This is a genomic window from Neisseria sicca (assembly GCF_003044565.1).
Classification (GTDB): Bacteria; Pseudomonadota; Gammaproteobacteria; order Burkholderiales; family Neisseriaceae; genus Neisseria; species Neisseria sicca_A.
In genome coordinates this window covers 114,692-166,798 of record NZ_POXG01000005.1, presented here as the reverse complement: position 1 = coordinate 166,798, position 52,107 = coordinate 114,692, and the positions used below count along the sequence as shown (strand labels likewise).

Here is a 52,107-nt window from a genome sequence, read left to right as displayed (position 1 = left end):
GTACTCGGTGTTGTTGCCGTCCACTTTTTCGCTGACGGTCACGTTCTTACCGGCGACGACGGTGGTGGTTTTTTCAGTTGCGGCGAGTTGTTCGTTCAACTGGGCAACGTTGACGGCGTCGGTGGCTTTTACGCCTTTGGCAACGTTGCTGATGGCTTTGCTGCCGGCATCGATGCCGTCAGCAGTAACGTTCACATCGCCTGCTTTCAAACCGTCTTTGCCCAGAGCTACTTTGTCGCCAACGGTTACGCCGCTGTTGTTCACAACAGTCTCGCCCGCAGTCAGGCTGTCAGCCTTCAGGTCTTTGGCGGTAGAAACTTTGTAAACGCTGGAGCCTCCTGTTTTGTCGGTTTCAACGACGATGTTGTTGTTGCCGCTTTCCACACGACCTGAATTGGCTTTCAACTGGGCAACGTTGACGGCATCGTTATCTGCCTCGCCTGCGGCGACGTTGGAGATTTTATTGCCGCCGTTGTTCAGACCGTCTTTGGTCAGGCTGACAGGGTTGCCTGCCGTACCATTGCCCACAGTCAGTCCGTTGTCGGACAGTACGCTGTCGCCAACAGTGACTTTGTTGAAGGAGACGTCGTCTGAAGTCGCTACGGTGATGTTCTTACCGTCGCGGCTGACTTTGATGTTTTTGCCTTCTTTGAAGGTCACGGTGTCGCCTGCGGCGATTTTTTCAGACGAGGTTTCTTCGTTGGTGTTCAGGTTCCAACCTTTTTCGGCAGTTTCTTTCACCGCGGCAATCGCGTCGTGAACATTGGCTTTACCTGTACCACCGATGTCGGTGAAGGTGACGTTGCCGTTGTTGTTGGCCGCGTTACCGCCGAGGATTTTCGCCAGGTTGGCTTGGGCTGCGTTCAACTGCTCTTCAGTCGCAGCTTGACCTTTGGTAGCGAAATCCGCACCGCCCAAGGCTTTGTTGCTCAGACCGCTGACAGTACCGTTTACGCCGTCGATGCTGACAGGTTTGCCACTGTCTTGACCGATTTTGACGGTATCGGCAAGTTTCAGTTGTACGCCACCTTCAACGGTTTCGCTGACAATGTTGCTGTCGCCTTTGATGTTGACAGTGTCGCCCAGAGCGTATTTGTTGCTGCCGCTCGTACCGCCGATATTGATGCCTTTGGCAATATTACCAGCGTTGGTATCGGCTTTCTGATCAACTTTATACAGTTGCGCTCCGTTAACAGCATCGGTGCTGTCAGCAGCAAGCGTGCCTTCGGCAACCTTAGTAATCTTGTTGCCGCCGTTGTTCAGACCCTCTTTGGTCAGGCTGACGGCTTCTTTGCCGCTGCTTGGCACCGGAGTCAGGGTGATGCCGTTTGCTGTGGTTTCGGCAATATTGCCGTCTTTGTCAATCATGGAAACGTTGCCGCCACCAATAGTGGTAGAGCTGCCGTCGGTTTCAAAGTGTGCGCTGTTCAAACCTTGCAACTCTTTGGCAAGTTTGACGTTGAGCGTACCGTTGGCGTCGTCTGAAACCACACCGATGTTGTTGTCAGACAGTTTCGCCGCGTCTGCACCGCCTTTAACCAAGACTTGGTTGCCGAGTTTGCGCTCGAAATTCTTGTCTGTGTTGTCGCCGCCGAAAGTCAGACCTTTTTGCAGCTCGGTACCGATGTTGTCCAACGCGCCTTGTACGGTGTTGGCAGGTGCGACCTGCGTACCGTCGGTTTTGGTTACGACCAGATTCGGTACTTCAACCGCGCCGGTAGTCGGATTGACGGTTGCGCCCAATGCGGTTGCCAACGGAGTGAGCTGGCTGACGTTGACGGCGTCGGTATTGCTCACACCGGCAGCAATGTCGGTTGCTTTCTTACCGCCGTTAGACAGACCTTCGGTCGTCAGTTTGACAGGGTTTGCCGCTGTACCGACGGTCACGCCGTCTGCAGCAACGGTGGTTTTGCCGCCTGCTGCGTCAACAAATTCAGACGAGGTCAGACCTTTCAACTCTTTCGCCAGTTTGACGTTGAGCGTACCGGTAGTGTCGTCTGAAACCACGCCGATGTTGTTAGCAGACAGTTTAGCTTCATCTGCCTCGCCGCCTTTAACGGTAACAGTGCTGCCCAAACGTCGAGTTGAGGGAGTACCGGCATCAGCGGCAAACGTCAGCGGTGTGCGGACTGCATCGCTTAACGCACCTAATGCTTCTCCGACAGTATGGTAAGTCGCTACGCTACTACTATCCGGATTGCCGGAAATGACTGTGTAATCCGGTGCAGTAATAGTGCCGTCAGCAGGATTAACCTTTGTGCCAAGTGCTTTGGCAACTTTGTCCAGTTGCGATACGTTTACCGCATCGTTTTGCTTCTGACCATCTTTAACGTTACCGATAGTCGTCGGAGTCGAAGTTTGAGGATCGGTCGGATTCAATGCAGCAATGGTTACGTCATTGCCTGTATAGACAGAGTTGTCCTCTACATCGACAAACTTAACGGTGCGTGTTTGCGTCAGCGGATCAACGGTTACTTCGCGTCTCAACATTTTGCCATTGGAACCAACATAAGAGAACGGTGTTGAATTATTAACCGTAGTCAATGTAGTTACACTGACGTTTTTAATTGCATCTGATAACTGCTCAAAATTCACTGCATCAGACGGATCACTACCTTTGGCAACATTGATAATCTTGTTGTTTGCCATATCCAAGCCGCCATTTGCAGTAATCTTGCCGGCAAAAGTCGGAGCATCAACGGTATTGATGCTGACTGCACCTTTATTTTGGCTCAAACGAATATTTTGACCTGCTTCCAGCGTAATGGTCGCACCATTGGTAATTTCTTCCAAAGAATAGTTTTCAGCAACACCATTGGTATTGTTGGTTTTAGCTGTATTCAGCTTGAACGATTTGTAGGAAGTGTTGTGGATAGAAGCAATGGCATCATGAATAGTGCTCTCACCCGTACCGCCGATGTTAGACATCGTAATAGTACCGTCATTCGCAATGGCTGCATTGCCACCCAATACGCCGACTGCGGTCGTACCGATATTATTCATGACGTTTTGAGTCGCATAAAGCTGGCTGCCGTTTACTGCGTCGGTGCTGTTGTTGCTGATGCGGCCTGCGGCGACGTTGGTAATCGTACGCTCTTTGCCTGCCGTGCCGATGCTGAGTGTGGACTCAGGCGCGGCACCTGCGAAGTTACCGAAAGTCAGACCGCCAACAGTGGCAGAGGTCGTCTGAACGGCTGCTTCAGTCGCAGAATTGGCACCCAATGCGATAGAGTCTTTGTGGGCGGCATTGGCGTTTTTACCGAAGGCAATAGCATTGCCGACAGAGGCTTTTGCCGCATCGCCCAAGGCAAAGGTGTCGCCTGCGGTCGCTTTGGCGTTTTTACCGAAGGCTACGGCACGGTTTTGCGTGGCTTGGGCATTGTAGCCGATGGCGATGGTGTCGTCTTTTTGCGCGTCTGCTTCGTTACCCAATGCTACGGCATTGCTGGCAGAAGCTTTGCTTTGGCGGCCTGCCGCGACGGTACCGAAAGCAGTTGCGCGGGTATTGTGACCCAACGCAGTCGCACCTGCCGCCGTAGCTTGGCTGTATGGACCAACTGCAGTAGTGGAGTCGTGAATGGCCTGCGCGCCGTCACCGACCGCTACGCTGGATTTACCCAACGCTTTGGAAGACTGACCGCCTGCGAAGGAGTTTTGACCGTAAGCATTGGATGATTGACCGACGGCGGTAGCGTTGGTGCCGCTGGCTTTGGTATTCGCACCGATGGCGACGGAACCTTCGCCTTTAGTCAAACCGTTTACACTCGCGTCAGATGCCGTGTCTTCGTTGACAGTGGCGTTTTTACCGATGGCGATAGAGTTGGAAATCACCGCCTGCGCGCCAGTACCGACGGCTACGGCAAATTCGCCGGCAGCTTGCGCGTCTGCACCTGCTGCCAGAGCATCCAGTCCGGTTGCGCCGTCATTGTTGTAGTTGCCTCGGGTATCAGAGGTCGTCTTAACGCTGTAGAAATGGCTGGAGCTGCCGCCACCCAATTGGTCGATTTTATTGTTCATTGCTTCCAAAGCGTCGTGAACATTGGCTTTGCCTGTACCGCCTAAGTTGTTCAGGGTCAGGTTGCCTGCATTGTCGATTTGGGTACTGCCACCCAAAGCGTCTTTGACGTTTTTACCTAAGTTGAGCAGGTAAGAATTGGTCGCGTAAAGCTGGCTGCCGTTAATGGCATCGGTACTGGTTGCGCTGATAACACCCGCAGAGACGTTTTGAATTTGACGGGTGAAGCTGTTGGTAGGGGTGGTTGCATCGACTTTACCGACGGAAACCGTGCCGTAAGAGCTTGTTCCGGCTGCGGTATAGTTACTATTCAACGTGTAGTCGCCGTTGTGGTGCGCTTCGGTCACGCTACCGCTACCCAATGCAACATCTTTTTCATTAACAGCAACGGAATCGACACCCAATGCGACTGCTTTAATGCCCAATGCGTTGGCAGTCTTACCGATGGCTACGGAGTTGTCACCGCTGGCTTTGGAAAGTGTACCGACGGCAACCGCAGATTCTTTTTCTGCCAATGCGGTTTTACCGATGGCTACGGTATTGTTGGAGCTGCCTTTTGCGGCTTCACCGATGGCGACGGTGGAGGTAACGCTCAGTTTTTGGGCATCCGTACCCATACCTGCTTCTCTACCGATGGCGACGTTGTTCGCACCGACCACAAATGCGCCGGAACGCAAGCCAAGAGCGATGTTATCCACGCCGGTGGCGTTGTTGCCCGTGCCTTTACCGATGGAAATTTGTCGTTCGTTGTTATAGGCGTTGCGACCGCTGTCCGCGCCGATATAGACGGTGTCCGCACCAACTGTGCGTCCTGCGGAAACGGCGGCGTCGTATACGCCCGCGTTCGTACCTACCACGATATTGCCCGTACCTGCCGCTACGGCTTTGTTACCGATGGCGACGGCGTTGTTGGCGGTTGCTTGGCTGTTTTGACCAAGTGAAGTAGAAGTTTCTTTGGTGGCAATGGCTTCCTTACCGACCGCGACGCTGCTCAAACCGGTTGCCTGAGTGGCAAAACCGACGGCAATTGCGCCTTTGGCAGAAGCAGCGGTTTGCGGACCGACTGCCAAGGCGTTTTCTGCATCTGCATTGCTGTCTACACCAAAAGCTGTGGCGCGCAGACCATTTGCCGAGCTGCTTTTACCGACGGCAGTAGTATCGTGATTGACTGTCTTAGCGCCATAACCGATGGCGGTTGAGAAATTACCGGTTGCGTTCGTCGCTTTGTCCGCCGCCTGACTACCGCCAATCGCGATAGAGGAAGAGCCTGACGCATTCGCTTTACCACCGATGGCAATACCATAAGCTCCTGAACCTACAGCCAACTCACCCACGGCAATCGCACGCTGTGCGGAAGCGACGGCAGTACCCATTATTGCAAGGCTGGCAGGTCCGGATGCATTGGCACCTTTACCGGTAGAATTTGCACCACCAATAGCGACAGCACTCAATCCCGAGGTAGTGGAATTGAAACCGATGGCAACGCCATTAGCTGCCACACCGGTTGTGGCAGCACTGGTACCGATGGCAACGGAAGAACTGCCCTGCGCATTCGAGCTGTCACCGACTGCGATACTGCCGCCTTTGGTTTTCGACAGATTACCGATAGCAACGTTTTTGGCATCCATACCGTTCGCGCCATTACCGATAAATATAGACTGGGTACTGTCACTACCATTGCCTGCATTTGTACCGATAGCAATCACGTTATCGCTATTTGTGCTGTTTTGTAATGCATTTTCGCCGATAGCGATGTTTCGTCCGTTTGCAGTACTGGAGCCTGGACCCGCGCCTTTACCAATCGCAATGTCTGCCTGACCTTTCGTTGCCGCACCTTGACCGATGGCAATAGTTTGGTTTTTGGCTGCATTAGCAGAAGAACCAATGGCAATAGACCCGGTTTCGGCAGTAGCCGCATTCGGACCGATAGCGACGTTACTTTCTCCCCTGGTTTGGGTTCCTTGTCCGATGGCGACAGATTTACCTTGTTTTGGAGGTTGTCCGCCGTCTTGAGGAATGAAATCTAACGCTGTCGTATTATCATCGCCGCAGACAACGTTGTAACTGACGGTATCGAAATAACAGGTGTTGTAATCAGTAGCGGCTGCAGGTACAGCTGTACCATTGGAGAGGGTTTTGCCGTTATTCGCTGCAGCCATAACTTGACCGCTGGCGAGCAGCAGGCCGGACATGATGGCGGTAAACGCGAAGCGCACACCTGCGGAGGCAACAATACCGCCTATGCCTGATGAAGCTGTTTTCCCATGCGCTTTGGCAAATTCTGCCACCGCGTTCCACGTCTGTGTGGTTTCGTTCCATACGACACGATAGATTTTATTCATGCTTACTCTCTGACTTAAAATGTTAAACAAATGAATTTAATATGTTATTGGATTGTCGGAATAACCTGCTTTCCAAACATCCGATCCAACAACTAAAAATGAAAGCATCTTATTCGATGCCAATATTTCGATTGCAAAAATTATTCAACGGATATGACGCATATTGTCACTTTCAAACAAATTTCAGAATTTATCTATACCTCAGATAACAATCTCTCAAACCTGATTTCAGTACCTTTTAGCTATTTATATATCCGCTTATCTTTAATAACTTCTATTTTCTTAACCTTACTTTGCAATTAAAGCGAAACTTTATCTTTTTATTTGAAAGCAATTTATATGCCAAAACCCTTTTACTCAGATTCATACGTACTAAAAAAATGATATTTTTAAGTATCCGACATCCAAAAATAAGCAAAGAGGTCGTCTGAAAATGTTTCAGACGACCTCTGTAAATCTTATGTTGATTTAATATTAATGAATAATGTTTCAGATACATTCCCAGCAAGTTGGCGATGTTTGACGGCATTATTCTGTATAATGCCGCAATGTTTTTGAAACAAGGAATACAAATGCTTACCCCAGAACAAGTCAAATCGTTGATTGAAGGCGTTGCCGCTTGCGAACACGTCGAAGTCGAAGGCGACGGGCATCACTTCTTCGCCATCATCGTCTCTTCCGAGTTTGAAGGCAAAGCCCGCCTCGCCCGCCACCGCCTGATCAAAGACGGCCTGAAGGCGCAATTGGCCAGCAACGAATTGCACGCGCTGTCGATTTCCGTTGCCGCTACGCCTGCGGAATGGGCAGCGAAGCAGCAATAAGCCGTACAGCAGACAAGAAAAAGGTCGTCTGAAACCTGAATCGGAGTTTCAGACGACCTTTTTTAATTTACACAGCGTTGAATTGCCGCTTAATAATATAGTGGATTAAATTTAAACCAGTACGGCGTTGCCTCGCCTTGCCGTACTAGCTGTACTGTCTGCGGCTTCGTCGCCTTGTCCTGATTTAAATTTAATCCACTATAATCAGGAATGTGGGCAGATTCGGTATCGCTCCTTATGCGGCTGCTTCAAACTTTTCGACCATGCCGACGCCGACGCCGCAGATGCCGACGTGTACCGCCACCACCGGCGATACGGGAACACCGTCATCCAAACAGATACCGGTCCGCTTGAAGAAGCGTTCTGCAAATATTTGATACCGGTCGCGTTCGCCCGTATAAAGACCGCCGAGGATAAATTGTTCCCGTGTTTTGCCTTGCATCAGTTTCAACACTTGGTCGATGATCGCATCAAACATTTTTTCGTCATCGGAGGCGGATTCGACCCGATACAACTGGTCCTGCGAAAAACGCAATACGGCGCGCAGCCCCAACCAGTCGCACAACGAAGCGCCCAATCTTGCCATCGTGCCGCTGCCGACAAGGGATTTGATTGTGGACAGTCCGAAAATGATGTTGCAACGTTCTTTTAAACCTTCCAAGTAAGCAACGATTTCCGTCGGCGTTTTTCCTTCGCGCAACAGGCGGTCTGCTTCCAAAGCAAAAAAGCCTTCGGGCATGCAGCATGTCCCTGTATCGACGACATGGACTTTCAACTGCGGAACCTGCTCGGCAACTTGACGCACCATATCGGCAGAATCACTTAATTTGTGGCTCAACGTCGTCACGATGGCTTCGTGATAACCCTGACCGACCAAATATTGAAAAGTCCTCAATAAATCTTCAGACGACGGCGGTGTTGTAGAAACATCGTTGTCCAAATGCTCGCGGCGCCAATTGCAATATTCTTCATTGCTGATTTCCAGTCCGTCAGCGAACTCTTGTTGTTCCATAAATACATTCAGATGCAGAATCTGAATCGGGCTGTCCCGATCGAGTATGCCCGACAAAGAGCCACTCGACGTGGACAATACCGCACAACGATATAAGGCATAAGAGCCTGTCATACACTGCTCCCTTGTGCATCAAACAATACAAAATCCAAAACTAATAAATGACCATCTAAGCGGTCTATTTTAATGATAAACGGTATGTAAATTTTTGTCCATATATTAATAGTTCTGAGCATTATTTTGAAACTAAACACTATATTCTAAAATAATAGTCATCATTCATTGCCATATGGTTTTTACGCCTCCTTTTAAACACCGGCGTTTACATATCGTTTACAATACATCTACTTATCAATCAAAAGACTATCCCATGCAGAAAATCACCCTTATTGCCGCCTGCGCGCCCGACCGTTGCATAGGCATCAACAACACCATGCCTTGGCACTTGCCCGAGGACTTCGCATTTTTCAAATCCTATACCCTCAACAAACCCGTCGTGATGGGGCGGAAAACTTGGGAATCCCTGCCCCGCAAGCCGCTGCCCGGCCGCCGCAATATCGTCATCAGCCGTCAGGCAGGTTATACAGCGGAAGGGGCGGAAACCGTCGGCAGCCTTGAAGAAGCGTTGGCATTATGTGCGGCTGTGGAAGAAATCATCATCATGGGCGGCGCACAAATCTATGCCCAAGCCCTGCCGCTTGCCAGCGATTTACGGATTACCGAAGTGGCATTGAACGTCCAAGGAGATGCGTTTTTCCCCGAATTTTCGCCGTCAGAATGGCGCGAAGCTGCCCGCGAAACCCACACCTCCGCCAACGGCACAGGCTACGCCTTCGTCCATTACACCCGCATCCGATAAACAAAAATGGGCGGTTTGCCGTCCAACCGTCCACCAGCGATGCGATGAATCAATATAGTGGATTAACTTTAAACCAGTACGGCGTTGCCTCGCCTTGCCGTACTATCTGTACTGTCTGCGGCTTCGTCGCCTTGTCCTGATTTAAATTTAATCCACTATAAAATCAAAAGGTCGTCTGAAAACCGTTTTTCAGACGACCTTTGTGATTCTCAAACAAGCCGATACAGTGAATTAAACTAAGCCGCTTTGCCCGCGAATCTGCCGAAAAAATCCTAAATTGGACAATCAACCAAGCCGTTTTCCGCGGGCAAAGCTCACGCTACAATCCGCGACCAGTATCAGCGGCGTGCCGTTGTTCCCGAACCCGCCTACCAAGTCGAATAAGGATGCTTGCTCAAATACGCATTGGTAAATTTTCCTTCCGACGTAATCTCCGCGCCCAGCCAGTCCGGTTTTTCAAAGGGCGTATCTTCTGCAGGCAGCTCAAGTTCCGCCACCACCAAAGGCGCGTTGTCGCCGAAATACTCATCGATTTCAAACACAAAGCCCCTAAATTCCACCCGATAACGGTGTTTTTCCATCTTAAACGGACACATCGTCTCCATCATCTGCTGCGCGTGTGCCAAAGGAATTTCGTATTCAAACTCGCTGCGGCTGACATCCGAAATATAGCCTTTCAAAGTCAGCCAAGCCTTGTCGTCAATAATGCGCACGCGGATGGTGCGCTCTTTTTCCACGCTCAAATAGCCCTGCTGCAACACCTGCGGCGCAGAGGTTTCGCGCTTCCAGTCATCGTTTTTCAACAGGAAGCGGCGTTCGATTTCAATAGTCATCTGTTTGATTCCAATATAAAAGAAGGTCGTCTGAAAACAGGTTTCGCAAACACATCAAAACGGTTTGAACACCACCATATACAAGGCAACAATCATCATCAATACAGGCACTTCGTTAAACACCCTGTACCACTTGTGCGAATGCGTATTGCGTTTTTCCTCAAAGCCGCGAAGCAGCGCGCCGCAATAAAATTGATAAGCCAAAAGCAGCAGGCCCATCAACAGCTTCACATGCAGCCAGCCCTGCCCCCACCAGCCCGTAACAAACGGAATCAAAATGCCGAACACCAGCGTCCCGAATCCCAACGGCGACATAAACTTATACAGCCGCCGCGACATCGCCGAGAGCCGCTCATATTCCACCGGCTGCTCCGCCGCTTCGACCTGCGCCAGATTCACAAAAATACGCGGCAGGTAAAACAGCCCGGCAAACCACGAAATCACAAAAAACACATGCAAGAGCTTAAACCACAAATACATTTTCAGACGACCTCATGCTCGAAAACGCATATTTTACCCGCCAAACCGAAGCGGCTGTTTTCTTTATATCAACGACTGTCTGTTTTACGCCCGAAAAATTGTAAATTACGTCATAATTTCGCACAGTTGATATGCAATAAGATTAAAATTTGTTAAAATGCGCATGTAATTAAAACTAATAGCCGCCATACCTCGCGGAACAAACACAAAACGGAAAGAAAACATGATTAAGCAATTTGAAATCAGCACCAGCGTTCAAAAACAACTCGGCGACTACCTCGCCGCCAACCAGACCGACCTCAAAACCGCCATGGCGGACGAAACCCGCAACGGCGAAGTCGCCGCCATCATCCATGCCGGTCTGCCCATGATGGTGCGCAAAATCTATTCTCTGGAAAAAATGAAAAACTTCTTCTGGACGAAAAAAGAGCTGATGGTCGAATTCGTCGCCATGCGCCTTGCCACCGCCGAAAAGAAAAACGCCAAGAAAAAACGTTAATCCTTCCGGCTCATTGAAGAAAAAGACAAAAAGGTCGTCTGAAAACCAAAATCAAGGTTTTCAGACGACCTTTATCATAGTGAAATCACTATATAATACCGTCCATTAAATTCCCGATACGAGCCAACCATGTCCGCATCCCAACCCACCATCGCCGCCATCGCCACCGCCCCCGGACGTGGCGGCGTCGGCGTGATCCGTCTTTCCGGCAAAAACCTGCTGCCCTTGGCGCAAACTCTCAGTGGCGGCAAAACGCCCAAACCGCGCACCGCGCTTTACACCGACTTTTTCGGCAGCGACGGACAGCCGATAGACAACGGTATCCTGCTCTACTTCGCCGCCCCTGCCAGCTTTACCGGAGAAGACGTGATTGAATTGCAGGGACACGGCGGTCCTGTGGTAATGGACATGCTGCTTTCGCGCTGCCTCGAACTGGGCGCGCGCATGGCGGAGCCGGGCGAATTTACCAAACGCGCCTTCCTCAACAACAAACTTGACCTTGCCCAAGCCGAAAGCGTCGCCGACCTCATCGACGCCTCAAGCAAATCCGCCGCACGAATGGCGTTGCGTTCGCTCAAAGGCGCGTTTTCCCAACACATACACGAGCTGGTGGACGACCTTATTACCCTGCGGATGTTGGTCGAAGCCACGCTCGACTTCCCCGAAGAAGACATCGACTTTCTCGAAGCCGCCGACGCGCGCGGCAAGCTCCAAGCCCTGCAAGGTCGTCTGAAAACCGTCCTCGCCAGCGCAGAACAAGGCGCAATTTTGCGCGAAGGCATGAACGTCGTCCTCGTCGGCGCGCCCAACGTCGGCAAATCCAGCCTGCTCAACGCCTTGGCGGGCGACGACATCGCCATCGTAACCGACATCGCCGGCACCACCCGCGACACCGTGCGCGAACAAATCACCCTCGACGGCGTGCCCGTCCACATCATCGACACCGCCGGCCTGCGCGAAACCGACGACGTGGTCGAACAAATCGGCATCGAACGCAGCCGCAAAGCCGTCACCGAAGCCGATGTCGCCCTGATTCTCATCGATCCGCGCGAAGGCGTGAACGCCAAAACCCAAGCCATTTTGAACAACCTGCCCGAAGGTTTGAAAAAAATCGAAATCCACAACAAAGCCGACCTAACCGGCGAACCCGTCGCCGTCCGTTCAGACGACCTCGCGCAAACCGGCGCGGACACCGTTATCAGCCTGTCCGCCAAAACCGGCGCGGGTCTCGATTTGCTCAAACACGCGCTGTTGCAGGAAGTCGGTTGGCAGGGCGAAAGCGAAAGCGAAAGCCTGTTCCTCGCCCGCAGCCGCCACCTCAACGCCTTGCACGAAGCCGAAGCCGAGCTGGAAAACGCCGCCCTCTGCGACAACAACCAAATCGAGCTTTTCGCCGAACACCTGCGCCTCGCCCAAAACGCGTGCAGCGAAATCACCGGCGAATTTACCGCCGACGATTTGCTGGGCGTGATTTTCTCGCGCTTCTGCATCGGCAAATAAGATTAAACCTTATCCATACACGAAAGGTCGTCTGAAACCCAAAATCAGGTTTCAGACGACCTTTTTATTTGAATCTTTCAATTTGTGGCGTGGCATTTTTCTTTATTCCCAACCCTTTTATGGGAATCTCAGCGACAAATTTCGATTTTAAAGACGGATGCTTGTGGGCGCAGAAGGGCGGTTAAAACGCTCTATACAATCCACTGTTTGCACACAACTTATCCACATTTTAATCCCAGTTTATTCCACTAAATAAAGCATGATTCATTGAACGTTGTCCCCATACAAAAAGGTCGTCTGAAAAATCGGTTTACCCAATTTTCAGACGACCTTTGATGTCTCAGTAGCTTTAAAAACAAACGATTTAAAGCGTTTAATTTTTCCGCGCGGTAACAAATTCCGCCAAGAGCCTCAAGTGCAGGGCTTTTTCGCCGAAGGGTTCGAGCAGGGCTGCGGCTTCGGCGGTCAGGGTTTCGGCGTAGGCGCGGGCGGCTTGCAGACCCATCAGTTTGACGTAGGTGGGTTTGTCGTTGTCGCTGTCTTTGCCGGCGGTTTTGCCCAGGGTGGCGGTGTCGGCTTCGCAGTCCAACACGTCGTCGATAACTTGGAACGCCAAGCCGAGTTTGGCGGCGTAGTTGTCCAAAGTGCGGACGTCGTCTGAATCCAAATCGGGGCAGGCAAGCGCGCCTAGGACGGCGGCGGCGCGGATGAGGGCGCCGGTTTTGAGGCTGTGCATCTGTTCCAACTGCGCCTGGTTCATGGCTTTGCCGACGTTGGCAAGGTCGATGGCTTGTCCTCCCGCCATGCCGAGGCTGCCGGATGCTTTGGCGAGCGTGGACAACATGGCGATTTGGCGTTCAGCAGGCAGTCCGGTCGGACGGCTCAATACGTCGAAGGCTTGGGTTTGCAGCGCGTCGCCGACTAAGAGGGCGGTGGCTTCGTCATATTTCACATGGCAGGTCGGTTTGCCGCGCCGCAGGCTGTCGTTGTCCATGGCGGGCATGTCGTCGTGAACCAAGGAATAGACGTGTACCATTTCGATCGCCGCCATGGCTTGTTCGACGGCGTTTTGGTCGGCATCGCCCAATTCGGACGCGGCGAGCACCAAGAGCGGGCGCAGCCGTTTGCCGCCGCCGAGGGTAACGTAACGCATGGCTTCGTGCAGCGTGTGCGGCACTTGGTTTTCAGACGGTAGGAAACGCTCCAGCAGCAATTCGGTCTGCGCTTGGGCTTTTTGCTGCCATGCTTTCAATTCATTCGCCGGGTTCAAGGTTCAGCTCCTTCAGTTCGCCCGCGTCCAATACTTGCAACTTTTGTTCGACTTCCGCCAGCTTGGTTTGGCAGTATCTGACCAGCTCGTTGCCTTCCTGATAGGCTGCCAGAGCGTCTTCCAGCGGCATTTCGCTGCTTTGCATGGACTGGGTTAGGGTTTCGAGGCGGGCGAGGGCTTCTTCAAAGGATTTGGGGGCTTTTTTCATGATGATGCGGGCAAAAAAATCAAAGCGGTATTGTAGCATTTTATGGGCTGTTTCTTGGACGGGAACGGAAAAAGGTCGTCTGAAAACCTGATTTCCAAGTTTTCAGACGACCTTTTGAGCTGATGATGCGGTAAAAATCAGTTTTTCAGCATGGCGGCGCCGAACGTACCGTTTTTAGATTCCAGAAGATGATCGAATCGACCGGTAAGCTCTTCTGCTTGAGCGCCGAGGAACATACCCGACATGATTTTTTGTTCCTTCTCATCCACATGGAAGAAGCGGTTGCCAGCGATTTGACCTTCCAGCTTCACTTCATCAAATTCACCATTTTCGGAATAAACCGCACCGGAGAGGGATTTGAGACCGAAGTCCACCATGAAAATGGAGTTGCCGAAAGTATTGTTTTGTTCGACATCGCTATAAAGCGCATAACCACGGTAAAAAGCCTGACCCTCTTGAGGCATCGCTGCTTCCGGAGTGATGATACCTTGGTAGAACGTATACGATGTATGGAGATTACCGTCTTCATTTCTCAAGCCATAAAATCCGTAGCGACCGTATTTCAGATGAGTGGCGGCAACCAGGACAGATTTGTTGTCCACGTTGGCGAATGCTTCATCTCTTTGTCGAGATACGGGCACCAGCGGGATTTTTTGTCCATCCAATTCAAGAACATTAATGTCGCCGGTATGGGAAATATCGTCACCCGTCATTCCTGATTGGGAAATTTTGCTGTAATAGCCGTCAATTTGTTGGGTTGCAGTAACTTCTTCGGCGGCTTTAGGTTCTGCCTCAGCTTTGGCTTTCTCAGCTTCTTCAGCGGCTTTGCGTTCTGCTTCGGCTTTAGCTTTTTCAGCTTCCTCAGCAGCTTTGCGTTCTGCTTCAGCTTTAGCTTTTTCAGCTTTCTCAGCAGCTTTGCGCTCTGCTTCGGCTTTAGCTTTTTCAGCTTCTTCAGCAGCTTTACGTTCGGCTTCTACTCTGGCTTTTTCAGCCTCTTCGGCAGCTTTGCGTTCTGCTTCGGCTTTGGCTTTCTCAGCCTCTTCAGCAGCTTTGCGCTCTGCTTCTGCTTTAGTTTTGGCGGCTTCTTCCGCAGCTTTGCGTTCGGCTTCGGCTTTAGCTTTCTCAGCTTCCTCAGCAGCTTTACGTTCCGCTTCTGCTTTAGCTTTTTCAGCTTCTTCGGCAGCTTTGCGCTCTGCTTCTGCTTTAACTTTGGCAGCTTCTTCCGCAGCTTTGCGTTCTTCTTCTGCCTTAGCTTTGGCGGCTTCTTCGGCAGCTTTGCGTTCTGCTTCAGCTTTCTCAGCAGCTTTACGTTCGGCTTCTACTCTGGCTTTTTCAGCCTCTTCGGCAGCTTTGCGTTCTGCTTCGGCTTTGGCTTTTTCAGCTTCTTCAGCGGCTTTGCGTTCTGCTTCGGCTTTAGCTTTTTCGGCCTCTTCAGCCGCTTTGCGTTCTGCTTCTACTTTGGCTTTCTCAGCCTCTTCCGCAGCTTTGCGTTCTGTTTCAGCTTTGGCTTTGGCGGCTTCTTCAGCGGCTTTGCGTTCCACTTCGGCCTTGGCTTTTTCAGCTTCCTCAGCAGCTTTACGTTCGGCTTCAGCTTTGGCTTTCTCAGCCTCTTTCGCAGCTTTACGTTCTGCTTCAGCCTTAGCTTTGGCGGCTTCTTCAGCGGCTTTTCGTTCTGCTTCGACTTTAGCTTTTTCAGCTTCCTCAGCCGCTTTACGTTCAGCTTCTGCTTTAGCTTTTTCAGCAGCCTTACGTTCTGCTTCGACTTTAGTTTTCTCAGCCTCTTCAGCAGCCTTACGTTCTGCCTCAGCTTTGGCTTTTTCAGCTTCTTCAGCGGCTTTGCGTTCTGCTTCTACTCTAGCTTTTTCGGCTTCTTCAGCAGCCTTACGTTCGGCTTCAGCTTTAGCTTTTTCAGCTTCTGCTTTGGCTTTTACAGCCTCTTCAGCGGCTTTGCGCTCAGCTTCCACTCTAGCTTTTTCAGCTTCTTCCGCAGTTTTGCGCTCTGCTTCAGCTTTAGCCTTAGCTTTTTCAGCCTCTTCAACGGCTTTACGATCTGCTTCTACTTTAGCTTTTTCAGCTTCCTCAGCCGTTTTGCGTTCTGCTTCCGCTTTGGCTTTCTCGGCTTCTTCGGCTGCTTTACGCTCTGTTTCAGCCTTAGCTTCTTCAGCGGCTTTACGTCCCGCTTGGCATTCGGCGTTGCATTCTATTTTGGGTTGGTTGGTATCGCTTGAGGCGGTTGACGGCGAACCGCCTCCTCCACCGCCTCCGCAGGCGGCAAGTAGGGATAGGGCAAGGTAAGACAGGATATGTGGATAGTTTTTCATCGTAATGTACTTTTATATTTAAAATAGTTATGTGATATTCATTTTATGGGCTTTTTTATAACATGTCATTCATTTATTTGACGAACGGTACTTTTTGTTTATAAATAGTTTATTTTATTTGAATTTTTATGTTGCGAAATGGGTAAATTTTTAGATAGGCGGTTTTTTTGATGGTCAAACGGTTGTGATTTGCTTGTGTTATAATCCGCGTTTCATACAGGTCGGACAGACAGTCGCCGCGTATCGCGTAAGGCATACGGGGAGGAAAGTCCGGGCTCCGCAGAGCAGGATGCCGGCTAACGGCCGGGCGCGGAAACGCGACGGAAAGTGGAACAGAAAGCAATACCGCCGACGGCCGCCTTCGGGCGGCACGGGTAAGGGTGAAAAGGTGCGGTAAGAGCGCACCGTGCACTTGGTAACAAGGCGCAGCAGGCTAAACCCCATCCGGAGCAAGACCAAACAGAACGCATTGACGCTGCTCGCCGAGCGTTCGGGTAGGTTGCTGGAGCGCATCAGTAATGGTGTGCCTAGAGGAATGACTGTCCGAGACAGAACCCGGCTTACCGTCCGGCCTGTATGTCCCGATTATCGAAAAGGTCGTCTGAAAACCGATTTTTGTGTTTCAGACGACCTTTTGCCATAGATATAGTGGATTAACTAAATCAGGACAAGGCGAGGCAACGCAGTACTGGTTTAAAGTTAAGCCACTATAACCCGTTTTGCCCATCCTGTTCCCGCTTCACGGAATCCCCTTTTCAGACGACCTTTCCCCCGTCTCGCCCGCACGATTTACGGTATAATTCCCAACATCTTTATCCATTGTTTTCCCAAGCATAAACCATGACACGCAAAATCCTCGTTACCTCCGCGCTGCCCTATGCCAACGGCAGCATCCACCTCGGCCACATGGTCGAACACATCCAAACCGACGTTTGGGTGCGCTTTCAAAAACTGCGCGGCCACGAATGCTACTACTGCTGCGCCGATGACACCCACGGCACGCCCGTGATGCTGGCCGCGCAAAAACAAGGCATCGCGCCCGAAGACATGATTGCCAAAGTGCGCGAAGAGCACCTCGCCGACTTTACCGGTTTCGGCATCGGCTACGACAATTATTACAGCACCCATTCCCCTGAAAACAAACAGTTTTCCGAACAAATTTACCGCGCGCTGAAAGCCAACGGCAAGATTGAGAGCCGCGTCATCGAGCAGCTTTTCGACCCCGAAAAACAAATGTTCCTGCCCGACCGCTTCGTCAAAGGCGAATGCCCCAAATGCCACGCCCAAGACCAATACGGCGACAACTGCGAGGTCTGCGGCACGACCTATTCCCCGACCGAACTGATCAACCCGTATTCCGCCGTTTCCGGTGCCAAACCCGAATTGCGCGAATCCGAACACTTCTTCTTCAAACTGGGCGAATGCGCCGACTTCCTCAAAGCATGGACTTCCGGCAACAACCCGCACGACGGCAAGCCCCATCTTCAACCCGAAGCCCTCAACAAAATGAAAGAATGGCTGGGCGAAGGCGAAGAAACCACCCTATCCGACTGGGACATTTCCCGCGACGCGCCGTATTTCGGTTTCGAAATCCCCGACGCGCCGGGCAAATACTTCTACGTCTGGCTAGACGCGCCCGTCGGTTACATGGCGTCGTTTAAAAACCTGTGTGACCGCATCGGCATCGATTTCGACGAATACTTCAAAGCCGACAGCCAAACCGAGATGTACCACTTCATCGGCAAAGACATCCTCTATTTCCACGCCCTGTTCTGGCCCGCCATGCTGCATTTCTCCGGCCACCGCGCCCCGACCGGCGTGTACGCACACGGCTTTTTAACCGTGGACGGGCAAAAAATGTCCAAATCGCGCGGCACCTTCATCACCGCCAAATCCTATCTGGAACAAGGTCTGAACCCTGAGTGGATGCGCTACTACATCGCCGCCAAACTCAACAGCAAAATCGAAGACATCGATTTGAACCTGCAAGACTTTATCTCGCGCGTCAACAGCGACCTCGTCGGCAAATACGTCAACATCGCCGCCCGCGCGTCAGGTTTCATCGCCAAACGCTTTGAAGGTCGTCTGAAAGACGTTTCAGGCAGCGCATTGCTGGCAAAACTCGCCGCCGAAAGCGACAACATTGCCGAGCAATACGAAAACCGCGAATACGCCCGCGCCCTGCGCGACATCATGGCATTGGCAGACGCCGTGAACGAATACGTCGATGCCAACAAGCCGTGGGAGCTCGCCAAACAAGAAGGTCAAGACGAATGCCTGCACGAAGTATGCAGCGAACTCATCAACGCCTTCACCATGCTGACCGCCTACCTCGCCCCCGTATTGCCGCAAACTGCCGCCAACGCCGCGCGTTTCCTCAATTTGGACGCGATTACCTGGGCGAACACGCGTGAAACCCTAGGCGAACACGCCATCAACAAATACGAACATTTAATGCAACGAGTGGAGCAAAAACAAGTGGACGATTTAATCGAAGCCAACAAACAAAGCATTCAGACGACCCCTGCGCCTGTTGAAGACAGCAAATACGAAAAAGTCGCCGAACAAGCGAGCTTCGACGACTTCATGAAAATCGACATGCGCGTCGCCAAAGTATTGAACTGCGAAGCCGTCGAAGGCAGCACCAAACTCTTAAAATTCGACCTCGATTTCGGTTTTGAAAAACGCATCATCTTCTCCGGCATCGCCGCGTCTTATCCCAACCCCGCCGAATTGAACGGCCGCATGGTCATCGCCGTCGCCAACTTCGCCCCGCGCAAAATGGCAAAATTCGGCGTATCCGAAGGCATGATCCTTTCCGCCGCCACCGCCGAGGGCAAACTGAGGCTCTTGGATGTGGATGCAGGCGCGCAGCCCGGGGATAAAGTGGGCTAAAACGCTGAAAAAAGCTGTCTGAAACCATCATACAAGATGTTCGGACAGCTTTTTTTGTATCTTAAAACCAAGGAAAACTGATGAAAAAACTGCTTTTTATCTTTTTTGGTCTGGCAAATTTTAATGTCTATGCCCACAGCTGCGGCGGAGAGTACCAGCCCGCCACGGGAACCTGTCGCATTATTGATAGTTCGGGACGGCAGATTTTATACAATGTCGGCTCGCCCCAATCGTCCAACGGCGGTTCCGCCCAAAACAATACCAAAGTTATCAACATCAACGTCCCGTCCAAATACGGCGCATGGGCGGTGAACCTTAAAACGGGTATTGCAGGCGGCGCACTCAATATGAATTCGCGTGAGGCTGCGGAAAAAGAAGCCATAAAAGTTTGCGAAAAAGACGGTCGCAATGCACCTTGCAAAATAGGAGCTTCTGTTAGGAATGGTTGTATCGCCGTCGCACAAGGAAAATTAGGGAATAAATGGAAAGCCTTTACTGGAATAAAAAAACCTGGTCTTGCAGAAGAGGAAGCTCTAAGGAAATGTCAGGCTTCCGGTTATTCGCAATGCACCATTTTTGCCCCTGAAGGCTGCTCGATGCCGCAATAAAAATAGGCATTCTCTTATTAGGAGACTTTTCAAAACGAGGAGAAGCTAGCCTTTCTTTTAAAGATTTAAGTCACGGACTGATCAATTTGATTTTGTTTATAGGAAAGAGATACCTGATGCACAATTATCTGCTCTAAAAGTTTTAATTCAATGCCTGAAGAATTCTTTTAATCAGTGAGTTAGGAGGGCATAAAGAATTTGCTTTATCTGACGATATTCGGACATATCCAAGTAGTGTTGCTATGGAGAAAACAGTTGAGTTAAGAAAAGAATTTAGATTAAAAAACCAGATAAATTTAAATAAACAGATAAGGAAATTTTATGAATAAAATGCTATTTTTTACTTTTATTTTTATTTTATTGTATTTGTTTATCGGGATTGTTTATAGGATAGGAGAATTTGATAATAATTATATATTATTTTTAAAAAAACCGTGGTCATTTCAGAGCCTATACTATGATCCTATTGGGGATCGTGATATACAAGATGTACCTAAAGAGCAATTGAAACAATTCCTATTATATTGTGATGCTAATATTTTTGATCAATTTCCATGTACTGTAGAGACAAAAGAGGAAGTTAAAAAATATTTGAGTGAACACTAATTTTAGAGATCCAAAATCATTTGGTAAAAAAGTATCTTTCATTTGCCTATTCAGATTTCTCTTTACCGGGGATTATATTAATCAAATAGAGCTATACCTACTGCTTGGGATTGATTACCTATGAGCGGGGTAATATGGGCACTCCTCGCTAGATTACTCTCTATACTGCATGTATAGGTATCCGTATATGGATTCGCGTGCGGCAGTGGAAAAAGAAGCCATCAAAACCTGCGAACAGGGCGGGCGCAATGCGCCGTGTAAAGTAGAAGCTTGGGTGAGAAACGGCTGTATCGCTGTTGCTCAAGGAAAAGCCGGCAGTAAATGGAAGTCTTTTTTTGAGACAGAAGCTTCTCCCGGTCTGGCAGAGCCGGCGGCATTAAGAAAATGTCAGGCTGCAGGGGCTGCACAATGCAAAATTGTTGTTTCTGAAGCCTGCTCGATGCCGAAATATTGACGGGCAAAGGTCGTCTGAAAGTTTTCAGACGACCTCGGTATCTGAAATCTTTATCATTTTCCCATCTGTTTTTTTGAAAGTACCCTGTATGAAAAAAGCCTTTGTATTTTCTTTGCTGCTCGCCGGTTTGCCCGTTTCTGCCGCCGCGCAAAACCAAACCGGTGCGTCATCATCCGATGCTGCGGCAAATAAAAAGCTTGCCGCCGAGTGCGGGCAATTGTTTAAAGATACCAATACTTTGGCGAACGGTTCGCTTTGTTATCGGGACAATAAAGAGACCGCCGAATATTTCGACCTTTTGTCTATGGTTTTGTTGTTTAACCATCCGAAAGTCGATCAGTGCCGACAATATCCGAAACTGGAGGAGGAATTCAAAAAACAAAGCTTTTACTATCTTGAAGATAAGGAGTTGAAGCGCCTTTGCGCAGAAAGCCGCGAAGAACGCGACCGTTTGCGCCGCCAAGTAGAGGCGTACATGGACAGTAAGATAAAACAGTATGTGGAAGAAGAAGCGCCGCGCCGAGGTATCCCTGTTGATGAATTGCTGCGTAAAACCGTTGCTGAAGAAACCGAACGCCGCGCCAAAGCCGATGCCTTTATCCGTCAGAAAGATGGCAGATAGGCTGTAAACGGGGAAAAGCCGATAAGCATGGACGAGGTCGTCTGAAAACTTGGAAATCAGGTTTTCAGACGACCTTTTAGTTTGTGGCGGATTGGTTTGCTAAGTTATCCGCTTTATGCCAACTTGACGGCGAGTTCTGCCAGCCGTTTGCCTTGTGCGAAGGCGATGTCGTTTTCTTCGGCGGTCAGGACGGGTTTGCTGTCGTGTCCGGCGACGTGGGACGCGCCGTAGGGGGTGCCGCCGCTTTGGGTGTTGCTGAGGGCGGATTCGGTGTAGGGGATGCCGCTGATGATCATGCCGTGGTGCAGGAGGGGGAGCATCATAGTGAGGAGGGTGGTTTCTTGTCCGCCGTGTTGGGAGGAGGTGCTGGTGAAGACGGTGGCGGGTTTGCCGGCGAGTTCTGCGCCGAGCCATTGGGGGATGGTGCCGTCGATGAAGTATTTCATGGCGGCTGCCATGTTGCCGAAGCGGGTGGGGCTGCCTAGGGCGAGGGCGGCGCAGGTTTTGAGGTCTTCGGCGGTGGCGTAGGGTGCACCGCTGTCGGGGATGTCTTTTTCGACGGCTTCGCAGACGGTGGAGACTTTGGGTACGGTGCGCAATACGGCTTCGCAGCCTGCGACGCTTTCGATGCCGCGTGCGATTTGGCGGGCGAGGTTGAGGGTGCTGCCGTTTTGGGAGTAGTAGAGGACGAGGATTTTGAGGGGATTTGGGTTCATTTGGGTATTCCGTTACAATGGGGTTGGTTGAAAATCGGTGTTTGGCTGTTGAAGCTGTGTTTTCAGACGACGTAGAGTGCGCTGCGGCGTTTTCTGTTTTTTATTTTTAATTGGTTATTTTTTCGGGAAAGATTATGCCGTTTTTGAAATGGTGGCAAGGTTTGTCGGACAGTAAGGCGTTTGCTTTTGCGTGGTTTGTGGTCCGGCGTTTCGATGAGGAGCGTGTGCCGCAGGCTGCGGCAAGTATGACGTTTACGACGCTTCTGGCTTTGGTGCCGGTATTGACGGTGATGGTGGCGGTCGCTTCGATTTTCCCTGTGTTCGACCGTTGGTCGGATTCTTTTGTTGCGTTCGTCAATCAGACTATTGTGCCGCAGGGTGCGGACATGGTGTTTGATTATATCAATGCGTTCCGCAATCAGGCGGGAAAGTTGACGGCGATCGGTAGTGTGATGCTGGTGGTGACGTCGCTGATGCTGATTCGGACGATTGACAATACGTTTAACCGGATTTGGCGGGTCAATTCGCAGCGGCCTTGGATGATGCAGTTTTTGGTGTATTGGGCGTTGCTGACTTTTGGACCGCTGTCTTTGGGTGTGGGGATTTCTTTTATGGTCGGGTCGGTGCAGGATTCTGCGCTGGCTTCGTTTGCGCCGCAATGGGCGGTGGGGTTACTGCAAACCTTGGGTACGCTGTTTTTTGCCACGCTTTTGCTGTGGGGGCTGTACCGTTTTGTGCCCAACCGCTTCGTGCCTGCGCGTCATGCGTTTATCGGGGCTTTGGTCACGGCGTTTTGCTTGGAGACGGCGCGTTTCCTGTTTGCTTGGTATATGGGCAATTTCGACGGCTATCGCTCGATTTACGGGGCTTTTGCCGCCGTACCGTTTTTCTTGGTGTGGCTGAATTTGCTGTGGACGCTGGTGTTGGGCGGCGCGGTGCTGACTTCGTCACTGTCTTATTGGCAGGGCGATGCGTTCCGCAGGGGATTCGATGCGCGAGGGCGGTTTGATGATGTGTTGAAAATCCTGCTGCTTTTGGATGCGGCGCAAAAAGAGGGTAAAGCCTTGCCTGTTCAGGAGTTCAGACGACATATCAATATGGGCTACGATGAATTGGGCGAGCTTCTGGAAAAGCTGGCGCGGCACGGCTATATCTACAACGGCCGTCAGGGCTGGGTGTTGAAAACGGGGGCGGATTCGATTGAGTTGAACGAACTCTTCAAGCTCTTTGTTTACCGTCCGTCGCCTTTGGGAAGGGACCATGTGAACCAAGCCGTCGATGCGGTGATGACGCCGTGTTTGCAGACTTTGAACATGACGCTGGCGGAGTTTGACGCGCAGGCGAAAAACCGGCAGCAGTCTTCTTGAGGATTTTGAAACACACAAAAGGTCGTCTGAAAACGGTTTTCAGACTACCTTTTGCTATAATCGGGCTTCATCGTCCTGTTCGGTTTGGAATCTCATGAAAACGCTCGTCCTGCTGCTACTTTCCTTCTCCTCTGCCACCGCTTTTGCCGCATACGGTTTGGGTTTGGGGCAGGAGCCGAAATATCCCGCCGACTTTCGCGCCTACGAATACGTCAATCCCGACGCGCCCAAAGGCGGCGTGTTTTCCCTACCGATGCAGGGCGGCTTTGATACGTTCAACCCGTTTACCCTCAAAGGCGACAAAGAAGCCGGCGTTCTTACGCTGACCGTGGACAGGCTTACAGACAACAGCTGGGACGAACCTTTCTCCATGTACGGACTGCTGGCGGAAGACTTCTCACTTGCCGAAGACGGATTGTCGGCAACATTCAAGCTCAACCCGAAAGCCAAATTCCACAACGGCGATCCCGTGCTTGCCAAAGACGTAGCCGCCTCCTTCCGCCTGCTTACCCAAGACAAAGCCGCCAATCCCTTCTACCGCATATACTGGAGCGACGTTGCCAAAGTCGAAACGCCCGACGACAGGACAGTCGTTTTCCGCTTCAAACAGCGCAACGCCGAATTACACATGGCATTAGGTCAACTGCCTGTCTTTTCTCATAAAAGCTATCCCGAAGGGCTGGAAAAAGGTGCAAACAAAATGCCCATCGGCTCCGGTCCCTACCGCTTCGTCAAAGCAGACATCGGGCGCATGAGCGAATACGCGCGCGACAAAAACTACTGGGCGCAAAACCTCCCGACCCGCAAAGGCAGATATAACTTCGACACCGTCCGCTTCAAATATTTCAAAGACAACAGCGTCCGCCTCGAAGGACTCAAAGCCGGACAATACGACTTCGTTTATGAAAACATCGCCCGAAACTGGGCGCGGGGCTATTCCGACGAAATGCTCGCCAAACGCGGCATGGGCAAGCACGAATGGGTGCAGAAAAGCGACGCCGGTATGCAGGGCTTCGTTATGAATATGCGCCGCGTCCCGTTCAACAACATCCTCGTGCGGCAGGCGATGGTCGAGAGCTTCGACTTTGAAAGCGTCAACGCGCGTATTTTTTACGGCGCATACCGCCGCAGCAACAGCTTCTTCACCAACAGCGAGATGGCGGCGACAGGCAAACCGCAAGGTGCGGAACTGAAACTGCTCCAGTCCCTCGGCAACACTCTCGATCCCGCCGTCCTGAACCAACCCGTCCCCGAGCCGCCTCAAACCGACCCGAAGACAGGCATACGCCCCAACCTGCTCAAAGCCCGCGCCCTCTTTGAAAAAGCAGGTTACCGCTACAAAAACGGCAAACTGACCGACAGCCGAGGCAAACCCCTGACCTTCGAGTTCCTGACCGCCTCCAAAACCTACGAACGCATTACCGCCAAATGGCAGCGCGACCTCGCCAAAATCGGCGTCACCATGAACATCCGCGTTACCGACCCCGCCTTATACCAAAGGCGTCTCAACGATTTCGACTTCGACATGACCATTACCGCCTATTCCAACAGCGAAAGCCCGGGCAACGAACAATATGATTATTTCAGCTGCGAAGCCGCCAAAATCCCCGGCAGCCAAAACCTCGCCGGCGTGTGCCGCCCCGAATTCGAAAAGCTGCTCAAACATTTCGGCAGCTTTACCAACCGCGAAGAGCTGAAAACCACCGCCCAAGCACTAGACCGCACCATCCGCCACCAATACATCATCGTCCCCGCCTGGTACGCCGACCGCTACCGCGTTGTTTACCGCAACAACCTCGGCATCCCGCAACAACTGCCGAAGTATTACGACCCGATAACGTTCCCGCTGAGTAGCGGGTGGTGGAAATAGGAGGGGCAATCCGTAGCGTGGGCTTTGCCCGCGAAATGAATGCCGAAATGAAAGTCCATTCGACTATTATCTGATTTGGATTGTTAGGTGGTAGGTTTCGTGGACGAAGCCCAAGCTACTTCGGTTATCCCAAACCTGTTTTGATTGAATAAACGAGGTCATCTGAAAACGGGGGTAGAACGAATTTCTCTAAACCCCAAATCCCAAAGTTTTCAGACGACCCTATTTTTACCTGCAACCCGCCCCCTCTCCCGTCTGGCGGGAGAGGGCTGGGGAGAGGGTGGTTCTGTGGGCTATACGAATTTAATTTGACCTAAACCCACAAAGCCACCCCCATCCTAACCTTCCCTCGCCGGACGGGGGAAGGGACAAGTTGTCGTTGCTGCAACGAGTAGCGTGGGCTTTGCTCACGAGATGAAAGCCGAAATGGATGCCCATTCGGCTGTTGTTTGATTTTGATTGTCGGATAATGGATTTCGTGGGCAAAGCCCACGCTACCTAAGTTGTATGGATTGAATAAACGAGGTCGTCTGAAAATGGGGGGACGAGTTTCTCTAAAACTCAAATCTCAAAGTTTTCAGACGACCTTATTTTTGCCTGCAATCTGCTCCCTCTCCCGTCCGGCGGGAGAGGGCTGGGGAGAGGGTGGCTCTACGGTTGGCACGAATTTGATTTTACCTAAAGCCACAAAGCCACCCCCATCCTAACCTTCCCCCGCCAGACGGGGGAAGGGACAAAGTTTCCGTTACAGCAACGAGTAGCGTGGGCTTTGCTCACGAGATGAAAGCCGAAATGGATGCCCATTCGGCTGTTGTTTGATTTTGATTGTCGGATAATGGATTTCGTGGGCAAAGCCCACGCTACCTAAGTTGTATGGATTGAATAAACGAGGTCGTCTGAAAATGGGGGGACGAGTTTCTCTAAAACTCAAATCTCAAAGTTTTCAGACGACCTTATTTTTGCCTGCAATCTGCTCCCTCTCCCGTCCGGCGGGAGAGGGCTGGGGAGAGGGTGGCTCTACGGTTGGCACGAATTTGATTTTACCTAAAGCCACAAAGCCACCCCCATCCTAACCTTCCCCCGCCAGACGGGGGAAGGGACAAAGTTTCCGTTACAGCAACGAGTAGCGTGGGCTTTGCCCACGATATAAATATCAAGATGAATGCCTATGTGACTGTTGTCTGATTTTGATTGTTGGATAGCGGATTTCGCGGGCGAAGCCCACGCTACTTCAGTTATCCCAAATATTAATTGAATAAAACCCGCTTGGATTGAATAAAAAGGTCATCTGAAAACCCAAATCTAGGGTTTTCAGACGACCTTTTGCATCCATGCTATGTAGAACAGTCCGTCAAATCACTTCCAAAACGAAGTAATTGCGCAGCTTGTCGTACACTTTGTCGGTGACGTTGATGCAGCCGTTGGTCATGACGCGGTCGGAGACGACATCGGAGGCGATGCGTTGCATGCGGTGTTCGGAAGGCTTGAGCGTCCAAACGCGGTGCAGGGCGAAGAGGAAGTCTTTTTCCTGCTTGAAGCCGATGACTTCGCCGCCGTAGCCGGGTTTGGAAGTCTTCATCAACTGCATGTCAAATTTGCCTTTGGGCGTGGTTTTACCGATGAGTACGGGGTGGCACTGACCATCGTCGGCAAAGCACAGCTCGGCTTTGGCGGTGTTGACGATGACTTTTTTGCGTTGCATGTATTCTTTGGCGGCATCGGCTGCTGCAAAGCTGTTCAGCCCTGCCAGCAGCGATACGCCGAGGATGATTCTTTTAAACATGGTTTCCTATTATCTGCGGATTCGGTGGGGTGTTTCAGGCGCAACCTCACGGATGATGATTTGAGGTTCGGGCGCGGGTTGTGGGGCAACTTCTTGTACGGGCGGGCAGACGGCATCTTCTGGGAAGACGGCTTTCCAATGGAAGCTTCGTGCGTATTTGTGTTTGTCAAACAAGACTTTGTATTGGCAAGTGGTAATGCCTTCTACGTCAGAGCCGATGTGAGGGTTGGCGGGAACGCCGGGGGTGCGGAAGTGGAAGAGGTAGTTCCATTCGCGCACGCCGAACATACCTTCATCGTAGTGCGGACGGCCGAGGATTTTGTAAATGTCGTCTTTGCTCAGACCCGGTTTCATCTGTTCGAGTTCATCGGCGGTCGGGAATGTGCCTTGGTTTTTGTTGAAGGTTACGGAGTAGGGTTTCGGAAAGACGGGGTTGTCCGTCGTTCCGTCGGCTTTAACGTGGCTTTTGCCGGCACAGGCTGACAATACGGCTGCGGCGGCGAGGTAAAGGGCGGTTTTGGCAATGCGGGACGTTTTCATGGTTAATCCTTTTTGGTGGCGGCAGTTTTGGTCAGACAGCCGTTGCATGGTCAAGATTCGATGTTATCCGTGCGCCGCCGTTTTCATTCTGATGACATTTATTGTCACTTTGTAACAATTTCATACGGACATAAATGGAAGCGATGATATATCGTCTTCAGGCAAGCGTGTGTTTGGCACGGGTAAAATCGCGTTACTGGTTGTTTCTTTTGATGTTTAATCACATCTTTGATGAAACGTAAATTTCTCGCTTGAATTTCATGCAAGTTTTATGCCAATCTTTTCAAAAAGGTCGTCTGAAAACCGTATTTCTGGTTTTTCAGACGACCTTTTCCTTACGCCTTATTGTGTTTCGCGAACTTTATTCGCCGTAATATGCTTTGGTCAGGATTTCCTCCATGTCGGCAACCAATGCCAGACGCGGGTTGGCGGGGGTGCATTGGTCTTCAAAGGACAGTATTGCCAGTTCTTTGCGGCCGTCGATGAAGGTTTTTTCGTCGATGCCTTGTTCTTTGAACGACATTTTGATGCCGACGTTGACCGCCAGTTCGTGACAGGCGCGGGCGAAGGATTCTACGCCTTCGGCCGGGGTGGCGCACGGCAGGCCTAAGGTACGGGCGATTTCCTGATATTTCAGGTCGGCTTTGTAGTAGTTGTACTTCGGCCAGGTGGCGGTTTTCTGCGGACGCGTGCCGTTGTAGCGGATGACGTGCGGCAGCAGGATGGCGTTGGCGCGGCCGTGCGGAACGTGGTATTTGCCGCCGATTTTATGCGCCATCGAGTGGTTGATGCCGAGGAATGCGTTGGAGAACGCCATGCCTGCGATGGTGGAGGCGTTGTGCATGTGTTCGCGCGCTTCGGGGTCGGACGCGCCGTGTTTGTAGGAGCGTTCGAGGTATTGGAACACGAGCTTGATGGCTTGCAGGGCGAGGCCGTCGGTAAAGTCGTTGGCGAGCACGGAAACGTATGCTTCTACGGCGTGGGTCAGTACGTCCAGACCGGTGTCGGCGGTTACGCCGGCGGGGACGGTCATGGTAAACGCGGGATCGACGATGGCGATGGTCGGGGTTAGCGAGTAGTCGGCAATGGGGTATTTTTTGTCGCCGTCGCTGATGACGGTAAACGGCGTGACTTCGGAGCCGGTGCCCGATGTGGTGGGGATGCCGATGAATTTGGCTTTGCGGCCCAACTCGGGGAAGCGGAAGGCGCGTTTGCGGATGTCCATGAATTTTTGGACGAGGTCTTCAAAATCGACTTGGGGCTGTTCGTAGAAGAGCCACATGGCTTTTGCCGCGTCCATCGGCGAGCCGCCGCCCAGCGCGATGATGGTGTCGGGCTGGAAGCTGCGCATCAAATCCGTGCCTTTATAGACGGTTTGGACGCTCGGATCGGCTTCGACATCGGTGAAAAGCTGGATGGTTACTTTGTTTTTGCGTTGGTGGAGCTGGTGGGTCACTTTATCGACGAAGCCCAAATCGACCATCGAACGGTCGGTCACAATCATGACTCTTTCGCAGTCTTTCATGTCTTGCAGGTATTGGATGGAATCGCGCTCGAAATAGATTTTGGCGGGTACTTTGAACCATTGCATGTTGTTTCTCCGACGGCCTACTTTTTTGATGTTTAACAGGTTGACTGCGCTGACGTTGCCGCCGACGGAGTTTTTGCCGTAAGAGCCGCAGCCCAAGGTCAGGGACGGCAGGAAGGCGTTGTAAACGTCGCCGATGCCGCCGAAGGTGGAGGGCGAGTTCCAAATCACGCGCAGGGCTTTGACGCGGGTACCGAAGGTTTTTGCCAATTCATGGTCGGCGGTATGGATGGCGGCGGAGTGTCCCAAGCCGTCGAAGGCGACCATTTGTTCGGCAAACTGCAAGCCTTGTTCGGTGGAATCTGCTTTGAGCATTGCCAGTACGGGCGAGAGTTTTTCGCGGGTCAGCGGCTCGTTGGGGCCGACTTCGCGGCATTCGGCGATGATGATGTTGGTTTTTTCGGGGACTTTAAACCCGGCCTGTTCGGCAATCCACGCCGCCGGTTTGCCCACAACGGCGGAATTGAGTTTCGCGCCGCCGCAGTTGGCGCAGTTTGCCGTGACGCCGAAGATGAAGTCTTCGAGCATGGCTTTTTCTTTTTTGTTGGCGAAGTACACGCCGTAGGATTTGAACTCTTCGACCAGCTCTTTATAAATCTCTTTGTCGGCGATGACGGCTTGTTCGCTGGCGCAAATCATGCCGTTATCGAACGCTTTGGACATCACGATGTCGTGTGCCGCCTGTTGGATGTTTGCCGTTTTTTCGACATAGGCAGGCACGTTGCCCGCCCCGACGCCGAGCGCGGGTTTACCGCAGGAATAAGCGGCTTCCACCATCGCATTGCCGCCGGTCGCCAAAATCGTCGCCACGCCCGGATGCTTCATCAGCGCGGAAGTGCCTTCCATAGACGGTTTTTCAATCCACTGGATACAGTTTTCCGGCGCGCCGGCGGCAATCGCGGCATCGCGCACAATTTGGGCGGCGTGGGCGGAACACTGCTGGGCGGAAGGGTGGAACGAGAAAATAATCGGATTGCGGGTTTTCAGCGCAATCAGGGATTTGAAAATGGTGGTGGAAGTCGGATTGGTGGTCGGCACGATACCGCAGACGACCCCGACCGGATCGGCGATTTCGGTAATGCCGGTTACATCGTCTTCGCTGATGACGCCCACGGTTTTCAAATCGCGCAGGCGGCGCACGACGTTTTCGCAGGCAAACAGGTTTTTGGTCGCCTTATCTTCAAATACACCGCGTCCCGTTTCTTCGACCGCGTGCATGGCGAGCACACCATGTTTGTCCAGCGCGGCAATGGAGGCTTTGGCAACGATATAATCAATCTGCTCCTGATTCAGCTTGCGAAACTCGTCCAACGAGCGCAAACCCTTTTCAACCAAACTGTTGACCTCGGCGACGGCGGGGCTGACGACATTGTCGGCTGATGCGTTCATGGTGTATCTCCTTGATATAAGGTGGCAATAAAGACGATAAATTTTCACTACGATTACTATAAGTAATTTTGTTACATTTCTCTTTGACTTACATCACAAACCATGCATGCTGTTTTCAGGCGACCCCTTTCAGGATTTTTCTGTTTTTAATACATTGAAATAAAATCATTTTAACGAGTTTGATAAAAGAGGCCGCCGAGTCTTCCCCTTTTGCCATATCGCTATTGTTTTACCCGCTGCAATTCATATGAAAATGAAATTTTTTGAATTTTGTATCGAAATTACAAATCAACCTTTCAAACAAAATTTGCAGGCAAAACGGACAAGGTCGTCTGAAAACCAAATTAAAGTTTTCAGACGACCTTGTCGCATATTCACAAGAGATTGTCGGGAAAACGATAGTTTTTTTCTACAATTTCAGATATTAAACTTATAAAATACAACCATTCTCATTTGTACAATGAACGGAGAAATTGATGTTCCGACCCAATCTGACCGCTGCCGCCGTTGTGGCCGCTTTATCTTCCACTGTATTTGCCGCCGAAACGGTCGAGCTGGATACCGTCCATGTGAAAGGACAGCGTTCGTATAACGCGATTGCCACCGAGAAAAACGGCGATTACAGCTCGTTTGCCGCCACTGTCGGCACAAAAATTCCCGCTTCTTTGCGCGAGATTCCGCAATCCGTCAGCATCATTACCAACCAGCAGGTAAAAGACCGCAACGTTGATACCTTTGACCAATTGGCGCGCAAAACGCCGGGTCTGCGCGTGTTGAGTAATGACGACGGCCGCTCTTCGGTTTACGCGCGCGGCTACGAATACAGCGAATACAACATCGACGGCCTGCCCGCGCAGATGCAGAGTATCAATGGTACATTGCCCAACCTGTTCGCCTTCGACCGCGTCGAAGTGATGCGCGGCCCGAGCGGCTTGTTTGACAGCAGTGGCGAGATGGGCGGCATTGTGAATTTGGTGCGCAAACGCCCGACCAAAGAGTTCCAAGGCCATGCGGCGGCAGGGTTCGGTACGCACAAACAATATAAAGCCGAAGCCGACGTTTCAGGTCCTCTGAACGCCGACGGCAGCGTGCGCGCCCGTGTGATGGCGCAAACTTCAGGTGCGTCTCCTCGTCCGGCGGAGAAAAACAACCACCACGAAACCTTCTACACGGCGGCGGATTGGGACATCAACCCCGACACGACTTTGGGCGTAGGCTATCTCTACCAACAACGCCACCTCGCGCCGTACAACGGTCTGCCCGTCGGCAGCAGCGGCAATTTGCTGTCTCTGCCCAACCACACTTTCGTCGGCGCGGATTGGAACAAATTTAAAATGAACAGCCATGACGTGTTCGCCGATTTGAAACATTATTTTGACGACGGCGGCTACGGCAAAATCGGTATGCGCTATTCCGACCGCGATGCCGACTCCAACTACACCTTCGCCGCCAAAAAACTTTCTGCGGACAATAAGGCGGACGTCGTCGGCTTAGGCACGGAAATCAAACAAAAAGCCTTCGCGGTTGACGCAAGCTACAGCCGTCCGTTTGCCTTGGGCAACACCGCAAACGAACTCGTCGTCGGCGCGGACTACAACCGTTTGCGCAGCACCAACGAGCAAGGCCGTGCAGCCGTTGCGCGCAATGTTGCCTTGGGCGATTTCCACTCCGTTCCCTATGTCAACCTGATGCAGAACGCCCGTGCCGGCGCGCGCGGTTACAGCCATACCGTCGCTACCGAAAACCTTGACGAATTCGGTGTTTACGGCAAATCCGTCTTCCATCCGGTCGACAGGCTGTCGCTCATTGGCGGCTGGCGTTTGGGACACTACGAAATCGAAGCGGGCGAAGGCGACGAGTTGCACAAAGCCAGCAAAACCAAGTTCACCGGCTACGCAGGCGCAGTTTACGACTTGAACGACAACAACAGCCTCTACGCCAGCTTCTCCCAACTCTACACGCCGCAAACCAGCCTCGGCACCGACGGCAACCTGCTCAAACCGCGCGAAGGCAACCAGTTTGAAGTCGGCTACAAAGGCAGCTACATGGACGACCGCCTCAACACCCGCGTCTCCCTCTACCGCCTGAAAGACAAAAACGCCGCCGCACCGCTGAACCCGAACAACCGCAACACCCGTTACGCCGCCTTGGGCAAACGCGTGATGGAAGGCGTTGAGACCGAAATCAGCGGCGCGATTACACCGAAATGGCAAATCCACGCAGGTTACAGCTATCTGCACAGCCAAATCAAAACCGCCGCCAACTCGCGCGACGACGGCATCTTCCTGCTGATGCCCAAACACAGCGCAAACCTGTGGACGACTTATGAAGTTACGCCCAAGCTGACCCTCGGCGGCGGCGTGAACGCGATGAGCAGCATCTCCTCGGCAGCAGGGCTGCGTACAGGCGGCTACGCCACATTCGACGCCATGGCGGCATACCGCTTCACGCCCAAACTGAAGCTGCAAATCAACGCCGACAACATCTTCAACCGCCACTACTACGCCCGCGTCGGCAGCGCAAACACCTTCAACATTCCCGGCTCGGAGCGCAGCCTGATGGCAAACCTCCGCTACGACTTCTAAAAACGGGAAAAGCAAAAGGAAAACAAATCACCGCCAAAAACCAGAAGACCAACACATTACGGAAACAGACCGGACAGGCAGGGCACACCACCTGTCCGGTTTTATCATTTATGTCCCATGTATTCAAATATAGTGGATTAAATTTAAATCAGGACAAGGCGACGAAGCCGCAGACAGTACAGATAGTACGGAATCGATTCACTTGGTGCTTCAGCACCTTAGAGAATCGTTCTCTTTGAGCTAAGGCGAGGCAACGCCGTAATGGTTTAAAGTTAATCCACTATAGAAAAAACAGCAGATATAGCCCAAAGGTCGTCTGAAATATCCGCCACTCCGATAACACACACAACACACCCCACCAACACAACCGACAACCCCGCCATGACCTCACGCACCGCACACTGGCAAGCCGCCCGCCTGCTGCAAGCCGAAGAAACCCACATCCGCTCCGAGCACACCGGCCGCAGCTACCGCATCCAAACCGCCGCCGTCGGCGACCCGCCCCCGCAAGGCTATCCCGTCCTCCATATCCTCGACGGCGACGCCTTCTTTCCCGCCGCCCTCAGCATGGCGCAATCCCTGCTCATCAACCCCATGACCCGAAGCCGCGCCGCCTGCCTCATCGTCAGCATCGGCTACCCCAACGGCGAAGTCCGCGACCTGACCCAACGCGCCCTCGACTACACCCCGCCCCTGCCCGAAACCGCCACCGAAGCAGACCGCCGCCAATACGGGCAAGCAGACCGCTTCGCCGCCTTCCTCGACCACGAACTCGCCCCGACCCTTGCCGCCAAATACCCCGTCAACCCCAAAGAACAAGCCCTGTTCGGACACTCCTTCGGCGCATTGTTCGGACTCTATTCCCTCTTCACCGCCCCCGACCGCTTCAAACACAACCTGCTCGCCTCCCCCTCCGTCTGGTGGCACAACCGCCGCGTCCTCGACTTCCTACCGTCCGCCCTTCCCGCCGATACCGCCGTCCGCATCAGCGTCGGCGAATACGAAGGCCGCAGCAACCGCCCCGAACAAATCGGCAGGGAAATGGTCGCCCAAGCCAAACTGCTTGCCGGCACCCTCCAACACCTCGGCGCAGACGCACAATTTACCCTCTACCCCAACGCCAACCACGGCAACACCCCCTTCTACGCTCTCCCCGACCACATCGAATACCTCCGCCAAGCTTGGCAGAAGAAATAAACCTGCGGGGAAACGGCAAGCTGTATACCCAACAAACAGGAATACGGCTTGAGTGGTGGAGATTTGGGATTTTCAGACGACCTTTTTCTTGAATCTATAAGGGTTTTATTCAATTAACTTGGGATAAGCGAATTTGGTAGCGTGGGCTATGCCCACGAACCTATTGTCTAAGAACCGGAATCCGGCAACAGTCAAATTTGCATTTATTTCGTGGGTAGAACCCACGCTACGGATTGTTAGTTGTATTTGCCGTCTTACATCGTTGGCAAAGCCCACGCCACGCGTTGCTGCGACGGCAGCTTTGTCCCTTCCCCCGTTTGGCGGGGGAAGGTTAGGATGGGGGTGGTTTTGTGGGTTTAGATAAAATCAAATTCGTACAGCCCGTAGAGCCACCCTCTCCCCAGCCCTCTCCCGCCAGACAGGAGAGGGGGCGGGTTTGCAGATAAAAACGAGGTCGTCTGAAAACTTTGGGATTTGAGTTTTAGAGAAACTCGTTCACACTCATTTTCAGACGACCTTTTATTCAATCTCAATGCAGGTTTGGAGTAACCCAAGTTTGTAGCGTGGGCTTTGCCCACGAAATCCATCATCCGATAATCCAAATCAGACAACAATTGAACCTGCTTTCATTTCGTGGGCGAAGCCCACGCTACACGTTGCTGCAACGGCAACTTGTCCCTTCTCCCGTCTGGCGGGGAAAGCTAGGATGGGGGTGGCTTTGTGGGTTAGGTCAAATCAAATTCGTACAACCCTCAGAGCCACCCTCTCCCCAGCCCTCTCCCGCCAGACGGGAGAGGGGGCGGGTTTGCAGGCAAAAACGAGGTCGTCTGAAAACTTTGAGATTCGGGTTTTAGAGAAACTCGTTCACGCTCATTTTCAGACGACCTTTTATTCAATCAAAACAAACTTGAGATAGCTCAGGTAGCGTGGGCTTTGCCCACGAAATCTATCATCCAATAATCAAAATCAGACAACAGCCGAATGGGCATCCATTTTGACTTTCATTTCGTGGGCAAAGCCCACGCTACGCGTTGCCGCAAGGCAACTTGTCCCCTCCCCCGTTCGGGGGAGGAAGTTTGCGTACGTATGCTAATATATTGCGGGAATTGTGCCTGCCAGATTTAGCCGTAATGGCAAGGCATTATTTCATTATTCAAAAATTCTTTATGAATTAAATATTTAAAATAAACTATAGTGGATTAAATTTAAATCAGGACAAGGCGACGAAGCCGCAGACAGTACAGATAGTACGGCAAGGCGAGGTAACGCCGTACTGGTTTAAAGTTAATCCACTATATTAAAACTTTAGGATACGCACATGCAAGATCAGGAAGAAAGTAAAAATCAGGAAATACAAGAAAATCAGGAAAAAGAAGACAATGGTGCCATGACCAAGTTGCAAGATGTGTTCAATCTTGCACACGACCAAGCTCATCCTGACAAAATCGATTCCGTCATCCGTGCCAATACTCGGGTGTCTGGAACCAATATGTGGGTATTGATGTTTGCCATTGCTGTGGCGAGTATCGGTCTGAATGTAAACAGCACGGCGGTAGTGATCGGAGCGATGTTGATTTCCCCGTTGATGGGGCCGATTGTAGGTATGGGTTATGGTTTGGCGGTCGGCGATACTGCGCTGATCCGCCAAGCGGTGCGTAATATTATGGTATTCGTCGCCATCAGTTTGGTTACTGCTACACTGTATTTTCTATTAACCCCGCTTAAAGAGGCGCAAAGCGAGCTTTTGGCGCGTACTCAGCCGACCCTTTGGGATGTGTTGATTGCCTTCTTCGGCGGTAGTGCGGGTATTGTGGCGCTGACCCGAAAAGAGGGAGGCAATGCCATACCGGGTGTGGCGATTGCGACTGCATTGATGCCGCCCCTGTGTACTGCGGGCTACGGACTGGCACATGGCAACTGGCAATATTTTTTCGGCGCTTTTTATCTCTTTGCCATCAACTGCGTGTTCATCGCTTTTTCGACCTTGTTGGTTTCCAAGCTGCTCAAGCTGCCGCGCAGGGGGTTGGTAACGGAATCCAAACGCCGGTTGCAAAGCATCATGATTACTGTTGTCGTGTTGGCTGTGATGATTCCGAGCGGCTATATGGCATCAGGACTGGTGCGTCAGGAGATCTTCAACACCAAAGCCAATGCCGCCATTGCCACTGCGCAGCAACAGGAAGGTTTTTTCGTGCTGCGTAAGATGTTGAATCATAGAGAAAATACGGTCGGTCTGATTGTCAATGGAACGGGCAATGCCGAGAAAATTTCCGCCTTGCTGGTGAAAAGCCTTGAAGCGTCAGGTGTGAAAACGCCGAAGGTGAACGTGGTTTATGCGGGTGGAAGCGGTGCCAAAATCGAAGAATTGCTGGCAAGCCGAAACAACTCGGTGCAGTTGCAAAACGAACTGAAAGAGCAGCAAGCATACATCGATACCGTGCTTGCGGGCAAAACTGCCGATACCGCCGGTGCTGACGATGCTGCGGTACTTAAGGAAATAAAAGCCCAATATCCCGAAGCAGAAAAAATCGTTGTCGGACGCGGCTTGGTTTGGGAGAAAGCGCAAACAGAGCCTGTTTCCGAGCAGCCTGAAAGCAGCAAAAATACCAAATCGGAAACAGGCGAACATGACGATATTGTCGTTGTCTCGCTCGAATTTAAGGAGCCTTTGCCTGCCAAAGATCGCGAACGCTTACAGGCGTGGTTGAACCAGCGTTATGAGGGTAAGGTCGTGCGCATGTTTGTGAACACTCAAGCTTCAGATATATAACCCGTTTCACAAATACTCCGCCTGTCGGCTTTACCCGTTTTCAGGAAATAATTTTATTCTTTAACGACCAAATCCGCCTCAAACACGCCCCTCAAGGCGTTGGAGAGGCGGATTTTTTCTGCGCGCTCGAGCATGTCGCGGGTGATGTGCGTTTCGATGACTGCGTCCGCGCCCAAGTAGGTTTGCGGCTGTTTCAACACGACTTGGCGCATAACGCCGTTGAGGATGTCCAAATCCAGAGACGGGGTGAGCCATTGCCCTTGGTATTTGATGAACACGTTGCTTCTGCCGCCTTCGAGCAGGAGGTCGTCTGAATTGAAGAACAGGCTGTCGAACGCGCCTTGTGTTTCGGCGGTTTGCCACGCTTGGTCGTACAGGGCGCGGCGGGTGGTTTTGAAGTGGCGCAGGTAGTCGCGGCGCGGGAGGGGTTGCGGGGCGGGGATGACGCGCTGCGGGGCGGACAGCTCGGCGGTGGCGGCATGGCTGAGGATGAGGTCGTCTGAAACGAGTTCGGCTTTCAGTCGGAACAGGCCGTCGGGCAGTTTGGCGATGTATTGTCGGATTCGGGTTTCGCAATCTTCGGGCAGGGGCAGGTTGAGGGCTTGGGCGGAGGTTTTCAGACGACCTAAATGCAGGTCGAGCAAGCGGCATTGCCTGTTTTCTACGCGCATGGTTTCGAAGATGCCGAAGGCGGGGCGCAATTCGTTGAGGAAACGGGCTTTCCAGCCGCATTCGCGATATTCGGCGGCGGGGTCGCTGTCGATGACGATGCCGGAACCGACGCCGTACACGCCTTGATAGAGTGGATTAACTTTAAACCAGTACGGCGTTGCCTCGCCTTGCCGTACTATCTGTACTGTCTGCGGCTTCGTCGCCTTGTCCTGATTTGTTAATCCACTATCTAGGTCGTCTGAAATCGGGTCTGAAGCGGGTTTGAGCAGCAAGGTGCGGATGACGACGTTGAATATGCCTTCAAATCCCAGCCCGCCCGCGCAGGGTTTCAGGTAGCCGATGCTGCCGGTGTAGAGGCCGCGCGGTTCGGCTTCGAGCGATTCGATAATCTGCATACTCATGCGTTTGGGCGCACCGGTGATGCTGCCGCAGGGGAAGGCGGCGCGGAGGATGTCGGCGACGCTAATGTGCGGCAAGGCTTGGGCTTGGATGGTGCTGGTCATCTGCCAGACGCTGCCGAAACGCGATACTTTAAACGGCTCTGGCACGCATACTTTGCCGGTTTGGGCGATTTTGCCGAGGTCGTTGCGCAGCAAATCGACAATCATCACGTTTTCGGCGCGGTTTTTCGGGTCGGCTTGCAACTCGGCGGCGCGGCGTTCGTCTTGCCCGTCGCCCAAAATCGGCGCGGTGCCTTTCATCGGTTCGGTGCTGATGGTGCCGTCCGCACCGATTTTGAGGAAGAGTTCGGGCGAGAAACACAGCGTCCACGCGGATTTCCCTTCCGCATCGGGCAGGTGGGACAAGACGGCATAGGGGACGGGTTGGCGCAAGCGGCGGTAGAGGCTGACGGGATTACCGTAGGCTTGCAGGTGCAGGCGGGTGGTGTAGTTGATTTGATAGGTGTCGCCGCGCCGGATGGCTTCGTGGATTTGGCGGATATGCTCGAGATAATCGGCTTCGGATACGGAGGATTGCGGCGTGGAAATGCCGGCGGGGAGGTCGTCTGAATTTTGGGCAAGCCAGCTTTCGGCATCGGTGTCGGCGCAGTCGGCAAACCAGTGCAGGGCAAGATTGCCGCCGCGTTCGGACGCCATCCCCATCAGCGGCAAACCGAATTCGTAGTCTGCAAACAACACAGCATGCAGCTCTTTTTGCCAGCCCTTTTGCAGCGTATCGTTTAGCGAATCCAGTTCGTTATGATGGAAAAGGCGGCTTTCCACATGATTTTGATAGAGTTTTGCGCGGCCGCTCACGGCATCGTCAAACAGGGCGAAATAGGGCATGGCTGTGGTGCAAATAGCCTGATTATACGCCGTTTTTACACAAATTAGCAGACCGCGCCGAAAAAAATGAAGCAGTGTAATTTTATGTAGTCCGCTGAGGAGCAAAGGAGTAGAATCAAACCATACCACACCATATCATTTCAAACTTAATCAATAAGGAGACCCTATGGCAGATCATCAGTTAGAACCGTTTGAAAACGTTGAATTGGGCGAAAAGCAAGACCAGTTGCAAGTTTTCGAAAAAGCCGTTTTGGAACACGAAGGACGCGGTACGGACGAAGATTCCGGCAGCGCGCCGCTTCCCGCCAATTACCCCTACAAGCAACGTATGCGCCGCGCCGCATACGAAAAAGAAAAACAAAAGCTGCAAATCGAATTGCTGAAAGTGCAAAGCTGGGTCAAAGACTCCGGCCAGCGCATCGTCAGCCTGTTTGAAGGCCGCGACGCCGCAGGTAAGGGCGGTACCATCAAACGCTTTATGGAACATTTGAATCCGCGCGGCGCACGCGTTGTCGCACTGGAAAAACCGACCACCACCGAACGCGGCCAATGGTATTTCCAACGCTACATCCAAAACCTGCCGACCGCAGGCGAAATGGTATTTTTCGACCGCTCATGGTACAACCGCGCCGGCGTAGAGCGCGTGATGGGCTTCTGCGAACCCAACGAATACCTGCTCTTCATGCGCCAAACCCCTGAATTGGAACGCATGCTCGTCGCCAGCGGCATCCACCTCTTCAAATTCTGGTTTTCCGTATCCCGCGAAGAACAACTGCGCCGCTTCATCTCCCGCCGCGACGATCCCCTGAAACACTGGAAACTCTCCCCTGTGGACATCCAGTCGCTCGACCGTTGGGACGACTACACCGAAGCCAAAAACGCCATGTTCTTCCACACCCACACCGGCGACGCGCCTTGGGTCATCATCCGCTCCGACGACAAAAAACGCGCCCGCCTCAACTGTATCCGCTACTTCCTGCATCAGTTGGACTACCCGGGCAAAGACGTGAAAGCCATCGGCAAAGTGGACGAAAAAATCGTCCTCGTCCCCGATACGCGCTACAAAGAGAAAACCGTCGATATCGGTCACGACTGATTGAGCGGTCAGCCGTTTAAGCTGTAAAAAGGTCGTCTGAAAACCTGAAATACGGGTTTTCAGACGACCTTTTGTTTGTTTCAACCGTTTGCCTCAACGCTACGCCGACAGCCGTTTGGGAACATTATTCAAATTGTGCGAAATAAGACAATACGGTTTGCGGCAGCCATTGCAGATTCAGACGACCCCCGTCGCGGCTGACGAAGCCGACGTGTCCGCCGTGTTCGGGCTGCAAAAGCGTGACGGACGGAGACACTTCGTCCGCATTCGGCAGGGCTTCGGGCGGCAGGAAGGGGTCGTTGACGGCGTTGAGCAGCAGCAAAGGACTGGCGACCGTTTTGAGCCACGGTTTGCACGAGGCGCGGCGGTAATAGTCGAAACGGTCGGCAAAACCGTGCAGCGGCGCGGTAAACGTATCGTCGAAGTCGCCCAGCGTTTTGCATTGCTTCAACAGGGCAGCCGTATCGCGGTCGGAATGGACATGCTGCAAATCGGCAACGTCGCGAGCTTTGGGCAGCAACGAGTTCAAAAAATAACGGGTGTATAACAGGCGCGACATGCCTTTGTCGAAGCGCGTACCCGCCAGCGTCGCATCAACCGGCGCGGAAATGACGGCGGCGGCGCGGGGCAGCGCATTGCTGCCTTGTTCGCCCAAATATTTTGCCAAGGCATTGCCGCCGAGTGAAACGCCTGCCGCATAAATGACGGGATAACGTGCGGCAAGCGTGTCGAGCATAAAGGCGATTTCAGGCGTATCGCCCAAATGGTAGAACACGGGCGCGGTATTGGGGATGCCGCCGCAACTGCGGAAATGGGCGACCACGCCGTTCCAGCCTTTGTCTTGTACCGCGCGCATCAATTCGACCGCGTAATGGCTCTGGCTGCTGCCTTCCAAGCCGTGAAACAAAACCACCAGCGGCGCGTCGGGATTGGGGCTGTCGACAAAATCGTAGGCGACTTGTGCTTTGCCGGTGCTGTCGGGCAGCAACTCGCGCCGGTAAGCGGGGGAGGGGCGTTGCAGGAATTTGGCGAAAATAGTGTCGGCGTGGCCGTTGCGCAGCCAAAACGGCGTATTGGGCGATAAGTTATTCATAATCTGAAGATATTTGGGAGACGGCAGGGTCATCTGAAAGATAGCGGCCCCTGAACACGAAATAATAAACCAACAACGCGGTCAGCGTGCCGTTTGTCCAGCCCGCCCAAACGTCGGTCGGGTAATGCACGCCCAGATAAACGCGCGAAAAACCGGTACTCAGGGCAAAGGCGATGCCGATCAGCCACGCAACACGCCGATAGGGCGTCTCACGGCACAACATAATCATCATGACGGCAATGGCGGCGGAAAATGTACTGTGTCCGCTGGGAAACGAAAAATTAGTCTCTTCAATCATGCGCGGCCAAAACAGCGGTCGCGGACGCTCAAACCAATTTTTAATCAACAACATATTCAGTGTCGGTATCAAGGCGGCAGAAACGCAAAACAATGCGCCGCGACGGTTGCCGACCCGATACAGCCACCAAGCCGCGATGCCGATTAAAGGCACGGCAATGGCAGTTTTGCCCAAATAATGCAAAACGGTGGCAATAGGGAAAAAGCCTTCGCCGATGTTATGGTGAACCCACATCATCAGAGGCTCTTCAAATTCAAAACCGCCGTGCGTGTGTAAATGGAAGGCAATCAACACCGCCAAAGGCAAAAATACCACACCGGCTATGAGCGCCGTGCGGCGGAAACGGATATGAAAATTGTGCATAAATCAAATAAAAATAGAGATTTAGAAAAGTTTTCCTGTTAATGAGCCATGTTTGATAAAAAATATCCGAAATTGATAGTTCTTTTTATTAATTGTTGATAATTATTGCTTTTTTCTCTTTGATAAATTAGGTAAATACACCAAGTGACTATTCTGACAATGCTATTCTACCCGCCCGGCAAAGCGGTTCAATATAGTGGATTAACTTTAAATCAGGACAAGGCGACGAAGCCGCAGACAGTACAGATAGTACGGAACCGATTCACTTGGTGCTTCAGCACCTTAGAGAATCGTTCTCTTTGAGCTAAGGCGAGGCGACGCCGTACTGATTTAAAGTTAATTCACTATAAAAGGGTATCCGCGTAAAGCCGCTAACTGCCTTACGGTACGCCATGATACCGAACGGCAGTATCAATAATAAACACAACAGCAAACATTTCGGAGGCTATATGTCAATTTTGTTTTTAAATTTAATCATGATCATCAGTTTGGCATCCATCGTCACACTCGCCGCAGTCTGGATGGTGGAGCCTAAATTGTAATGCCGATCAAAGGTTGACTGCCGAACGCAGTCGGTTTTATAGTGGATCAAATTTAAGTCAGGACAAGGCGACGAAGCCGCAGACAGTACAGATAGTACGACAAGGCGAGGCAACGCCGTACTGGTTTAAATTTAATCCACTATTCTAAAAAGGTCGTCTGAAAACAAGCATAGCACGGTTTAAACCCGCTACCTTTGTTTGAACTGCCCCCCAAATCTTGGACACTCATAAAAGCCTATTCAGGCGCTCTGTGCAAGCTGGGTTCTGTATGCGACAGGACTCAGCTTTTTCAATTTCAAACTGCAACGCTCCCGGTTGTAGTAATCCATATAGTCATCTATCTGTTTCATCAATTCGTCCACCGTCAATTCCCCTGCGTTATAGAAACACTCCGTCTTCAACACGGCAAAGAAACTCTCCATCGGCGCATTGTCCCAACAATTCGCCTTTCGCGACATGCTTTGAACCATGGAATGTTGGGCAAGTAATTCCCTATATCCCGACGTACGGTATAGCACACCTTGGTCGGAATGCAGCATCGTTCCCTTATCAGTCAGCCGGGGTGCGGCTTTTTCGAGCATTTCCTTCACCATTTCACTGTCGGCTCTGCGGCTCATGGCGTAGGCGACGATCTCGCGGTTGAACAGGTCCAATATCGGCGAGAGGTACAGTTTGCCGTCCTTTCCTTTGAGTTCGGTCACGTCGGTCAGCCATTTTTCGTTGGGTTTTCAGGCATTGAACCGGCGTTTGAGGAGGTGTTCCGATATTTCGCCCATGGCGGGATGGCGGTAGGCTTTTTTCGCCCGTATGAGGGCTTTCAGTTCCATCTGTTTCATCAGCCGAGCTGCTTTTTTGTGGTTCCAACCCAATGCTGCGGCAATGCGCCTTTGCCCGTAGCGTCCTTTATGCCGCCGGTAGGTTTCGATGAGGAGGGCTTTGTCGGCTGCGTCGGGGTCGGGTCGGTCTTGGTGATAGTAGTAAAAGCTGCTTTTGGGCAGGTTTGCGATGTGCAGCAGGTATTTGAGCGGGTGTTGCGCCCTCAGTGTTTGGACGGTTTGGCTTTGTCCTTTGCGGTCTGCTTTTGGCTGAGGGCTTTCAACTCCTTTAGGTAGGCAACCTTTGCGCGCATATAGCACAACTCTTCGATAAGTTCTGCCTGTGTTTTTTCTTGGTCGGGTTTGTCGGCGATGAAGGGGTTTTTGCGGTGGTCGGTCATGGTTTTGGATTGGGGATGTTCGAGTGCGCCGATACCGCCTTCCTGATAGGCGCGTATCCATCGTCTCAGGTGGGTTCGGGAAATGCCGTAGTGGTCTGCGGTACGCTGTTGGCTGCGTATATGCAGGTAGTGGAGTACGGCTTGGTATTTGAAGTGTAATGTATATTTGCTCATAAAAAAACTGCACCTTGTGAGTTGGAGGGGATGTCCAACTTTTGGGGTGCAGTTCAGTTTTCAGACGACCTTTTTTGCATTGGTTCTTTATCATCAACCCGCGATAACGCGCTTCACCGCCTGCGCCATATGGGCAACCGCGTTTTCAGCGGTATGCAGGTAAAGGGCGGGTTCGATCAGTTCCAATTCGTTGAGCAGTAATCTTTCGCCAATCAGCGTCCCGTCTATGCGGGCGTATGCCGGTATTTGGGGCAGCATTGCCAATATCTGCCGTGCGGTTTCGACTGCTTTTTCCGGCGGCGCGGCAGGGCTGACGGCGACTCCGTAGGCGGAATTGGCGCGCCATTCGCCTTGGGACGGCATACGCAGTACGGCATGGCTGAAATGCCCGTCAAAAAACACCAGCGAAGTTTCGCCCGCCGTTTCGATTTCGCGGATATAAGGCTGGACGATGACGCCTTGCGGATAATCCTCCGCCTTCAACGACACTTCTCCTGCCCTGATTTTTGCCACACCGCGCCCGCTCTGCCCGATAACGGGTTTGACGACCGCTTCCCGCCAGCCCCGATTCTCTAAAACTTCTTCCAATTCTTCTTTTTCAGATGACGTCTGCACACTCGGAATCACGTCCGCCCCCCATTCTGCCAAATCGCACAAATAACGTTTGTCCATGTTCCAACGCATCAGCCCGACGGGGTTGATAAACCTTTGCCCGCCCGCTTCCGCTTCTGTCAGCCACTGCCCAAACGCTTCAGGCTCCGCCGCATAATCCCATGCGCACAAAGGCAGGATAAAGGCGGATTTCGGGCAGTTTTGCCAGGGTGTGAAGGCGGTGGGTATGCCGTCCCGTGTCAGCGCGTCCGCCAACGGCAGCAGGTTGGATGGCGGTTCGGGGTAGGTAAGGCAGGTGGTAATTGTCAGCATGGCGGACTTTCGAAAAATGAAATGACAGAATATTGACAAGGGGTTATGTCTTTGCTTGATATTTCAGACGACCTTTTATCGGGCAAACGGCAGGCGTTGTTTGAACAATAAACACCATCACGCTTGCAATAAAAACTTCCCTGAGTAACGGAACTTTTCCGTTTATTTTAAATCCATTAGGCTCGCATTAAAAATAAGAAAGATTCTTATTTATATATAAATTATATATAACATTATTTATTACAAGGATTTTACTCTAATGAAACTTTCGCGCTTCTCCTCCCTTGCCCTTGCCGCCGCATTGGCATTCGGCACTGCCGCCGCTTATGCCAAACCGGTTCAAATTACCGATGTCAACGGCCGCAAAGTAACCGTCGACCTGCCCGCCAAACGCGTGGTTTTGGGCTTTTATTATCAAGACTACATGGCCATCGGCGGCAAGGACGCTCTGAATAATGTGGTCGGTTTCTCCAAAGCGGTTTGGTCCGACTGGGCGCCGCCGAGCTGGGCGGCGTTCAGCAAAGCCGTGCCCAAGTTGAACCAGCTTGCCGATGTGGGCGAGTTGGAAGTCGGCACGTTCTCCGTTGAAAAAGTCTTGGCATTGAAACCCGATTTGCTGATTCTGGCAGACTGGCAGTACAAAGCTCTGGGTTCCGACCTTGCCCGCATCAACAAAGCGGGCATTCCGATTGTGGTGTTGGATTACAACGCGCAAACGGTCGCCAAACACATCCAATCAACCAAACTTATCGGCACGCTGACCGGCCAACAGCAAAAGGCCGACAAGCTGGCGGCGGACTACAAACGCATCGCCGACACCATCCAAGCGCGCGTGAAAAAAGCCAACCTGCCCAAGCCTAAAGTGTATGTCGAATTCGGCAACAAAGGCCCTGCCGAACACAGTTTTACCTTCGGCAAAAGCATGTGGGGTCCGATGGTGACACTGGTTGGCGGCAACAATATCGCCGCTTCTTTGGTCGAATTCTACGGCCCGATCAATCCTGAAAAAGTCCTCGCAGCCAAACCCGACGTGATCGTGATTACCGGCCGCGAAACCGAATTGAAGAAAAGTCCTACCGCCATGGTCATGGGCTGGAGCATTCCGAAAGCGGAAGCGGAAAAACGCTTGGCAGGCTTTGCCAAACGCGCCGGCTGGGCCAACCTGCCTGCGATTAAGAACAACCGCCTCTACGCCGCCTATCACGCCAATTCGCGCACGCTTTCCGACGGCGCATCAATTCAATTTATGGCCAAAGCGATTTATCCGCAGTTGTTCAAAGACTTCAATCCTGAGAAAACTTATACCGACTTCTACCGCCAAAACCTGCCTGTTGTACCAAATGGTACGTTTTACCTGTATCCGAAAGGGCAGTAAGGCGGGCTTCTGGGTTTCAGACGACCTTTTTATGCGAAAGGTCGTCTGAAAGCAGCGTGGGTTTTGTACAGAACCGTAGCGTGGGCTTTGCCTACGGGTGATGTTTGCGGAAATGATGGCGAACAGTATGGGGGGTTCCATGTTTTCGTGAGCGAAGCCCATGCTACGACTGCGGTTCACTTGGTTTTTGATACAGTTCTTCTGTCAGCCGTCATTCCCGCGCAGGCGGGAATCCATTTTTGAATTTTGGTAACTGTTTCTAAATACCCGTTTCTTAAAATTTTCGATGGATTCCCGCCTGCGCGGGAATGACGGCTGGTAATAAGCTGTATCGATGTAAGAGGTTGATTGTATCTGTATCCGAAAAGTCAGTAAGGCGGGCTTGCGGGTTTCAGACGACCTTTTTATGCGGAAGGTCGTCTGAAAGTAGCGTGGGCTTTGCCCACGGGTAATGTTTACGGAAATGATGGCAAGCGGTATGGGGGTTCCTGTTTTCGTGGGCAAAGCCCACGTTACGACTGCCCGTCGTACCGAACAGAGAGCTTCAGGTGGGTTTGACTGTTTTGCCCTCTCCCTAGCCCTCTCCCACGGGGAGAGGGGATCAGATAACTGAAGTCCGACTATTGTTGTGATTCCCTGCAATTTGTTCCCTCTCCCCGTGGGAGAGGGCTAGGGAGAGGGCAAAGCCGTTTGGAACGCCGTTATCCCGATTTTCAAAAAACACCCTTTCAAAACGGATACAGACAAAAGAGATGGTCGGGCATGAATGTCCGACCTTGTTACTTAATTTCAGAGGTTTAAAACATGAATGATTCGGTTGTCGCCGAGATTGTGAAAAACCAGCGCAAGTTGGAAGGCAAGCGTTGGTTAATTGTTTTGATGTTTTTAATCATCGCGGTGGTCAGTTTTCTATTCGACATCGCTACCGGTCCGGCGATGACGGACACGCTGCCTGTCGGCGAAGTGGTCAATGTTTTGCTGGGCAAACCCGAAACAGACGAGATGAACCGCCTGATTGTGATGGATTTGCGCCTGCCGATTGCGGTGATGGCGCTGGTGGTCGGTGCGGCTTTGGGTGTCGGCGGGGCGGAGATTCAGACGCTGTTGAACAATCCGATGGCCAGCCCTTATACGCTGGGTTTGGCGGCGGCGGCGGGTTTGGGTGCGTCGGTGGTGATTGCGTTCGGCGGTTTCGGGCTGCCTGAAACGGTTGCCGTTCCCATCGGGGCGTTTGTGATGACCATGCTGGCTTCGGGCATCTTGTTTCTGTTTGCTTCGGCGCGCCGCTTCAACTCGGCGATGCTGGTGTTGGTGGGGATTGCGCTTTTGTTTCTGTTTCAGTCGATTCTGTCGCTGATTCAGTTTATCGCCGCGCCTGAGATTTCGCAGCAGATTCTGTTTTGGCTGTTCGGCAGCCTGACCAAGGCGACTTGGGAGACTGTCGCGGTTACGGCGGCGGTTACGGCGGTATGCGTGATTCTGCTTTCGCGCGACGTGTGGAAGCTGACCGCGCTGCGTTTGGGCGAAGAACGCGCCGTCGGGCTGGGCATCAATCTGCAACTTTTACGCCTAAAAACGCTGGTGTTGGTGGCCATTATGACGGCAACGGCCATCAGTTTTGTCGGCGTCATCGGCTTTATCGGACTAGTCGCACCGCATGTGGCGCGGATTCTTTTGGGCGAAGACCAACGTTTCTTCCTGCCCGGCGCGATGCTGGCGGGGGCGGCGTTTTTATCGGTGGCGAGCGTGTTGTCCAAGGTGATTATCCCCGGCGCGCTGTTTCCGGTGGGCATCGTTACGTCGTTTGTCGGCGTGCCGTTCTTCTTCTGGATTGTGTTAACGAAACGGTAGGTCGTCTGAAATGTTGAAACTTGAAAACGTCCATATCCGGCGCGGCGATTATGTGGTCGCCGACAGTATCGATTTGACGCTGGAACAAGGCAAAGTCTATTCCGTGCTCGGCCCGAACGGTACGGGCAAATCCTCGCTGATGAAAACGATTTTCGGCGAAGTGGCGCACAAAGGCACCATCCGCTACGGCGACGAAGTGTTGAGCAAAATCCACCTGCAAAGCTGGCGCAAACGCATAGGCTATATGCCGCAGGACACCGCCGCCGAAGCCTCGCTGACCGCGCTGGAAGTCGTGTTGCTCGGCCGCATGGACGCGCTGCACATGCATGTCGGCGACGAACTGCTGCACGAAGCCGCAAGTATCATGGCGGAGCTGGGCATCGGCCATCTGGCGCACCGCGACGTCATGCGGCTTTCCGGCGGACAGCGGCAGCTCGTGATGTTTGCCCAAGTCATGCTGCGCCGCCCCGAAATCCTGATGCTGGACGAACCGGTCAGCGCGCTGGATATGCACCACCAGTTGAACCTCTTGGAGCGCGTGGTGCAATACACGCACGAACACAATCTGGTTACGCTGATGGTGTTGCACGATTTGAGCCTCGCCGCGCAGTTTTCAGACGGCGTGATTCTGCTCGGAGAAGGCAAAGTACAGGCTCAGGGCGCGCCGCAGGACGTGTTGCAGGCAGACATGATAGGCAGGCTGTACAAAGTGGACATCGAACTTTTATACGACAGCAAAGGCCTGCCCGTTATCCGCCCGATGCGGCAGAGTGCGTAACTTAACCGCTCCTGAAATGTCGGATTTGAGCATCCGGCCTGCGATCTCCCTGCAACTGATCCCCTCTCCTGCGGGAGAGGGTTAGGGAGAGGGCGGTAAGCCCAAGGCTTGCCTCTTCGACTCATCAGCCCGCCCCATATTTTTTATCCTTAGAAAGGACTCCCCCATGAAAAAATCCCTCTTCCTCCTCATGCTGACCGCCTCCCTCGGCGCATACGCCGCCAACCACGAAGTCAAAATGCTCGACAACGGCAAAGACGACAGCATGGTGTTCGAACCCGGCTACGTCAATGCCAAAGTCGGCGACACCGTAACCTTCAAAGCCGCCAACAAAGGCCACTGGGTGCAAAGCAAAGCCCTGCCCGACGGCGTTGCCGACTTCCTGTCCGAAGACGGCAAAGACTTCACCCTCAAACTCGACAAAGAAGGCGTGTACGTCTACACCTGCCCGCCGCACCGCATGATGAACATGAGCGGCGTGATTCAGGTCGGCAAACCGGTGAACAAAGCCAAAGCGCAAGCTGTTGTGGACGAACTGGAAAACCGTGCCATGCAGAGCAAAGGCCGTCTGAAAAAATACATGCAGCAGGTCAAATAAACCGCCGCACAAACAAAAGGTCGTCTGAAACCGTTTTCCGTTTTCAGACGACCTTTTTATAGTGGATTAACAAAAATCAGGACAAGGCGACGAAGCCGCAGACAGTACAGATAGTACGGAACCGATTCACTTGGCGCTTCAGCACCTTAGAGAATCGTTCTCTTTGAGCTAAGGCAAGGCAACGCCGTACTGGTTTAAAGGTAATCCACTATAGTTTTGGACGATGACCTTATTGCCCATCCGCCGAAATCTTCTCGTTCAGAAAATCGATAAAACTGCGCACCTTCGCGCTTAAGAACGCCCTGTCCACATAGACTGCGTTTAATTGATCGGTCCGCACCCGATAGTCCGGCAGCAGGCTGACCAGTCTGCCTTCCGCCAAATCCTGTCTGACCGACCACAGCGGTTGATAGGCGATGCCCGCGCCCGCCCTGACCAATTCGCGGATCATCAGCGTGTTGTCGCTTAGAACCACCGGATTGAGCGTCAGAATGCTTTTTTCGCCCGTTTTTTGATGTGTGATTTCCAAATTGCGTTGGTCGGTGTAGGACGGCAGGATGGCGGGATGGCGCATGGTTTCTTCGGGCGTTTGCGGCGTGCCGTGTTTCGCCAGATAGTCGGGCGAGGCGAGCAGGACGAATTGGATTTGTGCCAGCGGCTTGACAATAAGCGACGGAGACAGGGTTTTTGAGACGCGCAAGGCGAGGTCGAAGCCTTCGGCAATCAAATCGACGTGGCGGTTGTCGAGTACCAAATCGAGCGTGACTTCGGGATAGCGTTCGCGGTATTCCGCCAGCCAGTTGCTGATTAAGTTGCCCGCGAACCAAAGCGGCATGGTCACGCGTAACATACCCTGCGGCGTATCCGCCCCGCCTGCCGCCTTTTGCGCGGCGGTGTCGAGCGTATCGAGCGCGTAGCTGCATTGGCGGTAGTATTCTTCGCCCGCTTCGGTCAGGTGGAGGTTGCGGCTGTTGCGGTGCAGCAGCTTGGCTTTAATCGAATTTTCCAGATGGCTGACGTGTTTGCTCGCCATTGCAGTGGAAATATCGAGCTGCTCGGCGGCGCGGGTGAAGCTGCCGCTTTGGACGACTTGGCGGAAAACTTTGAGGCTGAACAGGGTATCCATGTTTTCTTTTGGGGAAACGTTGTGTCAATAAAAGCAGTATATATCTACTGGCAGTAATTATCTATACTACCCAGATAAGATTAGTTTTCATTTCGTTCTTGCATTTTGATTAGGAGTATGCCATGTCTGCAACCTGCACCCGTATCCAACCTATTTTATTGTCCGTATTGCGTATCGTAACTGCCTATCTCTTTCTCTTGCACGGCACGGCGAAATTCTTCGGTTTCCCGACCGCCATGGGTAGCGGCTCGCCCGAAGGCTTGATGCTGGTGGCGGGTATTTTGGAAGTCGTCGGCGGCATCATGCTGATTCTCGGAATGTTTACCCGTCCTACCGCCTTCGTCCTGTCCGGTCAGATGGCGGCTGCCTACTTTATGGCACACGCTGCCAAAGGTTCGGTGCTGTTCCCGCTTGCTAACGGCGGCGAATCGGCAGTCTTGTTCTGCTTCGTGTTCCTCTATCTCGCAGCAGCCGGCGGCGGCTTATTGGCATTGGACAACCTGATTGGCAAAGACAAAGCCTGATGTACCCAAAGGTCGTCTGAAAACAAGCAAAGCGGGTTTTACGAATAGATTTCTAAACCCGCCAACCGATTAAACATCAATCAAAGGAAAAACAACATGACTTATCAAACCTTGCAACAAGCGGCCGAAACCCGCCGTTCCATTTACGCGCTGAACAAAAACCTGCCTATCAGCAACGAAGAAATCAGCGAAATCGTCAAACACGCTGTTTTGCACACGCCTTCTTCCTTCAACTCGCAATCCACCCGCGTCGTCGTCCTCTTCGGCGAAGAACACGGCAAAGTGTGGCAATTCGTCGAAGACGCATTGCGCGCCATCGTGCCAGCCGAACAATTCGAGCCGACCGCGCAAAAATTAAACCTGTTCAAAGCAGGCGCGGCGACCATTTTGTTCTTCGAAGACCAAAACGTCGTCAAAGGCCTGCAAGAGCAGTTCCCTTCTTATGCTGCCAACTTCCCCGTTTGGGCGGACCATGCCAACGCGATGATGCAATACGCCCTCTGGACAACACTTGCCGCCGCCGGCGTGGGCGCGAACCTGCAACACTACAACCCGCTGCCCGACGCCGCCATCGCCAAAGAATGGAACCTGCCCGAAAGCTGGCTCTTGCGCGCACAAATGGTCATCGGCGGCATCGAAGCGCCTGCCGGTGAAAAAGCCTTCGAACCTGTGGAAAACCGTTTGAAAGTGTTCGGCGCATAATTGCCCGTCAAACAGAAAAAGGTCGTCTGAAAACCAATCTTCGGTTTCAGACGACCTTTTTGTTATCGATATGCCTCAAGAATCAAATATTTTGCATGATTTGTCCGTATTGGCGAAATGCTGCGTTTTGTCTTCGCAGGTGCTGTCGGTCGTTTCACACGATACCGTGACAAAGCTTTCGTTGACCTTCAATACCTTGGGATTTTGATCCGACCGCGCCACTGCCTTGAGGGTAAACCGCCCGTCCGGCGTGCCTTTGGCGTCGCCTTGCACTTTGATGCAAAAATCGCCGATTTCCTTAATCGGCAAATCCGGCCATTGGGTGGAACTTTGTTTGAA

General features: G+C 52.2%; 41 protein-coding genes, 1 other RNA gene and 3 pseudogenes (1 of these 45 running past the window's edge). 23 read left to right on the top strand and 22 right to left on the bottom strand.

What is annotated here, in order from left to right:
* A partial coding sequence (locus DBZ16_RS10995; protein WP_159070327.1) for an ESPR-type extended signal peptide-containing protein occupies positions 1-6,357 on the bottom strand: 6,357 nt, incomplete at its 3' end.
* A 572-nt stretch (positions 6,358-6,929) separates the two neighbouring features.
* On the opposite strand from DBZ16_RS10995, the gene DBZ16_RS10985 reads away from it, so the two are divergent.
* The gene (locus DBZ16_RS10985) at positions 6,930-7,178 is read left to right on the top strand and encodes a BolA family protein (RefSeq protein WP_107814024.1); all 249 of its coding nucleotides are present in this window, start codon (positions 6,930-6,932) and stop codon (positions 7,176-7,178) included.
* A 95-nt stretch (positions 7,179-7,273) separates the two neighbouring features.
* Here the strand turns inward: DBZ16_RS10985 and DBZ16_RS15995 are convergent.
* Both DBZ16_RS15995 and DBZ16_RS10980 read right to left on the bottom strand, forming a co-directional pair.
* Positions 7,274-7,381: pseudogene (locus tag DBZ16_RS15995) on the bottom strand (IS5/IS1182 family transposase); the annotation flags it as partial.
* Between the two features lie 32 nt (positions 7,382-7,413).
* Positions 7,414-8,304, bottom strand: a complete 891-nt coding sequence (locus DBZ16_RS10980) for a DegV family protein (protein ID WP_107814018.1) — start codon at positions 8,302-8,304, stop codon at positions 7,414-7,416.
* 256 nt (positions 8,305-8,560) lie between these two features.
* Between DBZ16_RS10980 and folA the strand changes: the two genes are divergently transcribed.
* Positions 8,561-9,049: a type 3 dihydrofolate reductase gene (gene folA, locus DBZ16_RS10975; protein ID WP_107814017.1), complete on the top strand. Its 489-nt coding sequence runs from the start codon at positions 8,561-8,563 to the stop codon at positions 9,047-9,049.
* A gap of 368 nt (positions 9,050-9,417) precedes the next feature.
* On the opposite strand, the gene DBZ16_RS10970 is transcribed toward folA, so the two are convergent.
* Both DBZ16_RS10970 and DBZ16_RS10965 read right to left on the bottom strand, forming a co-directional pair.
* Complete coding sequence (locus DBZ16_RS10970) at positions 9,418-9,882, bottom strand: CYTH domain-containing protein (protein WP_107814016.1); 465 nt, start codon at positions 9,880-9,882, stop codon at positions 9,418-9,420.
* A 54-nt stretch (positions 9,883-9,936) separates the two neighbouring features.
* Positions 9,937-10,362, bottom strand: coding sequence for a CopD family protein (locus DBZ16_RS10965; protein ID WP_107814015.1), 426 nt, complete (start codon positions 10,360-10,362; stop codon positions 9,937-9,939).
* Positions 10,363-10,585: 223 nt separating this feature from the next.
* Here DBZ16_RS10965 and DBZ16_RS10960 point away from each other — a divergent pair, with 223 nt between their 5' ends.
* Together DBZ16_RS10960 and mnmE are read left to right on the top strand one after the other, a co-directional pair.
* Positions 10,586-10,861 (top strand): hypothetical protein, encoded by a 276-nt coding sequence (locus DBZ16_RS10960; RefSeq protein WP_039410460.1) that lies wholly within the window; start codon positions 10,586-10,588, stop codon positions 10,859-10,861.
* A gap of 129 nt (positions 10,862-10,990) precedes the next feature.
* A complete protein-coding gene (gene mnmE / locus DBZ16_RS10955) occupies positions 10,991-12,361 on the top strand; it encodes a tRNA uridine-5-carboxymethylaminomethyl(34) synthesis GTPase MnmE (RefSeq protein ID WP_107814014.1) in 1,371 nt (456 codons plus the stop codon).
* A 373-nt stretch (positions 12,362-12,734) separates the two neighbouring features.
* Here the strand turns inward: mnmE and DBZ16_RS10950 are convergent, their stop codons facing one another.
* From DBZ16_RS10950 to DBZ16_RS16420, 3 genes are all read right to left on the bottom strand, one after another.
* Positions 12,735-13,631: a polyprenyl synthetase family protein gene (locus tag DBZ16_RS10950; RefSeq protein ID WP_107814013.1), complete on the bottom strand. Its 897-nt coding sequence runs from the start codon at positions 13,629-13,631 to the stop codon at positions 12,735-12,737.
* The gene (locus DBZ16_RS10945; RefSeq protein WP_029609485.1) at positions 13,615-13,842 is read right to left on the bottom strand and encodes an exodeoxyribonuclease VII small subunit; all 228 of its coding nucleotides are present in this window, start codon (positions 13,840-13,842) and stop codon (positions 13,615-13,617) included. The genes DBZ16_RS10950 and DBZ16_RS10945 overlap by 17 nt, the downstream gene beginning before the upstream one ends.
* Positions 13,843-13,976: 134 nt before the next feature.
* Positions 13,977-16,160, bottom strand: coding sequence for a transferrin-binding protein-like solute binding protein (locus DBZ16_RS16420; RefSeq protein WP_240600358.1), 2,184 nt, complete (start codon positions 16,158-16,160; stop codon positions 13,977-13,979).
* 217 nt (positions 16,161-16,377) lie between these two features.
* Between DBZ16_RS16420 and rnpB the strand changes: the two genes are divergently transcribed.
* From rnpB to DBZ16_RS10905, 6 genes are all read left to right on the top strand, one after another.
* An RNA gene (gene rnpB / locus DBZ16_RS10930) (RNase P RNA component class A) lies at positions 16,378-16,739 on the top strand.
* A 261-nt stretch (positions 16,740-17,000) separates the two neighbouring features.
* The gene (metG, locus tag DBZ16_RS10925) at positions 17,001-19,055 is read left to right on the top strand and encodes a methionine--tRNA ligase (protein ID WP_107814012.1); all 2,055 of its coding nucleotides are present in this window, start codon (positions 17,001-17,003) and stop codon (positions 19,053-19,055) included.
* 80 nt (positions 19,056-19,135) lie between these two features.
* A complete protein-coding gene (locus DBZ16_RS10920) occupies positions 19,136-19,663 on the top strand; it encodes a DUF4189 domain-containing protein (RefSeq protein WP_107814011.1) in 528 nt (175 codons plus the stop codon).
* Between the two features lie 321 nt (positions 19,664-19,984).
* On the top strand, positions 19,985-20,269 hold the full coding sequence (locus DBZ16_RS10915; RefSeq protein WP_107814010.1) for a hypothetical protein: 285 nt from the start codon (positions 19,985-19,987) through the stop codon (positions 20,267-20,269).
* 169 nt (positions 20,270-20,438) lie between these two features.
* A complete protein-coding gene (locus DBZ16_RS10910; protein WP_346426867.1) occupies positions 20,439-20,723 on the top strand; it encodes a DUF4189 domain-containing protein in 285 nt (94 codons plus the stop codon).
* Between the two features lie 88 nt (positions 20,724-20,811).
* On the top strand, positions 20,812-21,345 hold the full coding sequence (locus DBZ16_RS10905) for a hypothetical protein (protein ID WP_107814009.1): 534 nt from the start codon (positions 20,812-20,814) through the stop codon (positions 21,343-21,345).
* A 113-nt stretch (positions 21,346-21,458) separates the two neighbouring features.
* On the opposite strand, the gene wrbA is transcribed toward DBZ16_RS10905, so the two are convergent.
* Positions 21,459-22,061 carry an NAD(P)H:quinone oxidoreductase gene (gene wrbA / locus DBZ16_RS10900; RefSeq protein WP_107814008.1) on the bottom strand — a complete coding sequence of 201 codons (603 nt, stop codon included), beginning with the start codon at positions 22,059-22,061 and terminating at the stop codon, positions 21,459-21,461.
* Positions 22,062-22,195: 134 nt separating this feature from the next.
* Here wrbA and DBZ16_RS10895 point away from each other — a divergent pair, with 134 nt between their 5' ends.
* Both DBZ16_RS10895 and DBZ16_RS10890 read left to right on the top strand, forming a co-directional pair.
* Positions 22,196-23,428, top strand: a complete 1,233-nt coding sequence (locus DBZ16_RS10895) for a YihY family inner membrane protein (RefSeq protein ID WP_107814007.1) — start codon at positions 22,196-22,198, stop codon at positions 23,426-23,428.
* A gap of 94 nt (positions 23,429-23,522) precedes the next feature.
* A complete protein-coding gene (locus DBZ16_RS10890) occupies positions 23,523-25,298 on the top strand; it encodes an extracellular solute-binding protein (protein WP_107814006.1) in 1,776 nt (591 codons plus the stop codon).
* 1,351 nt (positions 25,299-26,649) lie between these two features.
* Here the strand turns inward: DBZ16_RS10890 and DBZ16_RS10870 are convergent.
* From DBZ16_RS10870 to adhE, 3 genes are all read right to left on the bottom strand, one after another.
* On the bottom strand, positions 26,650-27,081 hold the full coding sequence (locus DBZ16_RS10870; RefSeq protein ID WP_070497847.1) for a L,D-transpeptidase: 432 nt from the start codon (positions 27,079-27,081) through the stop codon (positions 26,650-26,652).
* Positions 27,082-27,090: 9 nt separating this feature from the next.
* Positions 27,091-27,621 carry an outer membrane protein assembly factor BamE gene (locus DBZ16_RS10865; RefSeq protein WP_070497845.1) on the bottom strand — a complete coding sequence of 177 codons (531 nt, stop codon included), beginning with the start codon at positions 27,619-27,621 and terminating at the stop codon, positions 27,091-27,093.
* A gap of 361 nt (positions 27,622-27,982) precedes the next feature.
* Positions 27,983-30,598, bottom strand: a complete 2,616-nt coding sequence (gene adhE / locus DBZ16_RS10860) for a bifunctional acetaldehyde-CoA/alcohol dehydrogenase (RefSeq protein ID WP_107814005.1) — start codon at positions 30,596-30,598, stop codon at positions 27,983-27,985.
* A gap of 476 nt (positions 30,599-31,074) precedes the next feature.
* Here adhE and DBZ16_RS10855 point away from each other — a divergent pair, with 476 nt between their 5' ends.
* Together DBZ16_RS10855 and DBZ16_RS10850 are read left to right on the top strand one after the other, a co-directional pair.
* Entirely contained in the window at positions 31,075-33,183 is a 2,109-nt protein-coding gene (locus DBZ16_RS10855) for a TonB-dependent siderophore receptor (protein ID WP_107814004.1), read from the top strand.
* 381 nt (positions 33,184-33,564) lie between these two features.
* Positions 33,565-34,380 carry an alpha/beta hydrolase gene (locus DBZ16_RS10850; protein ID WP_107814003.1) on the top strand — a complete coding sequence of 272 codons (816 nt, stop codon included), beginning with the start codon at positions 33,565-33,567 and terminating at the stop codon, positions 34,378-34,380.
* A gap of 356 nt (positions 34,381-34,736) precedes the next feature.
* Here DBZ16_RS10850 and DBZ16_RS15150 read toward each other — a convergent pair whose 3' ends face one another.
* Positions 34,737-34,970, bottom strand: a complete 234-nt coding sequence (locus tag DBZ16_RS15150) for a hypothetical protein (RefSeq protein WP_159070326.1) — start codon at positions 34,968-34,970, stop codon at positions 34,737-34,739.
* A gap of 728 nt (positions 34,971-35,698) precedes the next feature.
* Here DBZ16_RS15150 and DBZ16_RS10840 point away from each other — a divergent pair.
* Positions 35,699-37,150 (top strand): TIGR00341 family protein, encoded by a 1,452-nt coding sequence (locus DBZ16_RS10840; RefSeq protein WP_107814002.1) that lies wholly within the window; start codon positions 35,699-35,701, stop codon positions 37,148-37,150.
* A gap of 53 nt (positions 37,151-37,203) precedes the next feature.
* On the opposite strand, the gene DBZ16_RS10835 is transcribed toward DBZ16_RS10840, so the two are convergent.
* Positions 37,204-39,108 (bottom strand): bifunctional chorismate-binding protein/class IV aminotransferase, encoded by a 1,905-nt coding sequence (locus DBZ16_RS10835; protein WP_107814001.1) that lies wholly within the window; start codon positions 39,106-39,108, stop codon positions 37,204-37,206.
* A 166-nt stretch (positions 39,109-39,274) separates the two neighbouring features.
* Between DBZ16_RS10835 and ppk2 the strand changes: the two genes are divergently transcribed.
* Positions 39,275-40,204 carry a polyphosphate kinase 2 gene (gene ppk2, locus DBZ16_RS10830; protein ID WP_003766403.1) on the top strand — a complete coding sequence of 310 codons (930 nt, stop codon included), beginning with the start codon at positions 39,275-39,277 and terminating at the stop codon, positions 40,202-40,204.
* A 124-nt stretch (positions 40,205-40,328) separates the two neighbouring features.
* Here the strand turns inward: ppk2 and DBZ16_RS10825 are convergent, their stop codons facing one another.
* Positions 40,329-41,297, bottom strand: a complete 969-nt coding sequence (locus DBZ16_RS10825; RefSeq protein WP_107814000.1) for a YheT family hydrolase — start codon at positions 41,295-41,297, stop codon at positions 40,329-40,331.
* Positions 41,290-41,958 carry a phosphatase PAP2 family protein gene (locus tag DBZ16_RS10820; RefSeq protein WP_107813999.1) on the bottom strand — a complete coding sequence of 223 codons (669 nt, stop codon included), beginning with the start codon at positions 41,956-41,958 and terminating at the stop codon, positions 41,290-41,292. Before DBZ16_RS10820 ends, DBZ16_RS10825 begins: the two co-directional genes overlap by 8 nt.
* Before the next feature lie 492 nt (positions 41,959-42,450).
* Here DBZ16_RS10820 and DBZ16_RS16735 point away from each other — a divergent pair.
* Positions 42,451-42,645: pseudogene (locus DBZ16_RS16735) on the top strand (IS5/IS1182 family transposase); the annotation flags it as partial.
* Positions 42,646-42,739: 94 nt separating this feature from the next.
* On the opposite strand, the pseudogene DBZ16_RS10805 reads toward DBZ16_RS16735, so the two are convergent.
* From DBZ16_RS10805 to DBZ16_RS10790, 4 genes and pseudogenes are all read right to left on the bottom strand, one after another.
* Positions 42,740-43,216, bottom strand: a pseudogene (locus DBZ16_RS10805) (IS3 family transposase); the annotation flags it as partial.
* Between the two features lie 12 nt (positions 43,217-43,228).
* Positions 43,229-43,636: an IS3 family transposase gene (locus tag DBZ16_RS10800; protein ID WP_107813997.1), complete on the bottom strand. Its 408-nt coding sequence runs from the start codon at positions 43,634-43,636 to the stop codon at positions 43,229-43,231.
* Positions 43,540-43,890, bottom strand: coding sequence for a helix-turn-helix domain-containing protein (locus tag DBZ16_RS10795; RefSeq protein ID WP_240600356.1), 351 nt, complete (start codon positions 43,888-43,890; stop codon positions 43,540-43,542). The genes DBZ16_RS10800 and DBZ16_RS10795 overlap by 97 nt, the downstream gene beginning before the upstream one ends.
* Before the next feature lie 93 nt (positions 43,891-43,983).
* Positions 43,984-44,814 (bottom strand): ATP-grasp domain-containing protein, encoded by an 831-nt coding sequence (locus DBZ16_RS10790; protein WP_107813996.1) that lies wholly within the window; start codon positions 44,812-44,814, stop codon positions 43,984-43,986.
* Positions 44,815-45,073: 259 nt separating this feature from the next.
* Here DBZ16_RS10790 and DBZ16_RS10785 point away from each other — a divergent pair, with 259 nt between their 5' ends.
* The 4 genes from DBZ16_RS10785 to DBZ16_RS10765 all read left to right on the top strand — a co-directional run bounded on the left by DBZ16_RS10785 (position 45,074) and on the right by DBZ16_RS10765 (position 49,416).
* On the top strand, positions 45,074-46,189 hold the full coding sequence (locus tag DBZ16_RS10785; RefSeq protein WP_107813995.1) for an ABC transporter substrate-binding protein: 1,116 nt from the start codon (positions 45,074-45,076) through the stop codon (positions 46,187-46,189).
* Between the two features lie 804 nt (positions 46,190-46,993).
* Positions 46,994-48,040: a FecCD family ABC transporter permease gene (locus tag DBZ16_RS10775; protein WP_107813993.1), complete on the top strand. Its 1,047-nt coding sequence runs from the start codon at positions 46,994-46,996 to the stop codon at positions 48,038-48,040.
* Between the two features lie 10 nt (positions 48,041-48,050).
* Positions 48,051-48,818: an ABC transporter ATP-binding protein gene (locus tag DBZ16_RS10770; RefSeq protein WP_070655426.1), complete on the top strand. Its 768-nt coding sequence runs from the start codon at positions 48,051-48,053 to the stop codon at positions 48,816-48,818.
* Positions 48,819-48,984: 166 nt separating this feature from the next.
* Positions 48,985-49,416, top strand: coding sequence for a plastocyanin/azurin family copper-binding protein (locus tag DBZ16_RS10765; protein WP_107813992.1), 432 nt, complete (start codon positions 48,985-48,987; stop codon positions 49,414-49,416).
* Between the two features lie 229 nt (positions 49,417-49,645).
* Here the strand turns inward: DBZ16_RS10765 and DBZ16_RS10760 are convergent, their stop codons facing one another.
* Positions 49,646-50,542: a LysR family transcriptional regulator gene (locus tag DBZ16_RS10760; protein WP_107813991.1), complete on the bottom strand. Its 897-nt coding sequence runs from the start codon at positions 50,540-50,542 to the stop codon at positions 49,646-49,648.
* A 122-nt stretch (positions 50,543-50,664) separates the two neighbouring features.
* Here DBZ16_RS10760 and DBZ16_RS10755 point away from each other — a divergent pair, with 122 nt between their 5' ends.
* A complete protein-coding gene (locus DBZ16_RS10755; protein ID WP_107813990.1) occupies positions 50,665-51,066 on the top strand; it encodes a DoxX family protein in 402 nt (133 codons plus the stop codon).
* A 96-nt stretch (positions 51,067-51,162) separates the two neighbouring features.
* Entirely contained in the window at positions 51,163-51,768 is a 606-nt protein-coding gene (locus tag DBZ16_RS10750) for a nitroreductase family protein (protein ID WP_107813989.1), read from the top strand.
* A 75-nt stretch (positions 51,769-51,843) separates the two neighbouring features.
* On the opposite strand, the gene DBZ16_RS10745 is transcribed toward DBZ16_RS10750, so the two are convergent.
* Positions 51,844-52,107, bottom strand: the 3' portion of a protein-coding gene (locus DBZ16_RS10745) for a type IV pilin protein (RefSeq protein WP_107813988.1). It continues 189 nt past the right edge of the window; 264 of the gene's 453 nt are visible here — the last part of the coding sequence; its start codon lies off the right edge, out of view; the stop codon is at positions 51,844-51,846.

What these genes read in the sequence shown, in the direction of transcription:
- DBZ16_RS10985 (WP_107814024.1), top strand. Translation starts at nt 6,930, where the DNA reads ATGCTTACCCCAGAACAAGTCAAATCGTTGATTGAAGGCGTTGCCGCT.
- DBZ16_RS10980 (WP_107814018.1), bottom strand. Translation starts at nt 8,304, where the DNA reads ATGACAGGCTCTTATGCCTTATATCGTTGTGCGGTATTGTCCACGTCG.
- folA (WP_107814017.1), top strand. Translation starts at nt 8,561, where the DNA reads ATGCAGAAAATCACCCTTATTGCCGCCTGCGCGCCCGACCGTTGCATA.
- DBZ16_RS10970 (WP_107814016.1), bottom strand. Translation starts at nt 9,882, where the DNA reads ATGACTATTGAAATCGAACGCCGCTTCCTGTTGAAAAACGATGACTGG.
- DBZ16_RS10965 (WP_107814015.1), bottom strand. Translation starts at nt 10,362, where the DNA reads ATGTATTTGTGGTTTAAGCTCTTGCATGTGTTTTTTGTGATTTCGTGG.
- DBZ16_RS10960 (WP_039410460.1), top strand. Translation starts at nt 10,586, where the DNA reads ATGATTAAGCAATTTGAAATCAGCACCAGCGTTCAAAAACAACTCGGC.
- mnmE (WP_107814014.1), top strand. Translation starts at nt 10,991, where the DNA reads ATGTCCGCATCCCAACCCACCATCGCCGCCATCGCCACCGCCCCCGGA.
- DBZ16_RS16420 (WP_240600358.1), bottom strand. Translation starts at nt 16,160, where the DNA reads ATGAAAAACTATCCACATATCCTGTCTTACCTTGCCCTATCCCTACTT.
- metG (WP_107814012.1), top strand. Translation starts at nt 17,001, where the DNA reads ATGACACGCAAAATCCTCGTTACCTCCGCGCTGCCCTATGCCAACGGC.
- DBZ16_RS10920 (WP_107814011.1), top strand. Translation starts at nt 19,136, where the DNA reads ATGAAAAAACTGCTTTTTATCTTTTTTGGTCTGGCAAATTTTAATGTC.
- DBZ16_RS10915 (WP_107814010.1), top strand. Translation starts at nt 19,985, where the DNA reads ATGAATAAAATGCTATTTTTTACTTTTATTTTTATTTTATTGTATTTG.
- DBZ16_RS10910 (WP_346426867.1), top strand. Translation starts at nt 20,439, where the DNA reads ATGTATAGGTATCCGTATATGGATTCGCGTGCGGCAGTGGAAAAAGAA.
- DBZ16_RS10905 (WP_107814009.1), top strand. Translation starts at nt 20,812, where the DNA reads ATGAAAAAAGCCTTTGTATTTTCTTTGCTGCTCGCCGGTTTGCCCGTT.
- wrbA (WP_107814008.1), bottom strand. Translation starts at nt 22,061, where the DNA reads ATGAACCCAAATCCCCTCAAAATCCTCGTCCTCTACTACTCCCAAAAC.
- DBZ16_RS10895 (WP_107814007.1), top strand. Translation starts at nt 22,196, where the DNA reads ATGCCGTTTTTGAAATGGTGGCAAGGTTTGTCGGACAGTAAGGCGTTT.
- DBZ16_RS10890 (WP_107814006.1), top strand. Translation starts at nt 23,523, where the DNA reads ATGAAAACGCTCGTCCTGCTGCTACTTTCCTTCTCCTCTGCCACCGCT.
- DBZ16_RS10870 (WP_070497847.1), bottom strand. Translation starts at nt 27,081, where the DNA reads ATGTTTAAAAGAATCATCCTCGGCGTATCGCTGCTGGCAGGGCTGAAC.
- DBZ16_RS10865 (WP_070497845.1), bottom strand. Translation starts at nt 27,621, where the DNA reads ATGAAAACGTCCCGCATTGCCAAAACCGCCCTTTACCTCGCCGCCGCA.
- adhE (WP_107814005.1), bottom strand. Translation starts at nt 30,598, where the DNA reads ATGAACGCATCAGCCGACAATGTCGTCAGCCCCGCCGTCGCCGAGGTC.
- DBZ16_RS10855 (WP_107814004.1), top strand. Translation starts at nt 31,075, where the DNA reads ATGTTCCGACCCAATCTGACCGCTGCCGCCGTTGTGGCCGCTTTATCT.
- DBZ16_RS10850 (WP_107814003.1), top strand. Translation starts at nt 33,565, where the DNA reads ATGACCTCACGCACCGCACACTGGCAAGCCGCCCGCCTGCTGCAAGCC.
- DBZ16_RS15150 (WP_159070326.1), bottom strand. Translation starts at nt 34,970, where the DNA reads ATGATGGATTTCGTGGGCAAAGCCCACGCTACAAACTTGGGTTACTCC.
- DBZ16_RS10840 (WP_107814002.1), top strand. Translation starts at nt 35,699, where the DNA reads ATGCAAGATCAGGAAGAAAGTAAAAATCAGGAAATACAAGAAAATCAG.
- DBZ16_RS10835 (WP_107814001.1), bottom strand. Translation starts at nt 39,108, where the DNA reads ATGCCCTATTTCGCCCTGTTTGACGATGCCGTGAGCGGCCGCGCAAAA.
- ppk2 (WP_003766403.1), top strand. Translation starts at nt 39,275, where the DNA reads ATGGCAGATCATCAGTTAGAACCGTTTGAAAACGTTGAATTGGGCGAA.
- DBZ16_RS10825 (WP_107814000.1), bottom strand. Translation starts at nt 41,297, where the DNA reads ATGAATAACTTATCGCCCAATACGCCGTTTTGGCTGCGCAACGGCCAC.
- DBZ16_RS10820 (WP_107813999.1), bottom strand. Translation starts at nt 41,958, where the DNA reads ATGCACAATTTTCATATCCGTTTCCGCCGCACGGCGCTCATAGCCGGT.
- DBZ16_RS10795 (WP_240600356.1), bottom strand. Translation starts at nt 43,890, where the DNA reads ATGAGCAAATATACATTACACTTCAAATACCAAGCCGTACTCCACTAC.
- DBZ16_RS10790 (WP_107813996.1), bottom strand. Translation starts at nt 44,814, where the DNA reads ATGCTGACAATTACCACCTGCCTTACCTACCCCGAACCGCCATCCAAC.
- DBZ16_RS10785 (WP_107813995.1), top strand. Translation starts at nt 45,074, where the DNA reads ATGAAACTTTCGCGCTTCTCCTCCCTTGCCCTTGCCGCCGCATTGGCA.
- DBZ16_RS10775 (WP_107813993.1), top strand. Translation starts at nt 46,994, where the DNA reads ATGAATGATTCGGTTGTCGCCGAGATTGTGAAAAACCAGCGCAAGTTG.
- DBZ16_RS10770 (WP_070655426.1), top strand. Translation starts at nt 48,051, where the DNA reads ATGTTGAAACTTGAAAACGTCCATATCCGGCGCGGCGATTATGTGGTC.
- DBZ16_RS10765 (WP_107813992.1), top strand. Translation starts at nt 48,985, where the DNA reads ATGAAAAAATCCCTCTTCCTCCTCATGCTGACCGCCTCCCTCGGCGCA.
- DBZ16_RS10760 (WP_107813991.1), bottom strand. Translation starts at nt 50,542, where the DNA reads ATGGATACCCTGTTCAGCCTCAAAGTTTTCCGCCAAGTCGTCCAAAGC.
- DBZ16_RS10755 (WP_107813990.1), top strand. Translation starts at nt 50,665, where the DNA reads ATGTCTGCAACCTGCACCCGTATCCAACCTATTTTATTGTCCGTATTG.
- DBZ16_RS10750 (WP_107813989.1), top strand. Translation starts at nt 51,163, where the DNA reads ATGACTTATCAAACCTTGCAACAAGCGGCCGAAACCCGCCGTTCCATT.